40 protein-coding genes and 1 rRNA gene are annotated in these 48,260 nt (G+C 41.0%); 31 read left to right on the forward strand and 10 right to left on the reverse strand.

Translation table 11 applies throughout. The features are described from left to right. The first annotated feature begins 133 nt into the window (after positions 1-133). From G6554_RS19020 to mglC, 10 genes are all read left to right on the forward strand, one after another. Positions 134-1,309 carry a galactokinase gene (locus G6554_RS19020; RefSeq protein WP_166244733.1) on the forward strand — a complete coding sequence of 392 codons (1,176 nt, stop codon included), beginning with the start codon at positions 134-136 and terminating at the stop codon, positions 1,307-1,309. Positions 1,310-1,336: 27 nt separating this feature from the next. Next, a complete protein-coding gene (gene galT, locus G6554_RS19025) occupies positions 1,337-2,824 on the forward strand; it encodes a UDP-glucose--hexose-1-phosphate uridylyltransferase (RefSeq protein ID WP_166244734.1) in 1,488 nt (495 codons plus the stop codon). A gap of 21 nt (positions 2,825-2,845) precedes the next feature. Then, positions 2,846-3,904, forward strand: a complete 1,059-nt coding sequence (locus G6554_RS19030; RefSeq protein WP_166244735.1) for an aldose epimerase family protein — start codon at positions 2,846-2,848, stop codon at positions 3,902-3,904. Between the two features lie 4 nt (positions 3,905-3,908). Beyond that, complete coding sequence (locus G6554_RS19035; protein ID WP_166244736.1) at positions 3,909-4,898, forward strand: LacI family DNA-binding transcriptional regulator; 990 nt, start codon at positions 3,909-3,911, stop codon at positions 4,896-4,898. 118 nt (positions 4,899-5,016) lie between these two features. Next, positions 5,017-6,018, forward strand: a complete 1,002-nt coding sequence (locus G6554_RS19040) for a sugar-binding protein (RefSeq protein ID WP_166244737.1) — start codon at positions 5,017-5,019, stop codon at positions 6,016-6,018. Next, positions 6,018-7,472, forward strand: a complete 1,455-nt coding sequence (locus G6554_RS19045) for a sensor histidine kinase (RefSeq protein WP_166244738.1) — start codon at positions 6,018-6,020, stop codon at positions 7,470-7,472. Before G6554_RS19040 ends, G6554_RS19045 begins: the two co-directional genes overlap by 1 nt. 1 nt (position 7,473) lies before the next feature. Next, a complete protein-coding gene (locus G6554_RS19050; protein WP_166244739.1) occupies positions 7,474-9,066 on the forward strand; it encodes a response regulator in 1,593 nt (530 codons plus the stop codon). Positions 9,067-9,308: 242 nt separating this feature from the next. Continuing rightward, complete coding sequence (gene mglB, locus G6554_RS19055) at positions 9,309-10,373, forward strand: galactose/glucose ABC transporter substrate-binding protein MglB (RefSeq protein WP_166244740.1); 1,065 nt, start codon at positions 9,309-9,311, stop codon at positions 10,371-10,373. Between the two features lie 225 nt (positions 10,374-10,598). Continuing rightward, the gene (mglA, locus tag G6554_RS19060) at positions 10,599-12,101 is read left to right on the forward strand and encodes a galactose/methyl galactoside ABC transporter ATP-binding protein MglA (RefSeq protein ID WP_166244741.1); all 1,503 of its coding nucleotides are present in this window, start codon (positions 10,599-10,601) and stop codon (positions 12,099-12,101) included. 11 nt (positions 12,102-12,112) lie between these two features. Beyond that, entirely contained in the window at positions 12,113-13,135 is a 1,023-nt protein-coding gene (mglC, locus tag G6554_RS19065; protein WP_166244742.1) for a galactose/methyl galactoside ABC transporter permease MglC, read from the forward strand. A 77-nt stretch (positions 13,136-13,212) separates the two neighbouring features. Here mglC and G6554_RS19070 read toward each other — a convergent pair whose 3' ends face one another. Next, positions 13,213-14,214: a YeiH family protein gene (locus tag G6554_RS19070; RefSeq protein ID WP_166244790.1), complete on the reverse strand. Its 1,002-nt coding sequence runs from the start codon at positions 14,212-14,214 to the stop codon at positions 13,213-13,215. 186 nt (positions 14,215-14,400) lie between these two features. Here G6554_RS19070 and G6554_RS19075 point away from each other — a divergent pair, with 186 nt between their 5' ends. The 9 genes from G6554_RS19075 (at position 14,401) to G6554_RS19115 (ending at position 27,065) form a co-directional block, all read left to right on the forward strand. Next, on the forward strand, positions 14,401-15,306 hold the full coding sequence (locus G6554_RS19075) for a LysR substrate-binding domain-containing protein (protein ID WP_166244744.1): 906 nt from the start codon (positions 14,401-14,403) through the stop codon (positions 15,304-15,306). Between the two features lie 205 nt (positions 15,307-15,511). Continuing rightward, complete coding sequence (locus tag G6554_RS19080; RefSeq protein ID WP_166244745.1) at positions 15,512-16,747, forward strand: Zn-dependent hydrolase; 1,236 nt, start codon at positions 15,512-15,514, stop codon at positions 16,745-16,747. Positions 16,748-16,875: 128 nt separating this feature from the next. After that, on the forward strand, positions 16,876-18,342 hold the full coding sequence (locus G6554_RS19085; RefSeq protein WP_242692156.1) for a PstS family phosphate ABC transporter substrate-binding protein: 1,467 nt from the start codon (positions 16,876-16,878) through the stop codon (positions 18,340-18,342). A 472-nt stretch (positions 18,343-18,814) separates the two neighbouring features. Then, complete coding sequence (locus G6554_RS19090) at positions 18,815-20,251, forward strand: GntP family permease (RefSeq protein WP_166244749.1); 1,437 nt, start codon at positions 18,815-18,817, stop codon at positions 20,249-20,251. Positions 20,252-20,281: 30 nt separating this feature from the next. Next, the gene (locus tag G6554_RS19095) at positions 20,282-21,067 is read left to right on the forward strand and encodes a 3-hydroxybutyrate dehydrogenase (RefSeq protein WP_166244750.1); all 786 of its coding nucleotides are present in this window, start codon (positions 20,282-20,284) and stop codon (positions 21,065-21,067) included. 125 nt (positions 21,068-21,192) lie between these two features. Beyond that, positions 21,193-22,608, forward strand: a complete 1,416-nt coding sequence (locus G6554_RS19100; RefSeq protein WP_166244752.1) for a sigma-54 interaction domain-containing protein — start codon at positions 21,193-21,195, stop codon at positions 22,606-22,608. Positions 22,609-22,794: 186 nt separating this feature from the next. Next, positions 22,795-24,420: an ATP-binding protein gene (locus G6554_RS19105; RefSeq protein WP_166244754.1), complete on the forward strand. Its 1,626-nt coding sequence runs from the start codon at positions 22,795-22,797 to the stop codon at positions 24,418-24,420. Between the two features lie 227 nt (positions 24,421-24,647). After that, positions 24,648-26,030 (forward strand): cation:dicarboxylate symporter family transporter, encoded by a 1,383-nt coding sequence (locus tag G6554_RS19110; RefSeq protein ID WP_166244756.1) that lies wholly within the window; start codon positions 24,648-24,650, stop codon positions 26,028-26,030. A gap of 186 nt (positions 26,031-26,216) precedes the next feature. Further along, complete coding sequence (locus G6554_RS19115) at positions 26,217-27,065, forward strand: VOC family protein (RefSeq protein ID WP_166244757.1); 849 nt, start codon at positions 26,217-26,219, stop codon at positions 27,063-27,065. Between the two features lie 113 nt (positions 27,066-27,178). Here G6554_RS19115 and G6554_RS19120 read toward each other — a convergent pair whose 3' ends face one another. Beyond that, a complete protein-coding gene (locus tag G6554_RS19120) occupies positions 27,179-27,346 on the reverse strand; it encodes a DUF3934 domain-containing protein (RefSeq protein ID WP_166244759.1) in 168 nt (55 codons plus the stop codon). A gap of 292 nt (positions 27,347-27,638) precedes the next feature. On the opposite strand from G6554_RS19120, the gene G6554_RS19125 reads away from it, so the two are divergent. The 4 genes from G6554_RS19125 (at position 27,639) to G6554_RS19140 (ending at position 31,655) form a co-directional block, all read left to right on the forward strand. Further along, entirely contained in the window at positions 27,639-28,394 is a 756-nt protein-coding gene (locus tag G6554_RS19125; protein ID WP_166244761.1) for an NRDE family protein, read from the forward strand. 130 nt (positions 28,395-28,524) lie between these two features. After that, positions 28,525-29,100: a LemA family protein gene (locus tag G6554_RS19130; RefSeq protein WP_207342961.1), complete on the forward strand. Its 576-nt coding sequence runs from the start codon at positions 28,525-28,527 to the stop codon at positions 29,098-29,100. Beyond that, the gene (locus tag G6554_RS19135; protein ID WP_166244763.1) at positions 29,100-29,864 is read left to right on the forward strand and encodes a TPM domain-containing protein; all 765 of its coding nucleotides are present in this window, start codon (positions 29,100-29,102) and stop codon (positions 29,862-29,864) included. Before G6554_RS19130 ends, G6554_RS19135 begins: the two co-directional genes overlap by 1 nt. A 288-nt stretch (positions 29,865-30,152) precedes the next feature. Beyond that, a complete protein-coding gene (locus G6554_RS19140) occupies positions 30,153-31,655 on the forward strand; it encodes a malate:quinone oxidoreductase (RefSeq protein WP_166244765.1) in 1,503 nt (500 codons plus the stop codon). Positions 31,656-31,722: 67 nt separating this feature from the next. Here the strand turns inward: G6554_RS19140 and G6554_RS19145 are convergent, their stop codons facing one another. Next, positions 31,723-32,331 (reverse strand): DedA family protein, encoded by a 609-nt coding sequence (locus tag G6554_RS19145; protein WP_166244767.1) that lies wholly within the window; start codon positions 32,329-32,331, stop codon positions 31,723-31,725. A gap of 192 nt (positions 32,332-32,523) precedes the next feature. On the opposite strand from G6554_RS19145, the gene G6554_RS19150 reads away from it, so the two are divergent. The 3 genes from G6554_RS19150 to G6554_RS19155 all read left to right on the forward strand — a co-directional run bounded on the left by G6554_RS19150 (position 32,524) and on the right by G6554_RS19155 (position 36,405). After that, positions 32,524-34,713 (forward strand): alpha-galactosidase, encoded by a 2,190-nt coding sequence (locus tag G6554_RS19150; protein ID WP_166244768.1) that lies wholly within the window; start codon positions 32,524-32,526, stop codon positions 34,711-34,713. 150 nt (positions 34,714-34,863) lie between these two features. Next, entirely contained in the window at positions 34,864-34,995 is a 132-nt protein-coding gene (locus G6554_RS26080; RefSeq protein ID WP_278187299.1) for a hypothetical protein, read from the forward strand. Then, positions 34,996-36,405, forward strand: a complete 1,410-nt coding sequence (locus G6554_RS19155) for a bifunctional GNAT family N-acetyltransferase/carbon-nitrogen hydrolase family protein (RefSeq protein ID WP_242637930.1) — start codon at positions 34,996-34,998, stop codon at positions 36,403-36,405. Positions 36,406-36,475: 70 nt separating this feature from the next. On the opposite strand, the gene G6554_RS19160 is transcribed toward G6554_RS19155, so the two are convergent. Then, positions 36,476-37,318: an aldo/keto reductase gene (locus G6554_RS19160; RefSeq protein WP_166244770.1), complete on the reverse strand. Its 843-nt coding sequence runs from the start codon at positions 37,316-37,318 to the stop codon at positions 36,476-36,478. 45 nt (positions 37,319-37,363) lie between these two features. Beyond that, positions 37,364-38,668, reverse strand: a complete 1,305-nt coding sequence (locus G6554_RS19165; RefSeq protein WP_207627688.1) for an MFS transporter — start codon at positions 38,666-38,668, stop codon at positions 37,364-37,366. A 120-nt stretch (positions 38,669-38,788) separates the two neighbouring features. Between G6554_RS19165 and G6554_RS19170 the strand changes: the two genes are divergently transcribed. From G6554_RS19170 to G6554_RS19185, 4 genes are all read left to right on the forward strand, one after another. Then, positions 38,789-39,160 carry a winged helix-turn-helix transcriptional regulator gene (locus G6554_RS19170; RefSeq protein ID WP_166244772.1) on the forward strand — a complete coding sequence of 124 codons (372 nt, stop codon included), beginning with the start codon at positions 38,789-38,791 and terminating at the stop codon, positions 39,158-39,160. Between the two features lie 424 nt (positions 39,161-39,584). After that, positions 39,585-40,865 carry a GTPase HflX gene (gene hflX / locus G6554_RS19175; RefSeq protein WP_166244774.1) on the forward strand — a complete coding sequence of 427 codons (1,281 nt, stop codon included), beginning with the start codon at positions 39,585-39,587 and terminating at the stop codon, positions 40,863-40,865. A gap of 239 nt (positions 40,866-41,104) precedes the next feature. Beyond that, positions 41,105-41,605 carry a preQ(1) synthase gene (gene queF / locus G6554_RS19180; RefSeq protein ID WP_166244776.1) on the forward strand — a complete coding sequence of 167 codons (501 nt, stop codon included), beginning with the start codon at positions 41,105-41,107 and terminating at the stop codon, positions 41,603-41,605. A 16-nt stretch (positions 41,606-41,621) separates the two neighbouring features. Further along, positions 41,622-42,263 carry a queuosine precursor transporter gene (locus tag G6554_RS19185; RefSeq protein WP_166244778.1) on the forward strand — a complete coding sequence of 214 codons (642 nt, stop codon included), beginning with the start codon at positions 41,622-41,624 and terminating at the stop codon, positions 42,261-42,263. Between the two features lie 174 nt (positions 42,264-42,437). Here G6554_RS19185 and G6554_RS19190 read toward each other — a convergent pair whose 3' ends face one another. From G6554_RS19190 to G6554_RS19210, 5 genes are all read right to left on the reverse strand, one after another. Next, positions 42,438-43,148: a polysaccharide deacetylase family protein gene (locus tag G6554_RS19190; protein ID WP_166244780.1), complete on the reverse strand. Its 711-nt coding sequence runs from the start codon at positions 43,146-43,148 to the stop codon at positions 42,438-42,440. 100 nt (positions 43,149-43,248) lie between these two features. Then, complete coding sequence (locus G6554_RS19195) at positions 43,249-45,195, reverse strand: FtsX-like permease family protein (protein ID WP_166244782.1); 1,947 nt, start codon at positions 45,193-45,195, stop codon at positions 43,249-43,251. Beyond that, the gene (locus G6554_RS19200) at positions 45,185-45,946 is read right to left on the reverse strand and encodes an ABC transporter ATP-binding protein (protein WP_166244784.1); all 762 of its coding nucleotides are present in this window, start codon (positions 45,944-45,946) and stop codon (positions 45,185-45,187) included. The genes G6554_RS19195 and G6554_RS19200 overlap by 11 nt, the downstream gene beginning before the upstream one ends. A gap of 102 nt (positions 45,947-46,048) precedes the next feature. Continuing rightward, complete coding sequence (locus tag G6554_RS19205) at positions 46,049-47,053, reverse strand: sensor histidine kinase (protein WP_166244786.1); 1,005 nt, start codon at positions 47,051-47,053, stop codon at positions 46,049-46,051. After that, positions 47,046-47,741: a response regulator transcription factor gene (locus G6554_RS19210; RefSeq protein ID WP_166244788.1), complete on the reverse strand. Its 696-nt coding sequence runs from the start codon at positions 47,739-47,741 to the stop codon at positions 47,046-47,048. Before G6554_RS19210 ends, G6554_RS19205 begins: the two co-directional genes overlap by 8 nt. 430 nt (positions 47,742-48,171) lie before the next feature. Here G6554_RS19210 and G6554_RS19215 point away from each other — a divergent pair. Next, positions 48,172-48,260 (forward strand): 16S ribosomal RNA (locus G6554_RS19215); the annotation flags it as partial.

Genomic DNA, 48,260 nt, shown 5'->3' on the forward strand with positions numbered 1-48,260 from the left:
TTTTATAAAAAATTTAGTAAAAATTTTAGTAAAATTATTGAATGATTTTATCATCAGAAGTAAAATAGTGTTAAGGACGGTAGTAACTTTTCATAAAAGTGAAAGGGATTACATTCATTGGAGGGATATGAAAATGAACGTTAAAGCGCTAATCACAACATTTAAAGAAATATTTAAAACTTCACCAGAGCGTGCTTTCTTTGCTCCGGGCCGGATAAATTTAATTGGCGAACATACTGATTATAATGGCGGTCATGTATTTCCATGTGCAATTACGTACGGAACCTATGCGGTTGCGAGGAAGCGTGAGGATCAACTAATCCGCTTGTACTCGGAAAATATTTCTGATAAAGGGATTATTGAGTTTAATGTAAACCAACTAGATTATGATAAAGAACACAATTGGGCGAACTATCCTAAAGGGATGATCCGCTACATTCTTGAAGCAGGGTATGGAGTTCCAACAGGCTTTGAGTGCGTCATCAAGGGCAATATTCCAAATGGAGCTGGCCTGTCATCTTCTGCTTCGATTGAACTATTAACGGGAGTCCTTGTTGCCGGACTTTTTGGTTTGGAGATTCCTCGGATTGATCTCATCAAGCTGGGCAAAAAGGTTGAGAATGAATTCATTGGTGTTAATAGCGGTATTATGGATCAATTTGCAGTTGGAATGGGTAAAAAGGATGCAGGTATTTTACTAGATTGCCAGACGCTTACATATGAATACGCACCGATTCAATTGGAAAGTCACAAAATCATCATCATGAATACGAACAAGCGCCGAGAGTTAGCGGATTCTAAATATAACGAACGCAGAGCGGAATGCGAAGAGGCACTAGCACAGCTACAGCCAAGACTTCCAATTGAAGCACTTGGACAGCTCTCAGAGTCTGAGTTTGATGAAAACCAATCATTAATACCTAATGAAACGGTCCGCAAGCGAGCAAAACATGCGGTTTATGAAAACGTAAGAACATTGAAGGCATTAGCAGAATTAAAGGCTGGAAATCTAAAGGCGTTTGGCCAATTGATGAACCAATCGCACATTTCACTAAGAGACGACTATGAGGTAACTGGGGAGGAACTAGATACACTCGTGGAAGCTGCCTGGAAGCAGCCCGGAGTAGTAGGGGCAAGAATGACAGGAGCTGGGTTTGGCGGTTGTGCCATCGCCGTCGTGGAGAACGAAGAAGTTGAACCGTTTATTGCCAATGTGGGTGCTGTGTATCTTGAAAGGATTGGTTACGAGGCTGAATTTTATGTTGCCAGCATTGGTGACGGGGCCAAAGAAATTGAGCTAGGTTCCTAATAATGACTAAGAATCGGGGGGATTAGGATGATATTTCAATATATCCACCAATTAATCACACAAGCACTTGCCACTCAATTAATTGAACCGGAAGATGAAATATATGCCCGGAATCAAGTTTTGTGGTTACTTCAATTACAGGAATATAAGGAAACGGGAGTTGCTGCGGGCAAGGGGCTGGATATTCCAGACCTGCTTGAGAAAATTGTCGGGTATGCCTGCGAACAAGGAATCATTGAGGATATTTTTGATGAAAAGGAAATCCTTGCTAGTAAAATCATGAACTGTTTTATGGCCAGGCCTTCTATGGTGAATCAGGTTTTTTACGAAAAATATAAACAGGCGCCTTATGAGGCTACACAGTATTTTTATGAGTTAAGTAAAAACAGCAACTATATCCAGATGAAGCGAATTCGTCAAAATATCGAATACAAGACTGCAACGGAATATGGCGATTTAGATATTACGATAAATTTATCGAAGCCGGAAAAGGATCCAAAAAGTATTGCAATGGAGCGTGCGGTCCAAAAAACGGACTACCCGAACTGCCTCCTCTGTATTGAGAATGAAGGATATGCGGGAAGAATCGGCCACCCAGCCCGCTCCAATCATCGAATGATTCGGGTGGATTTAGTGGAGGAGAATTGGTTTTTGCAATATTCTCCATATGTCTACTATAACGAGCATTGTATTGTGTTATCGGAAACACATACGGATATGAAGATCAGCCCGGCGACGTTTGCAAGACTCTTATCCTTCGTTGAGAAATTTCCGCATTACTTTCTTGGATCCAATGCGGACATACCAATTGTTGGCGGCTCGATTTTATCGCATGAGCATTATCAAGGCGGGAATTATCCATTTGCAATGGCGAAAGCTGTTGAGGATTGGACGTTTACAATCGGGAATTTTCCGGAAGTGGAGTGTGCCGTTGTCAAATGGCCAATGTCGGTGATTCGTCTGCGCTCTGGAAATGTCGAAGCACTTGTAGATGCGGGAGCACATATTTTAGCGACATGGAAAAATTACAGTGATGAAACGGTAGGTATCTTCGCGAAAACTGGTGCGGTGCCGCATAACACGATTACACCGATTGCTCGGAAGAATGGTGATCTGTTTGAACTAGATTTGGTCCTTCGTAACAACCGGACAAATAAGGAGCATCCACTTGGGATCTTCCATCCTCATTCAGATGTACATCATATTAAAAAGGAAAACATTGGCTTAATTGAGGTGATGGGACTGGCCGTTTTACCGGCTCGTTTGAAGGTGGAACTTGAAGAGGTAGAAAGGTTCATCCTAGGAAGGGCCGATGCACAAGTTGCCGACTATCATTTGGAGTGGGCAAAAGAATTAAAGGCATGCTATCAGGCAGTTATTAATGAAGCCAATGTGGAAGCGGTTGTGCGCGAAGAAGTAGGGAAGAAGTTTTTGAGAGTATTAGAGGACGCCGGTGTGTTTAAGCGTGATGAAGAGGGAGCAGCTGGGTTCCTGCGCTTTATCAAGTCATTATGAAAAGGTAGGAAGTGAGTATAAATGAAAGTTGAAGAAAGAGTATTTGGAAACTATGAAGGTACGTCTGTCGTGGAATATTCGCTTGTCAATGATTCAGGGATGACTGTCAATTGTCTAAATTACGGGTGTGTGATTACAAAGATCATTGTCCCTGATCGTCACGGCAACTTTGAAAATGTGGTGCTTGGATTTGAAGAGTTTAAGGATTACGTAGAATTGTCCCCCTACTTCGGGGCGGTTGTTGGCCGAGTAGCGGGAAGAATCAAAGATGCCAGGTTTGAACTGGACGGTGAAGAGTACCTCCTTGCGGACAATGAGCATCCCAACCACATACATGGCGGGAAAAAAGGCTTTAGTTCAGTCATTTGGAAGACGGAATTCATACAAGAAGAAAATGCAGTTGGTGTGAAATTTGTATACCATAGTCCAAATGGTGAAGAAGGTTACCCTGGCAATTTAGATACGACCGTCACCTATCTTTTAAATAATAAAAACGAATTCATGACCACCTTTAAAGGAACAACAGATCAAACGACCATCGTCAATTTGACCAATCATTCCTACTTTAATCTTAGCGGCAATTTAAAAAGAGACTGTTCTGAACATGTTCTAAAGCTGGATAGTGATCGATTTTTAGAGCTGGCTCCCGATCTTATTCCAACGGGGAAAGTGTTGAATTCGAAGAATACTCCATTTGATTTTCAACACGGCCGCTGGTTAAGCGCGGGAAAGAAATCAACACATCCACAGAATGTCCTGGTCGGGAGCGGGTATGATCATCCGCTTATGTTTACAAAAGAGGGTGAAAATCAAATCATATTAAGTGATGAGGAAAGCGGCCGAACCATGTTAGTCACAACGAATCAGCCCTGTGTGGTGCTCTATACATCAAATCAATTAGAAGCTCCTTACTCGATCGCGGGTGTTCGTGCAAGAAATTATTTAGGTGTTTGCCTTGAAACACAAGGACTCCCTGATGCCATTCATCATCCCGAGTTTCCGTCTGTTATTTTACAGCCGAAGGAAGTATACTATTCCACAACAACATATCGTTTTTTTGCTAACACAATAGGAGATTGATTGAATGGCTACAATTAAGGATATTGCCCAACTTGCGGGTGTTTCGATTGCGACTGTATCCCGCGTGTTGAATTATGACACGACGCTTTCTGTCGGCGACGAAACGAAAAAGAGGATTTTTGAAGCAGCAGAGGAGCTTTCGTATAAGAAGAAACCAGTGCGCAAACAGGAGTCCGGGAAGATTGCGCTGCTGCAGTGGTACACCGAAAAAGAAGAACTTGAGGATTTATACTACATGTCCATCCGTCTTGGCGTAGAAAATCGGTGCCGGCAACTGGGCTTTCAATTAGATAAGTACTTTCAGGATAACTATGAAATGCTGAAGAGTGATGAGGTTCAAGGGCTGGTCGCGATTGGAAAGTTTAGTGAAAACCAAGTTAAAGAGCTCCATTCCATTGCTAATCATATTGTCTTTGTCGATTCTTCACCTGATGAGGAGCAGTTTGATTCAATCGTCATTGATTTTGAAAAGGCAACTGAGAAGGTGCTGGAACACTTTGTTGCAAAAGGCCATGAGACAATCGGCTATATCGGCGGGAGAGAAGGCTTTAAGGACAAGACCTCTATCATTGAGGATCAAAGGGAACTGGCATTCAAGCGCTATTTAGGAGAGAAAGGGTTATTAAATGAAGCGCTTATGTATTGTGGAACCTTTTCCGCTGATGATGGTCATTCCTTAATGTGCAGGGCCATACAGCAGCATGGTGAAAATCTGCCTTCTGCCTTTTTTGCCGGGAATGACTCGATTGCCGTCGGTGCACTTAGAGCCCTATTGGAGGAAGGGATCGCGGTTCCGGAAAGGGTTAACATCATCGGAGTCAACGACATCAGTATCTCTAAATACGTTTACCCATCCTTAAGCACGGTCAAGGTGTATACGGAACTCATGGGCGAAACAGCCGTGGATACTCTTTTGGAACGAGTTGATGGCAGAAAGACTGCCAAAAAAATCTTTATTGCCACCAAACTTGTCATTCGAAATAGCAGTTTTTAACCAAAAGCCCGCCAAATAGTTGGTGGGTTTTTGTTATTGTCGAAAATTGGGATTTTTCGTATAATGTTTGTATCTAGGTTGGTAGCGGTTACATGTGCAGAGGGATTGGAGACTTTTTATGAGCAAATTATCGATTACGGCCTATACGTTTGGGGTGTTATTTTTCATAGTGAGTTTCTCCTTTTCGATCTACTACGGCATTAAGGTAGTGACCCATGACTTGCCAAGCGAGAAAAAGCCGAAAGAAACGTATCATTATCATTTTGTTCTGATCCCGGAGGAGCTTGATAATGAATATTGGCGACTTGTCGAGAAGGGGGCAAAGGCAGCGGCAAAGGATTATGGGGTTATGCTGGAATACGTGGGGCCGAAGCAAGCCAATATTGAGGATCATTTAAAAACGATTGAAATGTCAGCGGCATCGAAAGTAGATGGAATCATGACACAAGGATTGAGTGACGATCAATTTACACCGTTAATTAATCGGGTCATTGAGGAAGGGATCCCTGTCATCACAGTCGATACCGATGCCTCCAATAGTAAACGAATGGCCTATATCGGAACAGACAATTATTATTCCGGTTATTTAGCCGGGAGGGCATTTGTGGCTGATACAAAGGGAAAGGCAAATGTTGCGATTATTACGGGAAGCTTTTATAAGAATCATCAGATTAAGCGGGTGCAGGGTTTTCAGGATGCAGTAAAGTCAGAAAAGGATATTCATATCATCGATATACAAGAATCAGAAATTAGTAGAGTCCAAGCTTCGGAAAAGGCTTATCAAATAATGCAGGAACACCCCGAAGTCAATGCATTTTACGGGACAAGTGCCCTTGACGGGATAGGAATTGCTCAAGTGGTCAAGAAATATAGGAAGAACGACCCCATCTATATCATGGGATTTGATACCTTGCCGGAAACGCTAAAATATATTCGTGAAGGGGTCATCGATGCAACTGTTGTTCAGGAGCCATTTGAGATGGGCTATGAATCAGTGAAAATGATGATTGATTATATTGAAGGAAAAAAGGTACCCTCCGTTATCCATACAAATACCAAGATTCTAAGGGTAGAAGATTTACCGCCCGCTTCTAGGGAACGAATGGAGGAGATTCAATAATGTTATTTCGAATCAGATCGAAATTGCTCCTTTATTTTATCGTTCTCGTAGTTTTATTAACTTCTGTTGGGTTCATTTTTTACAATAGCAGTGAAAAACTTTTGAATGAATATGACGATAGCTTTGAACAATTTCTGCTGTTAAATGATATCTCACAACGAACAAATGTCATGACCGAAAAGTTGCATGCGTATATTTTAGATAAGGAAGAATCTTATTTGAAAGATTATCGCAAAGAAAAGATCAAGCTGATTAAGGATCAAAAGAGACTCTATCAAGAAATGAATACCAATGATATAACCCTCATCAACTATAAAAATATGATTGATAGTTTTTTAGATGAAGGTGATGCAACCGTAGGGGCTTTCCAAAAAGATGATATTAACCATTATTCGGATCATTTTAATGAAGTCTTAAAAATTGCTTCTTTCCTGCAGGAGAGTACATTGGCGCTATTAAATAATAAATTAACGGACTACCAAAACTTCTATGACCAGATGGAAAAGCAAAGCCATTATTATAAACTGATGTCCATTTCACTGTTTGCCGCGGCCTTCTTTCTGAGCACGTTGCTGGCGTTATGGATTTCCGGTGGAATCACGAAGCCGATTAGTCTATTATCTAGGGCTGCGAAGGAAATTTCCAAAGGAAATTTGTCGGGAGCGGATATTAAAATTACGACAAAGGACGAGCTAAAGCCGCTAACGGAGACGTTTAACCAAATGCGTATGAATCTTAGACAGCTTGTAACGGAAATTAAACAAAAGTCAGAATTAGACAAGCTGTTAAAAGAATTGGAGTTACGCAGCTTACAAAATCAAATAAATCCACATTTTTTGTTTAATACATTGAATACAGTTTCAAAGATGGCGTATTTAGAAGAAGCGGAACAGACATCGCGTTTGATTGTATCAGTGGCAGCCCTTCTGCGCTATAATCTCAGTGATTTTAATAAAGCCTCTACATTGAGAGAGGAAGTGCGGATTGTGAAGGAGTACTTTTTTATTCAGCAAACAAGATTTGGCGAACGGATCGAATTTGCAACGGACATCGACGACAATTGTTTAGATACTGAAATACCAAGCCTCATTCTTCAGCCGCTAGTTGAAAATGCCTTTATACATGGGGTTGAATCCTTTGAAGAAAATGCTGAAATCCGCCTCCGCATTTACCGCAAGCAAGATCGAATCCATGTAGAAGTGATTGATAATGGGGATGGGATGGATGAGGCTACGAAGAAAAGATTGCTCACATATGTCGAAGGGGCAGACTCGGAAGAGGTATACGAACCTGAAAAATCAAAGGGTCACTCAACTGGTATTGGTGTAAAAAATGTGATTAGACGGCTTCAGCTCTTTTACCAACGGAACGACATTGTCGAAATTGAATCAGAGTTGAAAAAGGGCACCAATTTTAGACTGACGATTCCGAATGTGGTAAAAGGAGGAAGCTAACTTGTTGAAAATCCTGATTGTGGATGATGAAGTCCTTGAAAGAAAAGCATTAACGAAAATAATAAACACCTCCGGGGAAGACGTAATCGTGATTGGAGAGGCTCCAAATGGGAGAAAGGCGATTGAAATGGCTGTCCAGCACCGGCCTGACATCATTTTTATGGATATAAAAATGCCCGGTGTTGATGGTGTCCAAGCAGTCAAAGAAATCAAAAAACTAGATGCCGGCATACGGTTTATCATGGTCTCAGCCTTTAACACGTTCGAATATGCCAAAGAAGTCATGCAGCAGGGGGTAAAGGAATATCTGTTAAAGCCAAGCAGTAAACAGGATATTCTTGCGGCCGTAGAGCGCGTTTCGGGCGAAATTCTAGAAGAACGCCGCCAGAAAGAAGAGCAGCAAAGCCTGCGGGAGAATTTGGAACGGGCTGTTTCCATTGCGCAAAAAGAGTGGGTTACTTCCCTCCTGATGAATCAGGTTGAAGATATGACATTTGATGAATGGGGACAGCTGTTAGGGGTTGAAATCATTTCTGGGCATGTCATGCTCTTTTCTTTTCAGGCAACAGGAAACACAGAACTTTATCCAACTGAAAAACAGACCTGTTTTTCATGGGTTAAAGCTGCCGTTAAGTCAATAGTCAAAAAATATCAGGTCATGATTGGACCAATCACGGATGGACAGGTACCCGTTTTATTTTTATATAAAAAAGCAACGGAAAAGCTACATTTTCGATCAAATGCACAGTCATTCATTGAAAATCTGCTTACTCTTTTCAATCAGGAACAGTTTAATTGTGATTTGAGGATTGGTGTGGGTCTCCCTTACAACCATGCCAATGAGCTACATAAATCCTATCATGAAGCAGTTTTAGCACTTGGACAGCTGTTAAACATGCCAAATCGGAAATATTTCTTTTGCGAAAAACAAGGGTCCCTTCCTACGGAAGTTGCTTCGGCATCAGGTGTCCTTGAAATAGAGAAAAAGCTATTAGATGCGGTCCGGCAAGGAGATGTCAATCAGGTTTTATTAACCTTTGATACGTTTGTGACCACCCTTAAAGATAACCCGCAGGTCAAAGCACCAATGGTGAAAAAGTCATTTGATGAATTGTTTATTCTCATTTCCCGTATGCTTCATGATCTAGGAATCAGCAATGAACGGTCAATGGTAGATAATGAATCTGTTGATATCCAGGTAATGTTCGAAAAGGGGAAATCCCATCTCGTGTCAATCGTCCAGCAGGTCCAGGTATGGCGAAACAATCATGCAAAGGGAATGCTTCATAAGGCAAAGGAATATATTGAACATCATTATGATGATTCGATTACCTTGGAATTAGTGGCCGAATATGTGGAGCTTAGCCCGTTTTATTTAAGCAAGTTATTTAAAGACCGGTTTGGGATGACCTTTATTGATTATCTAACGGAAATCAGAATCAATCATGCCAAAAGGGAAATGGCCGATTCAGGGAAAAGTTTGAAGGAAATCTGCTATTCAGTAGGGTACAAGGATCCCAATTATTTTAGTAGAGTGTTTAAAAAGACAACAGGATTATCACCAACAGAATACCGAAAAGTAACAGTAAGTTAAACTTTCCAAAGGCCAATTCGCTATAATACGGGTTGGTCGTTTTTTTTCACCAATATTACAGTTTTATTGCAAACGATTACAAAATAATCTAGATATTCACAAAAATGTGCTATTGATTGGAACTATTGTAATGACGACACCGATGTTACCATATGTGTAAGGGCTTACAGGGAGGCTACGTTAAGCGGTTTGAAAAGCAGCTTACCAGGGTCTTTACTAAATAGAAAAAGGAGATTGATAACATGGGTAAGAAGAAAAAGGGGTTAATTTTATCTTTAACGGTTGCATCTAGTATTCTATTAGCTACTGGTTGCAGCAGTTCAACAAGCGGTTCAGATTCTGGTAAGAGTAAGGATGGCGGCGATCTTCCTGCTGTTGGGGCAACGATCTATAAGTTTGATGACAACTTCATGTCGTACGTACGCCGTGCCATGGAAGATTCCGCAAAAGATAAAGTAAAACTGATGCTGAATGACTCGCAAAATGACCAAGCGAAACAAATTGAGCAAGTAGATACGCTTATTGCTAAAGGGGCAAAATCGTTAGCTATTAACCTAGTGGATCCAAAAGCAGCGCAAACGATTGTGGACAAGGCGAAGCCAAAGAATATTCCAGTTATCTTCTTTAACAAAGAGCCCGATGCAAGCGTATTAAGTGGCTATGATAAAGCGTACTATGTTGGAACAACCTCATCAGAATCAGGTGTCCTTCAAGGTGAATTAATCGCTAAGGCATGGGAAGCAAACAAAGATAAGTATGATAAAAACAAAGACGGAAAACTTCAATACGTATTACTAAAAGGGGAGCCAGGGCACCCAGATGCTGAAGCTCGTACGAAATTTGCTGTGGATACAGTAAAGCAAAAAGGTATCGAAGTAGAAGAGTTAGCAATGGATACGGCAATGTGGGATGCAACGAAAGCAACTGAAAAAATGGATGCTTGGTTAGCAAAATACAACGAAAAAATTGAGTTTGTCATTGCCAATAACGATGGTATGGCACTTGGAGCAATTGCTTCACTTGAAAAAGCAGGATACTTCTCTGGTGACAAGTTTATGCCTGTAGTGGGTGTTGATGCGATTCCAGAGGCACTTGATATGATTGAAAAAGGAAAAATGGTCGGTTCTATTTTAAATGATGCGAAAAACCAAGGAAAAGCAACTGTTGAACTTGCTGCAAATGCTGCAAACGGTAAGGACGTATTAGATGGAACTGAGTGGAAGCTTGACGATAAGAAAGCCGTTCGTGTTCCTTACGTTGAGGTAACAAAAGATAATATTCAAGTTGGTAAAGACGCATATAAATAAGTTTTAGTAAAAGCATAGATTGAGAGGAAGCGCCGGTCCGAGGGCTGCCAAATGCTGGCCCTCTGGCGCGCTTCGAACAAAGGAAAAGATTCTGCTTTTCCTTCGTTCGGGGCATTGCTTCGACCTGAAGCGGGACAATGACTGAATAAAAGATTACTACAATAGATATGGGACTCCTATTCAAAGTCTCATATTTTTTAAATGGGTAAGCGAGGAGGTTCGCACATGTCTGAATCGAGAACAACCAATTTACTTGAAATGCAAAGTATCACCAAACGATTTCCCGGCGTCGTCGCCCTTAATAATGTTTCACTCAGGGTTAAGGCTGGATCCGTACATGCCTTAATGGGCGAAAACGGGGCAGGAAAGTCAACCTTAATGAAGTGTTTATTTGGGATTTATTCGATGGATGAAGGCAAAATTCTCTTTGAAGGAAAAGAAGTAGCATTTGCTAATTCTAAGCAGGCCCTTGAAAATGGCGTTTCGATGGTGCACCAGGAATTAAACCAGGTAAGGCAGCGCAATGTCATGGATAATATTTGGCTTGGGCGCTATCCGAAAAAAGGTGTCTTCATTGATGAGAAGAAAATGTATGAGGACACAAAGGCGATTTTCAAAGGATTAGATATTCAAATTGATCCCCGCAGTAAGGTGAGCACCTTATCGGTTTCGGAGATGCAAATGGTGGAAATTGCGAAAGCCGTCTCGTACGGTTCAAAAATTATCGTTATGGATGAACCAACATCATCCTTAACGGAGAATGAGGTAAACCATTTGTTCACCATCATTCGGAAATTGCAGAGCGACAATGTGGCCATCATCTATATTTCACACAAGATGGAAGAAATTTTGAAGATTTCCGACGAAGTGACGATCATGCGTGACGGTCAGTATATTGCCACGAAAAGTGCCAAGGAATTAACCACAGATGAAATCATCAAGTTGATGGTGGGACGTGATTTATCACAGCGCTTTCCTGAAAAAATAAACAAGCCGGGAGAAATGATCCTGAAGGTATCTGATTTGACGGCGGAAACACAGCCTTCTTTTTCAGAGGTAAGCTTTGAGTTAAGGAAGGGCGAAATTTTAGGAATAGCCGGCCTTGTTGGCTCGAAACGGACGGAAGTGCTGGAATCCATCTTTGGCATGAGATCGTTGAAATCCGGAACGATTGAATTGAATGGCAAGATGGTAAAAAATTTATCGCCACAGCATGCCATCAAAAACGGTTTTGCCCTTGTAACAGAAGAACGAAGATCGACTGGTATTTTTCCAGAGTTAAGCATCAGCTTCAACTCGATTATCTCCAACATGGACCAGTATCGAAAAGGACCCTTTCTTTCAGACGGAAAAGTGAAGGAAGATACACAATGGGTCATCGATTCCATGAATGTGAAAACGCCTACGCAAAAAACGTCGATTGGCAGCCTTTCGGGCGGAAATCAGCAAAAAGTTATTATCGGACGCTGGCTGTTAACGAAGCCGGATGTATTATTGCTTGATGAACCCACACGGGGAATTGATGTCGGGGCAAAGTTTGAAATCTATCAACTTATTAACCAATTAGCTTCAGAAGGAAAGGGGATCATCATGATCTCGTCCGAAATGCCTGAGCTTTTAGGCGTAACTGATAGAATTTTAGTCATGAGTAATGGAAAAGCAGCTGGAATCGTAGAGACGTCTTCTACTTCACAAGAAGAAATCATGCGATTAGCAGCATTGTACTAGGAGGCGATGGAATGAACACAAAGGCTTCAAATAAAGAAAATGTATCTAAATGGCTTGTTGATAATGTCATATATGTAGTGTTAGTCCTTCTCGTAGTCGGGATTGTCTTTGCATCTCCTGACTTTTTATCGATGACGAACTTAATCAATATTTTAGCCCAATCCTCATCAAGGGTCATTATTGCCCTTGGCGTAGCCGGGATATTAATTACAGCTGGTACCGACCTTTCAGCTGGCCGGATGGTTGGTCTTGCCGCTGTTATTTCGGCATCCATGCTGCAGGCTGGGGATTATGCTTACAAAATGTATCCCAACTTACCTGAATTACCACTGTTTGTCCCGATTATTATTGCCATGCTTGCAACAGGCTTAATCGCAGCCTTAAACGGTGTGATTGTTTCGAAGTTTCATGTACCGCCATTCATTGCGACATTGGGTATGATGATTGGAGTATACGGATTATCTTCGATTTACTTCGACCGTCCGCCATACGGTGCACAACCTATCGGGGGCTTGAGCGAAAAGTTTACTACCTTTGCACAACGCGGTTTTAAACTAGGGGAATATGAATTTCCATATCTCATTTTTTATGCCATTATTGTTTCAATCATAATTTGGGTGATTTGGAATAAAACCCAGCTCGGTAAAAACATGTATGCGATCGGTGGCAACCCGGAAGCGGCCAAAGTTTCCGGTGTAAACGTCGCAAAGTATCTAATTATCATCTACACGATTGCCGGTCTTCTTTATGGCTTAACAGGTACCCTTGAAGCTGGACGTGTAGGTAGTGCAACGAACAACACAGGTAACATGTATGAATTAGATGCGATTGCCGCCTGCGTAGTCGGTGGTGTCTCCCTATCAGGTGGGATTGGAACCGTCCCTGGCGTTATCACAGGGGTGTTGATTTTCCAAGTCATCAACTACGGACTCGCGTTCCTAGGCGTAAGCCCATACATCCAATTCATCGTAAAAGGCCTAATCATCATCGTCGCTGTAGCCTTCGACATGCGCAAACACGCTAAAAAGAAATAGCAATGAGCAAAAAAGGGAAGTTGCCACTAGGAAGCTTCCCTTTTTTCTTCAAATTGATAGTATTCTATTAAACTTTTTTAAGCAATAAAATAGGTAATAACAGAAAGAATAACAGACGTAATCAACATGGCCATCAGTGGCCGCGCAGCCTTCGTTCGGAGGTCGCGTAAGCTTACATTCAAACCGAGACCGACCATCGCAGAAGTCAAAATAAAGGTTGTGGCATTTGCAACCCCATCCATGGCAGTTTTCGATACCGGAATGGATTTTCCAAGTACATAACTTCCAAATAGGCTCATCAGAATAAACCCAATCAGAAACCACGGAAATTCAATTCTTGTATCCCCAGCGCTCCCAGCACTTTTCCTTTTTACCCAATACATTAAGATAAAGCATAACGGAATTAGCAGCAGCACTCGACCTAATTTTGCTAAAAGAGCGATGGCCAACCCATCAGGACCTGCCGGCGCACCGGCTAAAGCGACATGGGCGATTTCGTGAAGGCTAATGCCGCTCCATATTCCGTACTGAATGGCTGATAATGGAAGGAAAGGCCTAAGAATCGTATAGGTAATGGAAAAAATAGTTCCCGTCAATGCAATAATTCCTACCCCTATTGCTGTATCTTCATCCTTTGCTTTGATGATCGGTGAAACGGCTGCAATGGCTGCTGCTCCGCACACTCCTGTACCAACACCAAGGAGCAGGATGAGAGAGCTTTCAGCTTTCAGCAACTTCCCCAGCCAAATGGTAAATAATATCGCGAAGACAATGACACCTACATCACGTGCAAGCAGACCTAGTCCTTGATGAAACACAATATCAATATTCAGCTTTAATCCGTATAAAATAATCGCAAAACGTAAAAACCGTTTTGAAGAAAATTGAATCCCTGCACGTAATTTTTCAGGATAACCAAAAAATTGCCGATACAAGACAGCAATCACAATGGCACAGGCAAGCGGCCCCACATGATCAAAGCCAGGGGCTTTTGATAATAGATAACCGAATGCCGCAACCACTATGGTAAAGGTGATTCCTGATAACCATAACCATCCGGAAGGCTTCGGCTTCGACATTATTTGCTGTTGGAAGTCCTGTTCGTTCAAAGGTAATTTTGTTGCCCCTTCACTCCCCAAACTATCACCTCAGTTAATTTTTCTCTCCCTAGAATACTCCTGATTCATGTATAAGTAAAATAAAGATATATAATAGGGATAATAAGCAAATGGATATAAATAGAACAGACAAATGGAGGCGAAACGGTGGATCAACATTTAGATGTGTTTATAAAGGTCGTGGAAAAAGAAAACTTTTCTAAAGCAGCGGAGGAACTACATATGACACAGCCGGCGGTCAGTCAATATATTCGGGCATTGGAAGAAGCTGTCGGGACAAGATTATTGGAACGGAGCAATAAGTTTGTCCGTTTAAATAAGGCCGGTGAGATTGTCTACCACCATGCCAAGGAAATAGTAGCACTCTATACAAAAATGCACTATCTAGTAGATGATCTGACAACTAGCGCAAGCGGTCCAATTACAATTGGGGCGAGCTACACATTCGGCGAATATATCCTCCCGCATATTATTGCTAGTATGAGGCTGCAGTCGCCACATATCAGCCCATCCATTAAGATTTATAACACAAAGGAAATTATCGATTTAGTGAGTTCATATCAATTAGATATTGGGATTATTGAAGGGGTGGTAAAGAATGATAATTTAAATATAGAAATCGTTTCTGAAGATAAAATGGTCATGGTTGCTGCACCCCACCATCCCCTATTGAAGAAGAAAGATGAAATCCACTTTTCAGAACTAGCCGCTGAAACGTGGATCCTACGTGAAGAGGGATCAGGAACAAGGGAGGCTGCAGATAAACTGTTTCAAATAAATGGATTTACTCCGAAGAAAGTAATGGAATTTGGGAGCACACAACTGATTAAGGAATCAGTTGAGGCTGGACTTGGGATCAGTTTAGTTTCTCGCTGGGCGCTAAATAAGGAGTTAACCAATGGCTATTTGGAAGAAATGCACGTGAAAGGACTGCCTTTTAAACGGAACTTTTCCATCCTTACCCGATCGCTTTTTCAAACAAAAGCACTAAAAGTGTTTATTGAAATACTGAAAGAATATTTAGCTTCAGCGGGGCAAGGTAAGAAAATCTAAGCCCCCTTACACAATATAAGATAATTCATAGGAAAGGTTTTATATTTTGTCTAATGACAGGCCTAGACAGTGGTGTATAATTAATATGTTAACTGAATATTCATATATTTTATTGCTACCGTCGTTCCACCTTATTAAACATTTAACGAAAACATACTTAAGCACACTTTAGTATCAGTTTTTTTAAAAAGGGGAGTGTTTAATAATGCAAAAACAAAAGCTCGTAATCAATGGAGAGAGACTGCAGCAGGAGCTAGAAAGGTTTGCAAACTTTGGTCGGACAGAAAACAATGGAGTAACAAGGTTGTCCTTGTCAGAAGAGGATCGCCGAGTCAGAGATTACTTTACAGCTTGTTGCGAGGACTTGGGTTTAACGGTCACAGTTGATGATATGGGGTGTATGTACGCAACCCTTGAGGGGATTGAAAATAAACCGCCCATTTTGATCGGTTCCCATTTGGATACGGTAAAAAAAGGCGGCCGCTTTGATGGTGTTTTAGGCGTATTAACCGGGTTAGAAGTCGTTAGAACACTGATTGATCATCAAATTAAACCGCAAATTCCGATTACGATTGTCAACTTTACCAATGAAGAGGGGGCAAGGTTTGAACCTTCGATGATGGCATCGGGTGTTCTTTCAGGCAAGTTTGATAAGTCTGCCATGTTAAAAAAGGTAGATTCGGAGGGAATTACTTTTGAGGCGGCCCTAAAAGCCATTGGATACGAGGGGGATGTGGAGAATCGGTTGACGGAGGCTAGTGCCTTTTTAGAGCTGCATATTGAACAAGGGCCAATCTTGGAAAAAGAAGCCTTGACGATTGGCGTGGTCGAATGTGTGGTAGGAATGGCGTGCTATGAAATTGAGGTAACAGGAGAATCGGATCATGCCGGGACGACTCCGATGAAGATGAGAAAGGATGCCTTGTTTGCAACGAATAACTTAATTAACGAAATCCGCAACCGTTTAGGTGTATTGGATGAAGAGTTAGTCTTTACGATTGGTCGAGTAAACGTGTATCCGAGTATCCATACGGTTATCCCGAATAAGGTTGTGTTTACCCTTGAAGCAAGGCACAAAGACATGGAAATCGTCGATACCGTTAAGAACTTCATTCAAAGCCTGCCGCATTTAGGCGTGGGCGAGGGCTGCGAGATTAAGACGACGAAATTATGGGAACGTGACACAGTTTGGTTTGAACCAGGACTTTGCCAGCTGTTGGAGCATTCCGCCGAATCGCTGGGCTATTCTCATAAGAGAATGGTTAGTGGTGCCGGGCACGATGCTCAATTCATTGCGGGCTACGTCCCAACTGCCATGTTATTTGTTCCGAGTATTAATGGGAAAAGCCATTGTGAAGAGGAACTAACAAGCTGGGAGGATTGTGAAAAAGGGGTTAATGTCATTTTAGATACTGTGCTTACATTGTTATCAAAATCATAGATGAATTTCACTAACAGACTTTTCCGCCTGGCGGAGGAGTCTTTTTTTATTATAAAAACAAAGTTGTAAAAAATCATATAATAGTGTAAAATTACACCATAAAATAGACGTTTTCTTTGAAAGGGCGGATGATGTTGGGGGAAAAATTATGGCTCTTATTATTGAATTTTGGTGTGGTACCTCTTGTATTGTCAATCATTGCGTTTTTGTTAATGGGCTCGGGACTAGATGATATCATAATGGCTGCACTTCTGCCTCTAAGTGCCGGCGGTATTCTCGCGGGACTTTTTATAAGTAAAAGACGAGTTCGGTCAGGTGGATTGCCAGAACTTATCACACTCTTCTTTTTGCCGCTTGCCTACACTGCCCTTTTATGGGCTGTGTTTATGTTGATCAGCGGTGGGTTTTATGGGGCAAATTCCTGGCTTTTTTATAGCATTTTTCACCTGGCACTAGCACCCATCTATTTTCTTGCGATGTTTTCCGGTGAAGGAAGATTATTTCTATGGGCACCGCTAGCTTACGAGTTAGCATTTTTCGGCGGGGTATTGATAACAACGATCATAATCAAGGTGCGGCCCTTTATGAATCGGAAACAGCTGGTGCCAATTTTGTTGGTTTTTTTTCTTGCAATAGGCACAGGCGTAACGGTTCAATGGCACCGTAGTCAGACGGTTTTACCATCCTATGGTTTTCAGTATGGGGGCGGCTACTCTAGTACAGACTTAACGCCATATGAGGTGACGAATCTAGCTAATAAGTTGCCAAAGCTGGCGGCGCCATCGACATTTACCATTAAGAACCCAAGCGAGATGCCGATTTTAGACGGAGCAGAAGCGGCTTTTCCGGTTTACTCGGCATTTGCCAACGCAGCCTATGAGAATATTGGAAAAGAGATGGACAGGGCAGGGGAGATTGTCAGTTTTACTAATACTATTTATGCCTATGAACGTCTATTATCTGGGGAAGCAGATATTTACTTTGGTGCCATACCATCGAAGGAACAGCTGGAAATGGCGAAAAAGGATGGGAAAGAATTGGTCATGACGCCCATTGGTAAGGAAGCCTTTGTCTTCTTTGTTAATCCAAGTAATCCAGTCAATAGCTTAAAAGTTTCCGATATTCAAGAGATTTACTCCGGAAAAGTAAAAAATTGGTCTGGGATTGGCGGGAAGAGAGAGAAAATTATTGCTTTTCAGCGTCCAAAAAATTCTGGCAGCCAAACACTTTTAGAAAAAATTATGGGCGATACCCCAATCATGAAGCCACTAAAGGAGGACGTACCTGAGGGGATGGGTGGAATTATTGAACAGGTAGCTGATTATCGTAACTATGATATTTCGATTGGCTTTTCATTCCGTTTCTTCGCAACCGGGATGAAAAAGAATCCGAATATTAAACTGCTGGCCATTGATGGAGTGGAACCAAATCCCGAAAACATCGCGAGCGGGAAATACCCCTTTACCGCCTCCCTCTACGCCATTACGGTGAAAGACAACCCAAAACAGGCCATAAAACCTTTCCTAGAATGGATGCAAGGACCCCAGGGTCAAGAGATTGTTGAAAGAATTGGATATAGTAGGGCAAGTGAGTAGGGTGTCAGGCACCATAAATGAACACCTGTCTTCCCCAGGTGGACACATTTTGAAATGGAAAGCGAGGAGCTAAAAGCAGCTCCTCGCTTTTTTATTGGCATACATCGTGCGAAGGTAGATCTAAAGGCAATGAACTTCACTTGTTTTTTTCGTTTCCGTAAAACCGAAAAAATTATTCCGCAAAACCGGATATTTTCCGGTTTTGCGGAATTCCAACTAAAGGAGAATTCCAGGAAAGTAGACAAAAGAAAGGAAAGCAAATAGGATATTTATCCCTATTTTCATAGGAGAAATGTTTATATATTGCTAGAATTAGGAAAAACGGGTCTTTATTATCGGATTATGTTATGTTGGCATGATACTTGCAAATTAGTAAGGGGAGAGCTTTTTACTAAAGTGATATCTTTTGTAAACGCTTTCTAACCGGATGATGTGATATCTGGAGATTAACACTATTCTAAGGGGGATGTACATGGGGTTATTTGTTATTCTGTTGGCGCTTGGGCTGCTCATCTTCGTTGCCTACCGCGGGTTTTCTGTTATTCTATTTGCGCCATTATGTGCATTGCTTGCGGTTTTACTCATTGACCCAAGTCATGTGTTACCGTTCTTTTCTGGTGTATTCATGGAAAAAATGGTCGGGTTCATTAAATCTTATTTTGCAGTCTTTTTATTAGGAGCTATTTTTGGAAAAGTAGTGGAAATGTCAGGGATTGCAGAATCCATTGCAAAAACAATTGTTCATCTGATAGGTGCCAAACGGGCCATGCTGACGATTGTTTTATTAGGTGCGATTTTAACGTATAGCGGTGTAAGTTTATTCGTAGCCGTTTTTGCCATTTATCCATTTGCCGCTCAAATGTTCAGACAGGCCAATATTCCGAAAAGGCTGATTCCAGGTACGATTGCATTGGGCGCTTTCACATTCACAATGGATGCATTACCAGGTACACCACAAATTCAAAATGTTATACCGATTTCTTTCTTTAAAACAGATATTTATGCCGCACCAACACTTGGTATTATTGGAGCTATTTTCGTTTTAGCTTGCGGGTTACTTTACCTAGAGTCGAGAAGAAAGAAGGCAGAAAAAGCGGGTGAGGGCTACTTTGGCTTCGGTGCTGAAAATGCCGCCGCAGCCGAAAACATCAAGCTTGAAGAAATGGAAGCTGTTCCCGATATAACATCAAAGCAATCCGCAGCAAGACAAATTCTTGCCTTTATTCCGCTCATACTTGTCGGGGTAACGAATAAACTTTTTATTACCTATATCCCTAAATGGTATCCAAATGGGTTTGATTTTTCAGCAATTGGCTTAAAAACCTATTCCGTTGACGTGGCATCCGTTGCCGCGGTTTGGGCTATTATAATGGCACTGATTGTCGGGATTCTTGCATCGCTTCTATACGATTGGAGAAGGGTAACAAAGGGCTTTAAAGAAGGACTTAATACGGCCATTGGCGGTTCCTTGCTCGCAACGATGAACACTGGAGCTGAGTATGGATTTGGCGGTGTTATTGCCGCGCTTCCAGGATTTGCGAAAATTAGTGACGGTATTTCTGATACGTTCACGAATCCGCTTGTTAATGGTGCGGTTACGACAAGTACACTTGCCGGAATGACAGGATCCGCATCTGGTGGTATGGGGATCGCTTTAGGAGCAATGGCCGATAAGTATAATCAGGCGATTGCAGCTGCAAATATCCCGCCAGAAGTTATGCATCGTGTTGTCGCAATGGCATCAGGTGGTATGGATACGCTTCCGCATAATGGTGCCGTTATTACGTTGCTTGCTGTTACAGGATTGACCCATAAGCAATCATATCGAGATATTTTTGCTGTTACGATTATTAAAACAATAGCGGTGTTCTTTGTTATCGCTCTTTACACGATATTTGGAATTATTTAAGGAAGGTCTACTATTTATAGGAGGGCAGCCATGAGTAAAACATTAGAGGGAAAAACAGGATTTATTACAGGGTCTGCAAGTGGGATAGGATTGGAAATGGCGAAGACGTTTGCACAAGAAGGGGCACAGGTGGTCATTTCTGATTTAAGTACAGAAAAAAGTGAACAAGTTGCAGTTGAATTAAGAAGGCAAGGGTTCAAAGTCCTTTCAGCACCATGTGATGTAACAAATGAGGAAGCTTTTAAAAATAGCATTCAATTAGCCTATGAAACTTTTGGAAGCCTCGATGTTTTAGTAAATAATGCCGGTATGCAATTTGTTTCACCGATTGAGGAATTTCCAACGGAGAAATTTGAATTGCTTGTTAAAATCATGTTAACTGCACCATTTATCGGTATAAAGCATGTCTTTCCTATTATGAAGAAACAGGGTTCTGGAAGGGTAATTAATATGGCTTCCATTAATGGGGTCATCGGGTTTGCGGGTAAAGCAGCTTATAATAGTGCAAAACATGGGGTGATTGGGTTAACAAAGGTCGCTGCCCTAGAAGGTGCAACAAGCGGAATTACCGTTAATGCCTTGTGTCCAGGTTATGTGGATACGCCGTTAGTTCGAAATCAATTAGCCGATTTAGCGGTAACAAGAAATGTCAGTTTGGAAAGTGTCATTGATGAAGTGCTCTTGCCGCTTGTTCCGCAAAAAAGGCTATTATCTGTTTCAGAAATTGCTGATTATGCGGTTTTTTTGGCTAGTGATAAAGGACGGGGGATCACAGGTCAAGCGGTCATCCTTGATGGTGGCTACACGGCACAATAATCGTAAGTTGAGATCCTATTCAATCATTGAATAGGATTCTATTTTTGTGAAAATTATTAATTTTATAATTTCATCATGGTCCTTTGTTATAATAAACATAATTAAGGTGGCAAGGGTGTGGGTAGATGAACATAGGATTGGAAGCGATACCACAGGGTTGGCACGAGCAAATTATCAATCTATTAGCTGAACGAATCGTTGTGACCAATCGTGAAGGGATTATTCTTTATATAAATGACGCGTATTGTGAGTTTCTAGGAACAACCGTGGAAGAGGCCGTCAACCGACCTGTTCAAGACGTGATTGAAAACACACGTATGCACATCGTCGCCAAAACTGGCCAAAAAGAGCTGGCGGCCGTTCATCCGATCAATGGAAGTGAAATGGTTGCAAATCGCTTTCCGCTAATAGTGGAGGGGGAAATAGTAGGCACCTTAGGGACCGTTATGTTTCGCAGTCCTGAGGAATGGCAGATGTATAAAACAAAGATTCAAAATCTAGCAGATGAATTAACCTATTATAAAACAAGGGTGGAAAAGGATTTAAAAGGTAAATATCATTTTCACGATTTAATTGGAAACAGTGCGCCATTTCTTGCTGCAAAAAAATTAGCAGAACGGATTTCTGCCAGCAACTCTTCTGTTTTACTGATAGGGGAGTCAGGCACCGGTAAAGAATTGTTTGCCCATGCCATCCATGGCAGCAGCATGCGCCGGACACTACCGTTTGTTGCCATCAACTGTGCCTCGATTCCGGAGCATCTGCTAGAATCGGAATTATTCGGTTATGAGGACGGCGCATTTACTGGAGCAAAAAAGGGCGGAAAAAAGGGACAGTTTGAGCTGGCGAACAATGGCACCCTTTTTCTTGATGAAATCGGCGATATGCCCCTCACCATGCAAAGTAAACTATTAAGAGTGTTGCAGGAAAAAGAAGTACTGCGAGTAGGCGGACAAAAAGCCATTCCTGTCGATGTACGAATCATAGCTGCAACACATAGGGATTTAGAGAAACTGGTAGTGAAAGGAACGTTTCGTCAGGATTTATATTACCGGTTAAATGTCATTAAAATCGAGATCCCCCCATTGAAAGAACGTAAAGAGGATATTCCACTCATTTCAATAAACCTTTTGAAAAAGTTAGCAGGGAAGTTTTACCGTAAAGGGATTGCCATTTCTCCAGAAGTGGAACAACGGCTCATGGAACATTCATGGCCCGGTAACATTCGTGAGCTTGAGAACGTGCTTGAACGGGCTATTAATGTTCTAGATGGCAAAACAATCGAAGTGTCCCACCTCCCCTTATATTTACGGGATCAGGAATGGAAGGGAAGCGACCTAAAGAATATGAGTGGTAAAAACTCTGAGGATGACGTTCTGTTACCGATAACACCGTTAAAGGAAAAGCTAGCCATGGTTGAAAAAGAAACCATTTTACAGGCATTGACCGTTACGAATGGAAATAAACAGGAAGCGGCCAAGCTTTTGGAGATAGGGAAGACCCGTTTTTATGAGAAATGCAAAATGTACAATATTAACTAGGGAAAACTAACATCCATATAAAAGGTTCAATGGAAGGCTATGTGAATTTCTTCATATTGCTTCCCGCGTCAACCGGACCCAAGGTACTAATAAAAAGAATATTTTCCTTATAGAAATAGTAATAATTCTAGTTTAAGATAAGAGAGAATAATATGACAAATTCGACAAAGTATGGGTGGGAGTCAGTTGGTTCTTTTAGACTACATTATTAATCTCTCGATATTTTCGCTTTTGGTTAGCACGCCATTAGTCATCCGTTCATTTATCAATCTTAAACCACTGAAACAGGTACATTTGGGAGTTGGATTATACGGAGGAATTGTTTCTGTGATCCTCGTCATGTTATCTTTTCAGCAGGCAGATTATTCCTACGACATCCGCTATGCCCCGGTTATTTTGGTCTTTGCCTACTTTGGACCTGTTTCAGGATTCATAACGGGGATCTTCGCATTGATCTCAAGACTTTTTTTAAGTGGTCATTGGAGCACGGCAATTATTGGCTGGACCACCATTATGGTTGTTTTTTCTCTCATCCATTTGTTTACAAAACAGCTTACCGCAGTAAAAAAATGTATGATTTTATATGGGGCATATCTCGTCATCTATGTGATAAATGTACCAATTATTTTTCACGTATTTAGAGATGAACCTTTCTTTCATCTTCAATATCTTTTATTTGTCATGTTAGGCGTCATCGTTGGGGTTCTACTTATTGAATCATATGTGAAGCTGCATCGACTAAATAATCGATTGTCGGACATGTACAAACTGGTAGAATCAAGTGAATCAAAGTATCGCCTCATCGCGGAGAACACATCAGATCTGATCATGCTGATGAATAAGGAGCAGTCGATTAGTTATTTCTCCCCTTCGCATGAGATGGTTTTAGGATTCCCGACCAGTGACCTGGAAAAGTTTGAATTATGTAAGATTGTTCATCCTGACGATGTGACGATGTTTAGAAATTCCATTATGAGGATGTTCGAACAAAAAGAATCACAAACGATGGAATTTCGTTTAAGGCACAAGGAAGGGCATTGGATTGAATTTGAGTCCCGTTGTATGCCCGTTCGGGGAGAAACAGAAGCAATCGAGAACATTGTGCTTATTAGCCGAGATATCTCTGAACGGAAAAAGTCTGAAGAAATTCTTTTGCAATCTGAGAAGCTATCAATTGTTGGGGAACTAGCAGCAGGAGTGGCACATGAAATCCGTAATCCGCTCACAACAATAAAAGGATTTGTCCAACTGTATAAAGCGGAAAATAGTTCGATTGAATATAATGACCTGCTCTTAAGTGAATTAGAACGGATTGAAGCCATTACGAGCGAGCTTCTCACATTAGGGAAACCTCAAGCGGTTCAACTGGACCGAACAAATATTAGGGAGCTAATTGAAAATACGCTCGAGCTCCTTGCACCGCAGGCACTTATGAATAACATTCAATTTAACTTGAAATTTGAGGAAGCTCCACTTATTGTTACTGCTGAAAAGAATCAATTAAAGCAGGTTTTCCTAAATATATTAAAGAATGCCATCGAGGCGATGCCGAATGGTGGGGACGTGCACATCCATTTGAATAAAGGACTGTTAGATGAGTGCGTGATCTCTATTCAAGATCAAGGCTATGGAATTCCCGAGGAATTGCTTCCTCGATTAGGCGAGCCCTTTTACAGTTTAAAAGAAAAGGGAACGGGGCTTGGTATCATGATCTGCCATAAAATACTCAAACAGCACCATGGCAGCATCACCTATAAAAGCCAAATCCAACATGGAACCACAGTCGAAATTAAACTTCCGTTAGCAAGTTGATAATAGTTGAAAGGGTGTCAGGCACCGTCTGTGGACAATGTCCACAGACGGTGCCTGACACCTTTTTTTAGCTTGGTATATTTCTTAACATGGTGACATATTTATTACATATCAAACGTTTGATGGTAATGGGAAAAAGGTTAAGATTAATTTAAATTCCGACTTGACTGATATGATTATGTGGATTAGGGATTCGGTATTCAGTATGTTAGCAAAGGAGGAATAGTGTGAATACTTTTCTTATTATCGTGAATGTTGCTGTATTACTATTGCTCATTTTAGGTTTATTCATGATGCAAAGGAAGCATGTTTCGTTTTCAAAACGTGTGTTCACTGCATTGGGGTTAGGTATTATTTTTGGCTTTGTTATTCATTTAATATACGGAACAACACATGAAGTTACTACAGGTTCAATCGATTGGTTTAACGTTGTAGGGTTCGGTTACGTTAAACTTTTACAAATGGTTGTCATGCCGCTTGTCTTCATTTCGATTGTAGGTGCCTTTACTAAATTAAAGTTAACGAAGAATATCGGAAAAATAAGCTTCCTTGTGATCGGAATCCTGCTTGGAACCACCGCTATTTCTGCAGCCATCGGTATTGGATCTGCGCTTGGATTTGGTCTTGATGGGATTCATCTCAGTGAGGGTGATGCCGAGAAAGCACGTAATGACCAGTTAGTGGAACGAGTGGCGGGCATCGAAAACATGACCCTGCCGCAACAAATTGTTGAATTAATTCCTAGTAATCCGTTTCAAGATCTAACGGGAGCGCGTCCAACATCGACAATCGCAGTTGTCATTTTTGCAGCCTTTATTGGGATTGCCTACCTTGGAGTAAGGCGGAAGGATCCGGATCATGCTGATTTATTTGCCAAAATTATTGATACCTTTTACTCGATTACCATGAGGGTGGTTACCCTGATTCTTCGCCTTACCCCATACGGAATTTTGGCTATCATAACCAAGGTGACAGCAACAAGTGATTATGCGGCCATTGCAAAATTAGGCAAGTTTGTTATTGCCTCTTATGTGGCGCTCATCCTCATGTTCATTGTTCATTTACTTCTCATTTCATTTGCAAAACTTAGCCCTGTGAATTATGTGAAAAAAGCTATGCCAACATTAACGTTTGCCTTTACTTCACGTACAAGTGCAGGGACACTGCCGATGACAATCAAAACACAAACGAAGGATTTCGGAGTATCTGAAGGAATAGCGAACTTTGCCGGGTCATTTGGACTTTCTATCGGCCAAAATGGCTGTGCCGGAATATATCCGGCGATGTTAGCAGTCATGGTTGCACCAGCTGCTGGCATTGACCCGACAAGTATATCCTTTATTCTCACTCTGATTCTAGTCGTAGCAATTAGTTCATTTGGAGTGGCCGGTGTTGGTGGCGGGGCAACCTTCGCAGCCTTAATCGTATTATCGGTCATGAATCTTCCGGTTGCGATTGTTGGTTTATTGATCTCGGTTGAGCCGCTAATTGACATGGGTCGAACAGCCCTGAACGTCAGTGGTGCCATGACTGCAGGCGTCCTAACAAGCAAAGCAACAGGAGATATCGAAACAGACATTTACCAACAACCCGATATTGTAGAAGCCTAATCGTTCTAAAGGGTGTAGGCGCCACGCTAGTGGTGCCTGACACCCTTTTTACTTTTTTTACATAGAAAATATACTTTAAATTAAAAATAATTGAATTCGAGATAAATATACGATACAATGAATGAATTAATAGATGGGATATAGAATAATAAATAAAACTTCTAAGGAAGAAGTGGAGGATGAATCATGGAGAATTTTCACCAAAAACCAAACGTATATGTCGGTGAGGTAAATATTAATGTAAAAAACCTAGACTATTCAGTGACTTTTTATCAAAATATCATGGGTTTTCAGGTGTTGGACAAAACGGATCGTAAAGCGGTCCTAACGGTGAATGGGAAAACCCCTCTATTAACGCTGGAACAGCCTGATGATGTTATTTCGAAGACAGTGAATACCTCTGGTCTGTACCATTTTGCGATTTTGCTGCCATCAAGGGCAGATTTATCTGTATTTTTACGGCATTTGGTTCAGACAGGGTATCCATTAGGCGCAGCCGACCATTATGTAAGCGAAGCGTTATACCTGAATGATCCAGACGGAAATGGAATTGAAGTATACCGAGATCGTCCCTCTTCTGAGTGGACATGGAAAAACGATCTAGTGGAAATGGCGACTGAGCAGCTGGACGCACAAGGAATTTTGGCGGAAAGTGATGCAGAATGGAATGGTCTCCCTTCTGAGACTATTATGGGTCATATTCATCTGCATGTAGGTGACCTTAAAAAGGCAAAAGAATTTTACACAAAAGGGCTTGGGTTTGATGTGGTTAGTTATTATCCCCAGGCGGCATTTTTGTCCACCGGCGGGTATCATCACCATATTGCGATCAATACATGGCAGGGAGTGGGAGCACCTCCACCGCCGCCAAATAGTGTGGGTTTAAACTGGTACACACTTGTCTTTCCTGATGAAGCTGCAAGAGAGACCGTGATCAACCAACTACATCAAGTTGGCGCCGCGGTTAAGGAAGTAACTGATTTTTATGTAACGAGTGATCCCTCGGGAAATCAAATTCAATTAGTGGTTAAATAGGCTGTTGGGCTATTAAAAAGTCCCCAATCCCTTATGATTATGGGTTTGGGGACTTTTCACCACTGATAAAATAAACATCACGAGTGCAATGACGATTTATGCTTCAAGGCAGATCAATCATTTTTAGCAGTGTCAGAAGTGTCTCCGGATTTCTTAACACCTTTACTAACATAGGGTTTGAAACTCTTTGCTTTATTGGCCCCAGCTTGCCAGCGATTCCAGCCCTTCTTGCCTGTTCCTCTACCAATTCCGCTTTTTGCCTTAGCTTTAGCTTTACTCATAAAACCACTCCATTATAATTCCAAATTCTAATACAAGTCGTGGGCTAGTTTACCATACATCATGACCGAACGTCACAAAAATATTTTCTTTGGGCATACCTATAAAAAAACGTAACAAGATTATTTTCTTCGAAATAGAAAAAATCATTCGGTGCCTGACACCATTATTACGTCCTGTGACTTGTTTTTAAAGGGTTTAAAGGGGAGGTGCCGAATAAGGAATAGGGAAGAACGTTATAAATAGATGTATTTCAATTCCAGGTGAAATTTCCAATAAGGGTAGTGATAGTCCATGTGTTTAATCTTGTTTGCCTATCAAGTTCATCCTGAATATAAGCTGATTGTTGCGGCAAATCGTGATGAATTTTATCAAAGACCAACTGCTCCCGCACATTTTTGGGAGGATCAGCCCGAAATCCTAGCGGGACGAGATTTGGAAAAAATGGGGACGTGGATGGGAATCACGGCCTCTGGGCGCTTCGCCGCTTTGACCAATTATCGGAATCCGAGGGAATCGACGGATGGTAAGCATTCGCGCGGAAAATTAGTCGCGGATGCACTGAAATACAATGGGGATAGTAAGGATTATATGAAACAAATAGTACGTCATAAGGACTTGTTCCCAGGTTATAATTTATTGGCCGGCGACGGGGATGAACTATTTTATTATTCGAATATCGGCAACAAGCTTGAAGAGCTTGAACCAGGACTATATGGGGTTAGCAATCATTTATTAAATAGCGAATGGCCTAAAGTGCAAAAAGGGAAGGAGGGTCTGACCCAAATCATTCATGGCAAGAAGGAAGAACTGGTAGAGAAACTTTTTCTACTCCTGCAAAATTCCGATCCTGCTCAGGATGAATCTCTTCCAAAAACAGGAGTTTCACTAGAAATGGAAAGAATGCTCTCGCCTTTGTTTATTAAAAGTGAGAAGTACGGGACGAGGAGTTCGACGGTTTTGTTACTGTCTGAAAAGGAAATCCAATATGTGGAGAGAGTATACACAACGGATACCGTCAAGGATCAGAAATTCACGATTCAACTATGATTTTTTTGGAAAAATAAATGGGAAATGACTCCTCGTAAGCGGATCAACGAGTATGGTTTTTTTATTACTTAAAAAGGGAACTTATTTTTTAAGTGATATATACTATAGGTGAGAAAGGAGCGTGATTCATTTGAAAAAAGGATGGGTAGGAATTGGCATTGTGGTCGGCATCATTGTTATTTTCGGCCTCATGTTCATGTCCAGCTATAATGGCTTTGTCAATCTGGAAGAAAACGTGGATCAGTCACATGCTCAAATCGAAAATCAGCTGCAAAGAAGGCTGGATTTAATCCCAAACTTAGTGAGTACCGTAAAAGGATATGCGTCACATGAAAAAGAAGTAATCGCCTCAATCTCAGATGCGCGTGCCCGACTTGCCGGTGCCAACACGCCGCAGGAGGAAGCGACAGCCAATGCTGAATTATCAGGTGCTTTAAGCCGATTACTCGTGGTGGTTGAAAATTACCCAAATTTGAAAGCGGATCAGCAGTTTACTCAATTAATGGATGAACTTGCTGGAACTGAGAATCGTATTGCCGTAGCCCGGAAAGATTATAATGATCAAGTAGCAGAATTTAATAAAAAGGTAAAAAGAATGCCGGGATCCATTATTGCGGGAATTGCCGGGTTCGATGAAAAGGAATATTTTAAAGCGGATCCTAAAGCCGGGGAAGCACCAAAGGTTGACTTTGGGGGCAATGGATAATGAAGGTACAAAGGGTCTTCAGCTTTATTTTGGTGTTTTTCACTTTTTTTCTGGGTGCAGCAACTGCACTTGCTGAGGATATCCGTATTCCTGCTCCGGTAGGAGATATTTATGTACAGGATTTTGCTGGTGTTTTAACCGAAACTGAAAAAGCTGATTTACGCAATTTAGGCAGAAGTATTGAAGATCAAACAACCGCACAGGTTGCTGTATTGACAGTCGACACCATTGGCGACCGAGCAATAGAGGAATTTGCGAACGAGGCATTTCGGCAATACGGAATCGGCAGCAAAAAGGAAAACAATGGTGTATTGCTTGTTTTAGCGATGAAAGAACGGGTAGCGAGAATTGAAGTGGGCTATGGGCTGGAGGGCAGGATTCCTGATGGAAAGGCCGGACGAATTCTTGATGAATACGCCATTCCCTATTTGAAAAATCAACAGCCGAATAGCGCGGTAGTAGAGACCTATAAGGCTCTTGCACAAGAAGTCTTCGCTGAATATGGTATTGAGGGTGGCGCGCAGACAGAGCCGAATCAAAGTCCTGCGGTATCAAAGGACGAAGGGGGAGGAATTCCGATCCCGTCCTGGCTGATCATTCTACTCGTGGTGGTTGTCGTATTTCTCGACTTTAGGTTCTTTGGCGGTACCCTCACCTACCTGCTCCTCTCTATCATTACCCGTGGTGGCGGCAGAGGTGGGGGAGGTTCCCGCGGTGGCGGGGGCGGATCCTCCGGTGGGGGTGGAGCCAGCCGTGGCTGGTAAAAGAAAAAAATACTCTTAATAAAGGCAACCAAAGCCGTACCCTTACATGTAGATGGGTTATGGCTTTGGTTTATTTGCGTTCTTAGACATTGTGGGCATACTTCCCACCTTTAAAACCTTTTAAATAATTTAAAATTATCATATAATAAGAGATATAAATCTATTAATAATGTATTCACGGTGAAATGGTAAAAATTGATACAGAAAAGGTTTTGACTAGGTGGCGGCCGTAGCTTGGTGTGATGCCTATATCTTTTCTGCAAATTCCTGGGGAAAAGGTTGATAAAAATGAACAACAGCGAAACTAAAACAGATGTCATTTTAATTGGCGCCGGAATCATGAGTGCGACTTTAGGGACGATTTTGAAAGAATTAGTACCGGAATGGGAAATTACAGTGTTTGAGAAGCTTGCAAATGCTGGAGAAGAAAGCTCAAATGAATGGAATAATGCGGGAACGGGGCATGCGGCACTCTGCGAGCTTAACTACACGGTTGAAAAACCAGACGGATCGTTGGATATTAGCAAAGCTATCAATATTAATGAGCAGTTTCAACTCTCAAGACAATTTTGGTCTTATCTTGTAAACCGCAATCTGATTCGCAATCCGCAGGACTTTATCATGCCAATCCCTCATATGAGTTTAGTGCAGGGAGAACAGGATGTAGCCTTTTTGAAAAAACGGTTTAAAGCGCTTTCGGACAATCCTCTGTTTAAGGGGATGGAGTTTTCTGAGGACCATGACAAACTGATAGAATGGATTCCGCTGATCATGGAAGGCCGAACATTGAGCGAACCGATTGCGGCTACAAAAATCGACTCTGGAACAGATGTCAACTTTGGTGCTTTAACACGTATGTTGTTTGATCACTTAGAGAGTAAAAACGTCAAGATTAACTATGAGCATAGTGTGGAGGATATTAAACGTACGGACGATGGTTCATGGGAATTAAAAGTGTGGAACATGGCTACCGGTAATATCGAACGCCATGCGGCAAAATTCGTATTCATCGGCGGAGGCGGCGGTTCCTTACATTTACTGCAAAAAACGGGTATTCCTGAGTCCAAACATATTGGAGGATTCCCTGTAAGCGGAATCTTTATGGTGTGTAATGATCCAGAAGTTGTATCGCAGCATCATGCAAAAGTATACGGCAAGGCTAAGGTGGGTGCTCCACCAATGTCTGTTCCGCATCTTGACACAAGATATATTGATGATAAAAAATCGTTGTTATTTGGACCATTTGCCGGTTTCTCACCTAAATTCTTAAAAACCGGTTCCAATATGGATTTAATCACTTCCGTAAAACCGGATAATGTTCTAACGATGTTGGCGGCGGGAGCCAAACAGATGCCGCTAACAAAATACCTGATTCAGCAAGTAATGTTATCAAAAGAACAACGCATGGAAGAGTTACGTGAGTTTATCCCGAATGCTAAAAGTGGGGATTGGGATTTAGTAGTAGCCGGCCAGCGTGTTCAAGTTATCAAGGATACTGAAGCAGGGGGCAAAGGCACGCTACAATTTGGCACGGAAGTAATTACTGCGGCCGATGGCTCGATTGCAGCATTATTAGGGGCTTCACCGGGTGCTTCTACTGCTGTTCACGTGATGCTTGAGATCATTGAAAAGTGCTTCCCGCAACACGTGAAAGAGTGGGAACCGAAAATTAAAGAAATGATTCCTTCTCATGGTGTTTCACTAATGGAGAACCCAGAGCTTCTGGACAAGATTCAAACCTCAACGGCAGTGACACTTGGTCTAAGTGAAAAAGAACTGGTCTTTAGTTAATTTTTGAAGATGGTAATAAAACGCAGAACCTTCAATCTATCTTTGGATTGAAGGTTCCTTTTTAGGTTCACGATGAAGCATTTTTTAGGATTCTTTTTTTTCTCCTATAGGAATAAATAATAATGAACCCTAAAAGAAGTAGTAGGATTAAATAGATACTATACCGAGAAAGATATGCTTCAACATGCATCCAATTTTCACCAAGTAATCTGCCTAAAGTGATAAAAGTAAAACACCAGATAGCCGCTCCCAAATAAGCAAATAAGGTGAATTTTTTATAGGAATAGCGGTTGATCCCAGCAAGATAGGCAGTAATATGCCGCACCCCAGGAATAAAAAAGCCAATGAAGAGTAGGAAAGGACCTAATTTGTTAAATAATATCCTTGTTCTCTCAACCCTAGTTTCAGTGATATGAATTTTAGGACCGAATTTATGTAAAAAGGGTATTCCTAATTTGATACCTAAAATAAAGCTAATCGTAATTCCACTGCATGCCCCAATAAAAGCACAGAAAAGTGAAGGCAGAAAAACCATTTGTTCGGCAAAAACAGTATAGCCCACATATGTCAGCAGAACCTCATCAGGGATGGGCAGGCCAACAATACCACCGAATAAAGCCAAAATGATTCCAAAATAGCCAAAATGCTCAATAAGGGAATTCAAATACTCCATCATCACACGCCCTACAGTCAATTCTTGAAAAAATAACACCATAAAAAGGAAAAGAAAAACCTCCCAACCATAGCATCCACAAAATTTTAAACATTATCCCGCTATTAATACAGTAATAGGTGCCTGTCACCATTTTTACCATACTTCCCGATATAATAGTAAAAATTTATTTTCATTTTCTAGGAGTGTGTTACGATGCCGATTGTGTGGAATGAGGCAGAGCGAGTGTTTCATTTATATAACAGCAATGTCAGTTATCTGATTCAAATTGTTCATGGAAAGTATCCTGCCCATTTATTTTGGGGCAAGCGTGTTCAGGTATTACAGCCTTCATCAATCCTTACATTCAAGGGCAGGGCGTTTTCGCCAACACAGGAGCCCGCTGATCCAAGATTTTCACTCGATACACTTCCGCAGGAATATCCGGCATTTGGGAACGGGGATTTCCGAGCTCCTGCCTTTCAACTTCGGACTAATGATGGCTCAACGATGACAGAATTTGTCTATGATTCTCATCAGATTATGAGCGGAAAACCCATGTTAAGCGGGTTACCATCGTCCTATATTGAAGATGTGGCTGAGGCAGACACACTCGTCATTACCATGGTAGATTCCATACTGGGGATTGGGGTGAATCTACATTATACAATTTACCGGGACCTAGATGTCATTACCAGGTCCGTGTCCTTCGAGCATCTGGGCAGCCATCCTGTTGAAATCCATAAATGTATGAGCATGTCAGTGGATTTCCACGAGTCGAATTGGGACTGGCTTCACCTACAAGGGACATGGGCACGGGAACGGCATATCGAACGGCTGCCGCTGCACCATGGGACACAATCGATTTCCTCTGCACGAGGCGCTAGCAGCCATCAACATAATCCTTTTATTGCTTTGCTTTCGAAAGGCGCCGACGAGGAATATGGCGATGTTTATGGTGTTAGTCTCATGTACAGCGGAAATTTCCAGGCCTCCATTGAGGTAGATCCTTTTGAGACGACGAGGCTGAATATCGGAATCAATCATTTTGATTTTATATGGGTGTTAAAGCCAGGGGAATCATTTCAAACCCCGGAAGCACTAATGGTTTATTCCTCGGATGGCCTTGGCGGAATGTCGAGAACTTTTCATAAAATGTTGCGCACTAGGGTGTGCCGCGGTGTTTATCGGGATAAAACGCGACCGATTCTGATCAATAATTGGGAAGCCACTTATTTTAATTTTAGTGAAAAAAAATTAAAGGAAATAGCGGATGCTGGGAAAAATCTTGGAATGGAACTGTTTGCCCTTGATGACGGTTGGTTTGGACACCGAGATAATGATAAAAGCTCGCTGGGTGATTGGACTGTCTATAAGAAAAAGTTACCCAACGGTTTAGCTGGGCTTGCTGACTATGTAGAAAAAAAAGGAATGATATTTGGATTATGGGTAGAGCCGGAAATGGTCTCGCCTGATAGCGATTTGTACCGGAAGAATCCAGATTGGTGTCTGCATGTGCCGAAGCGTGACCGAACACTGTCGAGAAATCAGCTTGTCCTAGATTTAAGCAGGGAAGATGTATGTGTTTTTTTAACCGAAACCCTTACAAGGGTTTTCTCCAGTGCTTCAATTTCCTATGTGAAGTGGGATATGAACCGAAATATGACGGAGGTGGGCTCGGCTGCGCTCCCCCCTGAAAGACAAAAGGAAACAGCTCATCGTTATATGCTCGGGTTGTATCGAATTTTAGAAAAATTAACTGAACGTTTTCCGCAGATTTTGTTTGAAAGCTGCTCGGGCGGCGGTGGCCGATTTGACCCAGGTATGCTTTATTACATGCCGCAAACGTGGACAAGTGATGATACGGATGCGGTCGAACGATTAAAAATTCAATTTGGAACAAGTATGATCTACCCCGCTATCACGATAGGAGCGCATGTTTCAGATGTGCCGAACCATCAGGTAGGAAGGGTAACACCGCTGCAAATGAGGTGTCATGTGGCGATGGCAGCCAATTTGGGCTTTGAACTTCATGTGGATAAGCTGAGTAATGCTGATCAAGCAGTGGTGACTGAACAAATTAATTCTTACCATCAAATAAAGGAAATTGTTCTTTTCGGTGACCTGTATCGGCTGTTAAGTCCATTTGAAGGAATGGACACAGCATTGATGTATGTTGCGCCGAACCAGGAACAGGCAGTTGTCTTTTACTACAAAACACTGGCAACACCTAATCCGCCATTTTTTCGTTTAAAATTTCGCGGGTTAAATCCAACGCTAAAATACAAAATAAACAACGGGGAATTGGCCTACTTTGGTGATGAACTAATGGAGATTGGCCTATCCATGCCGCTGATCAAAAAAGACTATACTTCTCATATTTATCTCATTGAAAAGTGGAGATAAGAAAAGCAATGAACCATAAAAGTTAAACAAGTTGACAAGGGTATAAAGGGTGTCAGGCACCAAATAATTAGTTAATATTTCAATGTAATGGGAACCTTAATTACGTATAACCATCATATTTATTTGTTATCTAATTAAGGGTGTGAAAATATGCCAGATACAGATATGTCCAAATACGAAAAGAAAATCATTATTCGAAGTATTCGCCTAGAAGACGTTGATGAAATTATTGCATTAGGGAAAGTTTGCTTTCCAAATATGGAACCGTGGAAACGGGAGTAGTTGGTTAGTCACATTCGAATATTCCCAGAGGGACAGTTTTGTGTGGAATATGAGGACAAAATTGTCGGTTCATGTTCTAGTTTAATTGTTAATTTTAACGAGTATGACGACCAGCACACCTGGGATACCATCACAGACAATGGATATATCACCAACCACGACCCTGATGGATTCAATTTATATGGGATAGAGGTAATGGTGGATCCGGAATATCGCCGCATGAAACTTGGGCACCGTCTCTACGAGGCGCGTAAAGAACTTGCGGTCAGATTAAATCTTCAAAGCATCATTATTGGTGGACGAATCCCAAATTATCATAAATACAAGGATGAAATGACCGCTCGTGAATATGTTCAGGCGGTTGAAAAACATAGCATCTATGACCCTGTCTTGTCTTTTCAGCTCTTACAGGGCTTTACAATAAAACGTATTAATACAAGTTACCTTCCTGATGATAAGGCCTCTGCTTCTGACGCAACCTTAATGGAATGGAACAATGTTGATTATCGCCCGAAAAGCAAACGAATTTATCGAACTGCATTTCCTGTTAGAATCTGTGCTGTGCAGTACATGATGAAAAAAATAGATTCCATTCAGGACTTTAGCAGGCAAGTCGAATATTATGTAGATGTTGCCGCGGATTTTAGATCGGATTTTGTAGTATTCCCTGAGATTTTTACAACGCAATTAATGTCATTTCTAGAAGAAAAGCGACCGGATCGGGCTGTCCGCCGGCTAGCCACCTATACGGATCAATTTATTGAATTGTTCACACAACTAGCAGTCCGTTATAATGTCAACATTGTCGGAGGATCCCATTTTGTTGAAGAGGATGGGGATGTGTACAATGTCGGTTTTCTTTTCCGTCGTAATGGAACGATTGAGAAGCAGTACAAAATTCACTCAACCCAAAACGAGCGCAAGTGGTGGGGAATATCGGATGGAAATGAAATGAATGTGTTTGACACCGATTGCGGAAAAATTGCTATTCAAATTTCGTATGATATCGAGTTTCCTGAACTCGCAAGGATAGCCGTTGATAATGGGGCCAATATTATTTTTGTCCCGTTTTGTACAGAAGATCGTCAAGGGTACCTGCGTGTCCGTTACTGCGCCCAAGCAAGGGCGATTGAGAATAATGTATATACCTGTATTGCAGGGACTGTGGGCAACTTAACACATGTGGAGAACATGGATATTCAGTACGCCCAGTCTGGAATTTTTTCACCTTCAGACTTTGAGTTTGCCAGGGATGGGATCGTTGGAGAATGTGATGCCAATATAGACACCGTCGTAGTTGGAGATGTCGATCTGGAGATACTAAGACGCTCCCGTAATACCGGCTCATTGCGGCAATCGAGCGATAGAAGACATGATTTATATCGGATTGTTTGGAATGAAAAAAAGTAGATGGTGTCTTTGACGGTGACAAATAGTAAGATTGCAAAGGGATGACTCTCCCTTTGCAATCCATTTGGTTTTAAAAGTCAAAATTGTCTGGGTCAGGCCCTACGCGATGATTTTGATTCATCCTATCTATTTGTTCCATATCCTCTCTTGATAGTTCGAAATCAAATATGCTTGCGTTTTCGACGATTCGCTGCTCTTTTGTCGATTTTGGAATGGTCATGACACCGTTCTGTAAATCCCATCGCAATATAACCTGTGCCACTGACTTGTTATATTTTTTCGCCATTTCTTGTAGAGCGGGATGATCCAATAATTGACCTTGCATTAATGGTGACCATGCCTCCATTTGGATCCCATGTTCTTGGCAAAAGGTCTGTAATTCCTTTTGTGTTAATCGTGGATGGTATTCTACTTGATTAATCATTGGCTTTATTTCCGCATCTCTCATTAAATCCTCTAAATGGTGCACTTGGAAGTTGCTTACCCCAATTGCTTTCACTCTGCCTTCCTTATAAAGAGCCTCTAATGCCCGCCATGCTTCTTTATATTTCCCGGCCACAGGCCAATGAATGAGATATAAATCTAAATAATCAAGACCAAGTTTTTTCAGACTAGTTTCATAGGCAGTAAGGGTCGATTCATAGCCTAAGTCAGCATTCCAAACTTTTGATGTGACAAAAAGTTCTTCTCTCGTGATACCGGATTCCTTGACCCCTTCACGAATTGCCTGTCCTACGCTCTCCTCATTTCCATAAATGGCGGCCGTATCAATACTGCGATAGCCGTGTTTAATGGCAAATTTCACCGCGTTAACAAGTTCGGGTCCTTCCTCTACTTTAAATACCCCAATACCAAACCAAGGCATTTTTACACCATTATTTAATGTTGTTGTATCTTGCAAATTTTTCATCATCGTAAAGTAAACCTCCAATTATTTTTGAAAAAACATGAGCTTGTATTAGGCAATAACACTTTTTACGTTAGCGTCGCTAGCTTTACGGTCCTTTTTTTCAAGACTCCAGCTCCACCCCGTTAGGATTACCGCCCCCAGAACCATTAATGCACCGATCCAAGAGGTATGAATAAGTCCAATAGAATCAGTAATCATACCGCCCAGGTAGGATCCAATCGCAATTCCGGCATTGAAGGCGGCAATATTAAGAGCGGAAGCAACATCAACGGCACGCGGCACGAACCGCTCTGCCAACATGACGACATACACCTGCAGTCCCGGAACATTCATAAAGGCCAACAGCCCCATGAAGAATATCGTCGTTAATCCCGCGATCTTAAATGGTGCAGTAAACGTCAAGATAAATAGGACAACGGCTTGGACGATGAACATATAAAACAAGGCCCTAATAGGATTTTTATTAGCCAACTTCCCGCCTGCCATGTTTCCAATGGCGATCGCAATGCCGTAGCCAAGAAGGATTAAGGCAACGGTTCCTTCTTTAAAACCCGTTATATCCTGCAGGATTGGTGATAAATAGGTGAAAACCACAAAAGTTCCCCCATATCCTAACGCAGTAATAATAAATAAAAGCGATAACCGGCCATTTGTTACTACTTTGAATTGATCACGAAAGGTGGACTGAGTCCCTTTTTGCAAATCAGCTGGAACAAGGATGCTGTTTGCAATAAGAGCGATCACTCCGACAGCAATAATGATGATAAAGGCCATTCTCCAGCCGTATTGCTGGCCAATGAAGGTGCCAAAGGGTACTCCCGTGACGGTTGCAACCGTCAGACCTGAAAACATAATGGATATTGCACTGGCCCGACGATTTTCCGGAACTAAATCGGCTGCGATCGTTGAACCAATAGACATAAAGACGCCATGTGAAAAAGCAGAAATCACACGTGCAGTTAGTAAAATACCAATGCTCGTCGCACTGGCAGCAAGGCCATTTCCGATTATAAAAATAACCATAATCCAGAGTAATAAAGATTTTCGCGACATGCGCGATGTTACAGATGTTAAAATGGGTGCCCCAAATGTTACCCCCAAAGCATATAGGGAAACAGTCAAACCGGCTGTTGTAACAGATATTTGTAAATCCTCTGCAATAAGCGGTAATAAACCAACACTGATAAATTCAGTTGTTCCAATAGCGAACGCACTCATAGCCAATGCCAGCAGCGCGAATGTACTCCTACGTTTATCTATAGACATTTGTAATCCCCTCCTAAAATTGTGCCCTTGTATAGATAGGCTTGCTGAAAGCAAACTAGTTAAATAAATGAATACGAGATATTTCAACCGGCAAATGTTATTATGGGATATATGGAGATAAAAGAGAAGTACGCACTTTAAAGTGATATAGGTACCTTTGAGTTAGATAGGTACCTTTTGGTGCCTATTAAGTAGGAGGGATTTAGTATGAAGAAAAAGAAATACAATATATCGGTGGAAGCCACACTCGAGGTAATCGGGGGAAAGTGGAAATGCGTCATTCTATGTCACCTAACACACGGCAAAAAGCGGACAAGTGAATTGAAACGCTTGATGCCGGACATCACCCAAAAGATGTTGACCCAGCAATTACGGGAATTAGAGGAGGATGGCGTAATCAACAGAATTGTATACAATCAAGTCCCGCCAAAGGTAGAATATGAGTTAAGCGAATATGGGTGGAGTCTGGACAGTATTTTAAGTTCCCTATGTGCTTGGGGAGAAAAGCATATTACCAAAGTATACGGAGATAAATTTTCCGTCCTAGAAGAAAATGTTTTAAACGATAAGTTAAAATAGCCATTGATTTCCAAATTTTGTGATGATATGATAAATGTAATTACAAAGAAATGGAGGTTTTCCTCGTGTATTTTTGCAGATTGCGATTCCAAAATTTGAACCGTTAATTAAATACGTTCAAAGTCTCTGCCGCCTGTGCAGAGTAAATGGGATTGGTCTGCCTTTTTAAGGAAACCTTTATTTTACGGTATGTGAAAAAGAGGAGCCCTCTACGACCCTCTTTTTTGCTGTCTTTAAAAATATATTTGGAATATGAGAATGTCCTTCTTTATAAGTGAGTCATTTTCATTATTCGAAGACCAACAATCTAACCAGATTATTTTTTGTTCCCTTTTAGGGTACTTTTCGTGATGCATTCATCCATTTACTTTGCACAGACAGATCGTCTGTGTTTTTTGTTGTTTTTAAAAAGGAGGGATAAACCATGAGAGAAAAACAAACTGCACTTATTGTTGGTGTTAATATCAATCACCAAGCTGATTTTCCCTATTCTATGAAGGAATTGGGGAACCTGGCTGCTGCCTGTCATATGGAAGTGGTGGGGGAAATGACGCAAAATTTAAATCGCATCAATAAATCACATTATATGGGTACAGGAAAAATCGAGGAGGCGAAACGGCTTCTTGAAGTGACAGATGCGGATGTAGTTTTATTTAATGATGAGCTATCGGCCTCGCAAATTCGCAATCTTGAAGAAGAGCTTGATAGAAAAGTGATTGATCGCACGATGTTGATATTGAATATATTTGCCGAACGGGCGAAGACGAGAGAATCGCAGCTACAAGTAGAAGTGGCACGTCTAAAATATATGCTCCCAAGAATCATTGGCTCGCGGGAGTCGTTAGGGCGTCAAGGCGGGGGAGTAGGTTTGAAAAATAGAGGTGCCGGTGAAACCAAGTTAGAGCTCGATCGAAGAAAAGTTGAGGCTAAGATTGCTGAATTAAATAAAGAATTAGAACTACTTGTCTTACAGCGGGGAACCCGGCGCAGTAAACGGAAAAAAAGCGGTGTTCCGTTAGTTTCTTTAGTAGGCTACACAAATGCCGGCAAATCTACCATTATGAATGCGATGCTGGGTAAATCCCATCAATCACAAACGAAACAAGTGTTTGAGAAAGATATGTTATTTGCAACATTAGACACCTCTGTCAGAAAAATAAAACTAGCCAATCACCAGCCGTTTTTGCTGTCTGACACAGTCGGTTTTGTAGATAAATTGCCGCATCACCTCGTGAAGGCCTTTCGATCCACCTTAGAGGAGGTGGCAACTGCGGATTTGCTGATCCATGTAGTTGATTTTTCAAGTCCGCATGTTGAAAATCTCATAAACGTGACGAATAATACGTTAAAAGAGATGGGAATTGATCAAATACCTACCATTCTTGCGTATAATAAGGCTGACTTAGCGGAAGGGGAATTTCCTGCCGTGAAGGGTCGAACCGTTTATCTTTCCGCAAAACAAGGTGTAGGAATAGACGAATTAGTTGATGTCATCAATGTGGAAATCTTTAAAAGTCCGATTCGTTGTGAAATGTTAATCCCTTTTGACGATGGCCGCTTAGTTTCCTACCTAAATGAGAATGCAAATGTTTTAATGATAAGCTACGAAGGCGCCGGCACAAAGTTAACAATCGAATGTAATCAAGATGATTTTGAAAAATACCAGCAGTACGTAATTAAAAGGGAAATTGTCACGTTCGACTGAAAACTTTTGTTTGACGTTTTCCAAACTGTTCTTTATGATAGGAATGAATAGAATACCCGTACTTGAACGGGAGAGGTTATAGCTGAAACCCTCTATAAAAAACTATGGATACATGCTACTACGCCATGTCCATTATCGGATATGGCTTTTTTGTTTTTATTCCGAAGGTTTTCATAGAATATTTAGTTGAAACTCTCTTGAAAAAGTGTGGGGGACACATTTTTACTGGGGGTTTTTTTATGTCTGGCCGCAAGCCTGAAGAAGGATTAAAGGATTTAACATTATTAGGAAATCAAGGGACTACCTATTCATTTGAGTATGCACCTGAAGTACTGGAAGCAGTTGATAATCTGCACCCTGAGCGTGATTATTTCGTGAAATTTAATTGCCCGGAGTTTACAAGTCTTTGCCCGCTGACTCGTCAGCCGGATTTTGCCACGATGTATATTTCCTATGTTCCCGATCAAAAGATTGTCGAGAGCAAGTCTTTGAAACTATATCTTTTCAGTTTTCGTAATCATGGCGATTTCCACGAGGATTGTGTCAATATCATCATGAACGATTTAATCAAATTACTTGACCCTCGCTATATTGAGGTGTGGGGGAAATTCACTCCAAGGGGCGGAATCTCCATTGACCCATGGTGCAACTACGGAAAGCCAGGCACCAAGTATGAGGAAATGGCTAATTTCCGTTTAATGAACCATGATCTTTATCCTGAAAAGGTCGATAATCGGTAAAGGAAGGGTTGAAGAAATGATTTTTTATTTAAATGGAATTTTTGTAGGTCTGTTAATTTTGGCAAATATCGTTGCTGTTAAGCTTTTTAGCATTGGGGATTTTGCGATGCTGCCAGCGGCTGTTATTGTTTATATCTTTACGTATCCACTTATTGATGTGATTGTCGAGGTTTATGGAAAAAAAGAAGGACGGAGAGCTGTCCAGGCAGGGTTGATTACGCAGATCCTTGCCCTAATCTTCATTACGATTACGATTCATTTGCCGGCCGCACCAGTATTTCAGGATCAAAAATCATTCGAAACGATCTTAAATGGAAGTTTTCGCGTGATCATTGCTAGCTTAATTTCCTATGCGGTTAGCCAGAATCTGGATGTATTTGTGTTCAATAAATTAAAAGGTATGCATGGACAAAAAAAGCTATGGTTACGCAACAATGCCTCCACAATGCTGAGCCAGTTGATCGATACAACCATCTTTATTACCATCGCCTTCTATGGAACAATGCCAATCGCTATCCTCGGAAGTCTGATTCTAACCCAATATATTTTTAAATTTGGAGCAGCCATCCTAACCACACCACTAGTCTATGGACTAGTCCATATGATAAGAAAACAAGAAACAAAAGAATCAGCAGCCCCATTACCAAAACAAGCATAAGCAGGTTAGCAAGTGGGGTATATTGATAATGGTGACAGGCACCAATTAGTAGTTTTGCAAGGTGGCAGAGGTGCAATTGGTGACAGGCACCATTTGTGCTATATGCAACGTATTGAAGTGGTCGTTTTTAGCGGCTGCTTTTTTTGCTTCTATTCATTTTTGGGGTCACATAATTCAGTTATCGCCAGCTAGTTTCTGAAGTTCATTTACGGTTACGAACCTGTAGCCCTCATCGGTAAGTGCCTTCAAAACTCCTTCAATGGTTTTCAGTTCTTCTCCTGTTTTGTCATACATTGGATGGATCAGAATAATTGAACCAGGCTTTACTTGATTGCGCACATATTTGACTTTGTCAGTGGCAGAAGTGTAAAAGGTATCGGGTTCCAAATTCCATGTGATGGTGTCTCGATTATGCTTATTAAGGTAAAAAGGGAGACCAACCAGTTTTTTTCCGTTTGGCGGACGTACATCAATTTCACCCGTATAACCGGCCTCGCGAATCAATTGATCTGTTTTTTCAATTTCGTCTTTAAAATAAGAAGGCGTATTGAAAATCATCCGCTTGTGTGAATAGGTGTGATTACCTACTTGATGACCCGCATCGACAATTTTCTGGGCTTCCTTAGGATTGTCCTTCATCTCATTCCCAATCAGAAAAAAGGTCGCTTTTGCGTGGTATTGTTCCAAGAGTGGCAGAATTGGATCGACATTCTTAGTAGGTCCATCGTCAAATGTTAACGCAACAACCTTTTGCTCCGTCTCCACTTGAGCGGTAAGACCGCCGAATAACTGGAATGTTCTTGAATTCATTAATTTATAGGTGCCGAGCAACAGTAGAAAAACTACGATAATACCAATTCCAATGAATGCTAATTTCTTTTTCATGTATACACCTTCTCCCCTTTCTCATTAGCATTATAACAAAAAAAAGAAACAGGCACCCAACCCCGTTAAAACTAAATAAGGGTCAAATACCTGTTCTTCATCAAAGTGCCTCTTTAATCACTTTCTTATAATAAAGAACGGAAAGGATGCCAAAAATCGAGTACAATCCGGTATAGATGACCATGACGATAATCATCGGTGTCCACACTTCTGTGCCGAATAAAAACCATCCTGATTGCACGGCGAAATAGCTGTGGAAGAGGCCGACGACTAATGGAATGCCGAAGTTAAACAGCTGTTTTGCCTGAATTCCTTTTAGCAGGTCGCCCTGAGTAAATCCAAGCTTTCTCAAAATCGTATAATTCGGCTTTTCCTCTTCCCCTTCACCCATTTGTTTAAAATAAAGAATACATCCAGAAGTAATTAGGAAGGCTAATCCGAGAAAACCGACGATAAACATGACGAGACCCATCACTTGTTTCTGTCTATTGCTGATATCCAGCCGTGAATAATTCGAATAGTTGTCATCGTCGAAAATCCCTTTGAAAATATCATTTGCTTTATCAAGTTTTGCTTCATCTTTTAATGTAATTCCGATAAACAGCGAGGATTCACTTTGAATTTTCGGATTAACATCCTTCTGTAACCGTTCGAATACCGTTTCATCGACAATGGCAATTGGCTGCCCGCCATTGGTAAAATAACTAGAAATGGGGGAGTCCTTTTTTAGCCCCAAATAGTGGAGCGGAATCCTTTCGTTTTGCCCTTTTAATTCGATAGGACCAGAATCCTTTAGACTCATAAATTTTTGCAGTAAATCATTGTAACCAGTAAAGATCGTATCCCCTTTAGCTACATCGATATTTTTACTATCCTGATCACTAATAACAGGTATTTTCATGGATTTTGAATCAAACATTAATTCTTTCATGTTTATGTCCAATATTTCCTTCAGATTCGCATCCACTTGAATAACATCAATCTTTCTTTCACTAAACGGGATATCATCAGCGGCTAAAGCCTTCGTAAATGTTGATGCATCTTTTTCCGTTACAAATGAAAAATCTGCGGCGGCTTGATCTTTAGCCATTTTTTCCGCTGAATAGTAGGAGATATAACTTAATGATAATAATCCAATCGCAAGTGCAGATACAGTTGTAATGATGGTTAATAATAGAGCATTCGATTTCATTCGAAACATAATCGAGGATAGCGATAATACCTGATTAATATTTAAATAACCATCCTTCTTTTTCCGAATAATATTAAAGATGAAACTGACAGACCCTTTGTAAAAAAGATAGGTTCCAATAATAACGGACCCGAGAATAAAAATCATCGCCCCAAAAAGCTTAGTTATCGTGGTAAAATCGCCGCTAAACAATTTCGATGAAATATAGTAACCTGAAATGATTGAAACCACACCAATAATCCCAATGATGATTTCCAAGATCGACATCTTTTTTACTTTTCCTTCGGTGGATGAAATCACCCTAAATAATGATAGGATACTTTGTCTTTTAATAAACACAAAGTTCATTAGCATAATGAACAGGTAGATGACACAAAACACTACTACGGTTTGAATCAGTGCTTTCGTCGAAAAATGAAGGGCAGCTATCGCATCAATTCCCGTAATTTTAAACAGAATCATCAGTATTAAACGTGAAATGGAAAAGCCAATAAAAGTTCCGATGATAAGTGAACCAAAATATAGGATGAAATTCTCAGCCGTTAGGATGTTGAAAATTCTGTTTTTAGTCATCCCAATCAATTGAAATAAGCCAATTTCCTTGCTGCGGCGTTTAATAAAAATGTTATTGGCGTACAACAGGAAGATCGAAACAATCGCGACAAGCAAGACAGATGCTGCTTTAATAGCAGCGGCACCTTTCATGGTGTCCTTTGCACCATTCATCGCCGGGTCATATTGCAGAGTAACGAAAGCAAAATAAAGGGCAACACTAAAAATCAACGCAAACACATAAAGATAATAATTTTTCAAATTCTTTTTCAAGTTTCGAAAAATGAGTTGCTTAACGCTCATTTGGGACACCACCTAATACACCTTGCGTTTTCATAATGTCTTGAAAGAACGTCTGTCTGGATTGTTCGCCCTTATTTAATTGTGTGTAAATTTGTCCGTCTTTGATAAAAATAACCCTGCTGCTATAGCTTGCTGCCACTGGGTCATGGGTTACCATGATAATCGTTGCCTTGCGCTTCTGATTCATTTCGCTTAATTTGTTTAGTAAATCAGAAGCTGATTTAGAATCAAGAGCACCGGTTGGCTCGTCAGCAAAAATAATGCCTGGTTCATGAATGAATGCCCTTGCTGCAGAGGTTCGTTGCTTCTGACCGCCGGAGATTTCATTCGGATACTTATCCTTGATATCGGAAATCCCCAATTCCGTTGCCACTGCTTGAAACATTTCATCTGCAGCCCTTTTTGAAATCTTTGAAATGGATAAGGGCAAGAGGATATTTTCTTTGACGGTCAGTGTATCAAGCAAGTTATAATCTTGAAAAATAAACCCTAAATGATGTTTGCGGAATTCAGCGAGCTGACGCTCTTTCATTGCGGTCATTTCTTTTCCCTCGATATTTATCGTGCCGCCGCTAACTTTATCAATGGAAGAAAGTACATTGAGCAAAGTGGTCTTTCCAGACCCGGAGGCACCCATAATACTGACGAATTCCCCTTTTTCAACGTTAATATCAATCCCTTTTAATACTTCTTGTTTATTTAATTTATTGCCAAAACTTTTATGAATTTTAGTGGCTTCCAAAATATTCATACCAACACACGCTCCTCTTATTCGATACTTTTATTATAAATACCCTGACAAATTCAATCCTTCGATTGAGCGAACAAATAACAAAAGCATGTGACATTGTTGTCACATGCCTGCAATATCGACGAAATCATTCCTTTTTGGAAAGGTTAAGGTAAAAGTGGTTCCTTCTCCAAGTCGCGAGTCGACAGCAATACTAATTAATAACGGCTTGGCGATTCTTGACGTTAAATACAACCCCATACCTGTTGCAGCCTGATCAAGGTGAGATGTAGTTGAGGTAAAGCCCTTGTCAAAAATGCGTGACAGGTCTTTAGGGTCGATGCCGCGTCCAAAATCGGTCACGTCAAGAACATTTCGGCCATTTTTATGATAGCTTTTAATGAGTATGTCGGACGAATCACTGTATTTCACCGCATTTGTCAACAACTGCCTAAGCATAAAGGCGAGCCACTTGGCATCTGTTAATACTGTTGCAACCTCCAAATCAACTTCAAAGCCTAATCCTTTTTGCATACACCACGACTGTAACATTTTAATTTCCTTAAAAAGTAAGGTCTTTAGGTCAGTTTCTTCTATATATAAATCATTTTCCATAAAAGGAATACGCCTTTGGTGAAGCTGTTGGTCTAAGAGCAGGTGAATCCGCAGCCACTCGTGGTTTAACTGGGCGCGAGTCTTTTCATTGTCTAGACGGTCAATCATTAAATGCATCGCAGTTAACGGTGTCTTGACTTCATGGATCCAGGCTAACAATTCATCCTTCTCCTGTTCTAACATCAGTAGATTTTCCGTTGCCTCTTTTTTTAGTAGTACGGTTTGGTTCACGATGCTTTGTTCGACCATTTTCTCAAACGGACTCTCAGGTTCTGCTATAGTAGTTAAATCTAGATTGTTTTCCCACTCCGCTAAACTTTTATAAAATCTTGTTTCCTTATGATAGCGAAAAATCAAAAACATAGAAAATACAAGCATTGACAGGAAAATAATATAGAAGAGCGGCATTAGGGGAATCGCCGAATCCAGATATGAGACAAATAGAATTAGTGTTTGAATGACGAAAAAGAGACAGATCCAGCTGCGCCTTTCAATTAAATAATCTCTAATCATAATTATTTTCCTCTTCAATCGCGATGTAACCTTGCCCAACCTTCGTTTCGATAAAACGTCCTAATCCAAGCTCGTCCAATCGCTTTCGCAGTCGATTGACATTGACAGTTAAAGTATTGTCACTGACAAAGCGCTCATCCTCCCAAAGACTTTTAATTAAGTCCTCGCGACTGACAATCCTATTTTTTTGCTCAATCAGCTTTTTTAAGATAAACGTTTCGTTTTTTGTAAGTTCAACTGTTCCAGCGGTATGGCTGACCGTGTTTTTTTCATAATCTACTGTGGCACCACACCATGTTTTAAGGGTGATCTGTTCGGTATTGTAATTATAAACACGCCTTAGTGTGGCCTGAATTTTGGCAATCAGCACATCAAAATGGAATGGTTTTTGAATAAAGTCATCTGCACCAAGCTGCATTGACATCACCATATCAGTCGGATGGTCTCGTGAAGACAAAAATAGAATAGGCACATTCGAATGGGAGCGGATCATTCTGCACCAATGGAAGCCATCAAATTTTGGCAATTGAATATCAATTAAGACTAAATCAGGTTTTACCGCTGAAAATTCCTCCATGACCTTGTTGTAATCGGTAATCCCGTAAACATCATAAGACCATCCAGTCAAACGTTCTTTTATTTCATTAAATAATGTTGCATCATCTTCTATTAATAAGATCTTAAACAAGGAGTTCACCACACTTTTTTACATATCATTAAATAATTGTATAATATGAGCATCTCTTTCTCCACAATACTAATTATATTTTCATCTTTCCTTAAAAGGTGGTTGACTTCGATTAAGTATAATAGTAATATAGTAATCCTGATGAGGGGAATCAATGAAATTAATTATTCCTTAAAAAATTTATTTTATCATCAGTTGACATGAATGATTGGTTATGATAGTATTTATTCTTATCACCTCGCGAAAAAATATTATTTCAAAATAGTGTTTGACATCGTGATGACGAAGTGATATAGTAATAAAGTTGCTTCTAAACGAAGTAACGAATTGTCCTTTGAAAACTAAACAAACAAAAACGTCAACAAACAATATTTTTTAGTTTCAATATATATATGAAACTAAGCCAACGTAACAAATGAGCTAATCAACTTTCTTGGAGAGTTTGATCCTGGCTCAGGACGAACGCTGGCGGCGTGCCTAATACATGCAAGTCGAGCGGATCTTTGGGAGCTTGCTCCC

It is taken from the genome of Bacillus sp. MM2020_4 (genome assembly GCF_011250555.1).
GTDB lineage: Bacteria > Bacillota > Bacilli > Bacillales > Cytobacillaceae > Neobacillus.

Excerpts from the sequence above, each read along its gene's own strand:
- G6554_RS19120 (WP_166244759.1), bottom strand. The coding sequence starts at position 27,346 with ATGAGTAAAGCTAAAGCTAAGGCAAAAAGCGGAATTGGTAGAGGAACA.
- mglB (WP_166244740.1), top strand. The coding sequence starts at position 9,309 with ATGGGTAAGAAGAAAAAGGGGTTAATTTTATCTTTAACGGTTGCATCT.
- G6554_RS26080 (WP_278187299.1), top strand. The coding sequence starts at position 34,864 with ATGCCAGATACAGATATGTCCAAATACGAAAAGAAAATCATTATTCGA.
- G6554_RS19020 (WP_166244733.1), top strand. The coding sequence starts at position 134 with ATGAACGTTAAAGCGCTAATCACAACATTTAAAGAAATATTTAAAACT.
- mglC (WP_166244742.1), top strand. The coding sequence starts at position 12,113 with ATGAACACAAAGGCTTCAAATAAAGAAAATGTATCTAAATGGCTTGTT.
- G6554_RS19160 (WP_166244770.1), bottom strand. The coding sequence starts at position 37,318 with ATGATGAAAAATTTGCAAGATACAACAACATTAAATAATGGTGTAAAA.
- G6554_RS19185 (WP_166244778.1), top strand. The coding sequence starts at position 41,622 with ATGATTTTTTATTTAAATGGAATTTTTGTAGGTCTGTTAATTTTGGCA.
- queF (WP_166244776.1), top strand. The coding sequence starts at position 41,105 with ATGTCTGGCCGCAAGCCTGAAGAAGGATTAAAGGATTTAACATTATTA.
- G6554_RS19135 (WP_166244763.1), top strand. The coding sequence starts at position 29,100 with ATGAAGGTACAAAGGGTCTTCAGCTTTATTTTGGTGTTTTTCACTTTT.
- G6554_RS19205 (WP_166244786.1), bottom strand. The coding sequence starts at position 47,053 with ATGATTAGAGATTATTTAATTGAAAGGCGCAGCTGGATCTGTCTCTTT.
- G6554_RS19040 (WP_166244737.1), top strand. The coding sequence starts at position 5,017 with ATGAGCAAATTATCGATTACGGCCTATACGTTTGGGGTGTTATTTTTC.
- G6554_RS19080 (WP_166244745.1), top strand. The coding sequence starts at position 15,512 with ATGCAAAAACAAAAGCTCGTAATCAATGGAGAGAGACTGCAGCAGGAG.
- G6554_RS19095 (WP_166244750.1), top strand. The coding sequence starts at position 20,282 with ATGAGTAAAACATTAGAGGGAAAAACAGGATTTATTACAGGGTCTGCA.
- G6554_RS19115 (WP_166244757.1), top strand. The coding sequence starts at position 26,217 with ATGGAGAATTTTCACCAAAAACCAAACGTATATGTCGGTGAGGTAAAT.
- G6554_RS19195 (WP_166244782.1), bottom strand. The coding sequence starts at position 45,195 with ATGAGCGTTAAGCAACTCATTTTTCGAAACTTGAAAAAGAATTTGAAA.
- G6554_RS19045 (WP_166244738.1), top strand. The coding sequence starts at position 6,018 with ATGTTATTTCGAATCAGATCGAAATTGCTCCTTTATTTTATCGTTCTC.
- G6554_RS19070 (WP_166244790.1), bottom strand. The coding sequence starts at position 14,214 with ATGTCGAAGCCGAAGCCTTCCGGATGGTTATGGTTATCAGGAATCACC.
- G6554_RS19190 (WP_166244780.1), bottom strand. The coding sequence starts at position 43,148 with ATGAAAAAGAAATTAGCATTCATTGGAATTGGTATTATCGTAGTTTTT.
- G6554_RS19090 (WP_166244749.1), top strand. The coding sequence starts at position 18,815 with ATGGGGTTATTTGTTATTCTGTTGGCGCTTGGGCTGCTCATCTTCGTT.
- G6554_RS19100 (WP_166244752.1), top strand. The coding sequence starts at position 21,193 with ATGAACATAGGATTGGAAGCGATACCACAGGGTTGGCACGAGCAAATT.
- G6554_RS19125 (WP_166244761.1), top strand. The coding sequence starts at position 27,639 with ATGTGTTTAATCTTGTTTGCCTATCAAGTTCATCCTGAATATAAGCTG.
- mglA (WP_166244741.1), top strand. The coding sequence starts at position 10,599 with ATGTCTGAATCGAGAACAACCAATTTACTTGAAATGCAAAGTATCACC.
- G6554_RS19200 (WP_166244784.1), bottom strand. The coding sequence starts at position 45,946 with ATGAATATTTTGGAAGCCACTAAAATTCATAAAAGTTTTGGCAATAAA.
- G6554_RS19145 (WP_166244767.1), bottom strand. The coding sequence starts at position 32,331 with ATGATGGAGTATTTGAATTCCCTTATTGAGCATTTTGGCTATTTTGGA.
- G6554_RS19030 (WP_166244735.1), top strand. The coding sequence starts at position 2,846 with ATGAAAGTTGAAGAAAGAGTATTTGGAAACTATGAAGGTACGTCTGTC.
- G6554_RS19150 (WP_166244768.1), top strand. The coding sequence starts at position 32,524 with ATGCCGATTGTGTGGAATGAGGCAGAGCGAGTGTTTCATTTATATAAC.
- G6554_RS19085 (WP_242692156.1), top strand. The coding sequence starts at position 16,876 with ATGATGTTGGGGGAAAAATTATGGCTCTTATTATTGAATTTTGGTGTG.
- G6554_RS19170 (WP_166244772.1), top strand. The coding sequence starts at position 38,789 with ATGAAGAAAAAGAAATACAATATATCGGTGGAAGCCACACTCGAGGTA.
- galT (WP_166244734.1), top strand. The coding sequence starts at position 1,337 with ATGATATTTCAATATATCCACCAATTAATCACACAAGCACTTGCCACT.
- hflX (WP_166244774.1), top strand. The coding sequence starts at position 39,585 with ATGAGAGAAAAACAAACTGCACTTATTGTTGGTGTTAATATCAATCAC.
- G6554_RS19035 (WP_166244736.1), top strand. The coding sequence starts at position 3,909 with ATGGCTACAATTAAGGATATTGCCCAACTTGCGGGTGTTTCGATTGCG.
- G6554_RS19140 (WP_166244765.1), top strand. The coding sequence starts at position 30,153 with ATGAACAACAGCGAAACTAAAACAGATGTCATTTTAATTGGCGCCGGA.